The organism is Mesorhizobium sp. M0410, assembly GCF_040321435.1.
Lineage (GTDB): Bacteria > Pseudomonadota > Alphaproteobacteria > Rhizobiales > Rhizobiaceae > Mesorhizobium.
This window is the reverse complement of record NZ_JAMYRN010000013.1, coordinates 107,790-165,460: the sequence shown is the minus strand read 5'-3', so window position 1 is coordinate 165,460 and position 57,671 is coordinate 107,790. Positions and strand designations below refer to the sequence as shown.

General features: G+C 63.3%; 49 protein-coding genes and 1 riboswitch (2 of these 50 cut by a window edge). Of the genes, 27 read left to right on the top strand and 22 right to left on the bottom strand.

Annotated elements, in window-relative coordinates; translation table 11 throughout:
* The 3 genes from NKI63_RS20475 to NKI63_RS20465 all read right to left on the bottom strand — a co-directional run.
* A protein-coding gene (locus NKI63_RS20475) for an efflux RND transporter periplasmic adaptor subunit (protein WP_352688685.1) crosses the window boundary here: on the bottom strand, positions 1–488 show its 5' portion. 661 nt of this gene lie to the left of the window's left edge; 488 of the gene's 1,149 nt are visible here — the first part of the coding sequence; it begins with the start codon at positions 486–488; its stop codon lies beyond the left edge, outside the window.
* Between the two features lie 62 nt (positions 489–550).
* Positions 551–1,159 carry a TetR/AcrR family transcriptional regulator gene (locus tag NKI63_RS20470; RefSeq protein ID WP_352823113.1) on the bottom strand — a complete coding sequence of 203 codons (609 nt, stop codon included), beginning with the start codon at positions 1,157–1,159 and terminating at the stop codon, positions 551–553.
* A gap of 239 nt (positions 1,160–1,398) precedes the next feature.
* Positions 1,399–3,039 (bottom strand): acyl-CoA synthetase, encoded by a 1,641-nt coding sequence (locus NKI63_RS20465; RefSeq protein ID WP_352823110.1) that lies wholly within the window; start codon positions 3,037–3,039, stop codon positions 1,399–1,401.
* A 186-nt stretch (positions 3,040–3,225) separates the two neighbouring features.
* Between NKI63_RS20465 and NKI63_RS20460 the strand changes: the two genes are divergently transcribed.
* Complete coding sequence (locus tag NKI63_RS20460) at positions 3,226–4,191, top strand: sugar-binding transcriptional regulator (protein WP_254818705.1); 966 nt, start codon at positions 3,226–3,228, stop codon at positions 4,189–4,191.
* A gap of 84 nt (positions 4,192–4,275) precedes the next feature.
* Positions 4,276–6,330, top strand: coding sequence for a bifunctional aldolase/short-chain dehydrogenase (locus NKI63_RS20455; RefSeq protein ID WP_352823107.1), 2,055 nt, complete (start codon positions 4,276–4,278; stop codon positions 6,328–6,330).
* A gap of 69 nt (positions 6,331–6,399) precedes the next feature.
* Here NKI63_RS20455 and NKI63_RS20450 read toward each other — a convergent pair whose 3' ends face one another.
* The 3 genes from NKI63_RS20450 to NKI63_RS20440 all read right to left on the bottom strand — a co-directional run bounded on the left by NKI63_RS20450 (position 6,400) and on the right by NKI63_RS20440 (position 10,091).
* Positions 6,400–7,455 carry a substrate-binding domain-containing protein gene (locus tag NKI63_RS20450; protein WP_352701764.1) on the bottom strand — a complete coding sequence of 352 codons (1,056 nt, stop codon included), beginning with the start codon at positions 7,453–7,455 and terminating at the stop codon, positions 6,400–6,402.
* Positions 7,456–7,500: 45 nt separating this feature from the next.
* Positions 7,501–8,496 (bottom strand): ABC transporter permease, encoded by a 996-nt coding sequence (locus tag NKI63_RS20445; RefSeq protein ID WP_352701766.1) that lies wholly within the window; start codon positions 8,494–8,496, stop codon positions 7,501–7,503.
* Between the two features lie 83 nt (positions 8,497–8,579).
* Positions 8,580–10,091: a sugar ABC transporter ATP-binding protein gene (locus NKI63_RS20440; protein ID WP_352701768.1), complete on the bottom strand. Its 1,512-nt coding sequence runs from the start codon at positions 10,089–10,091 to the stop codon at positions 8,580–8,582.
* Between the two features lie 135 nt (positions 10,092–10,226).
* Here NKI63_RS20440 and mtnK point away from each other — a divergent pair, with 135 nt between their 5' ends.
* From mtnK to dhaL, 5 genes are all read left to right on the top strand, one after another.
* Complete coding sequence (gene mtnK / locus NKI63_RS20435; RefSeq protein ID WP_352823102.1) at positions 10,227–11,498, top strand: S-methyl-5-thioribose kinase; 1,272 nt, start codon at positions 10,227–10,229, stop codon at positions 11,496–11,498.
* Complete coding sequence (gene mtnA / locus NKI63_RS20430; RefSeq protein WP_352823099.1) at positions 11,495–12,589, top strand: S-methyl-5-thioribose-1-phosphate isomerase; 1,095 nt, start codon at positions 11,495–11,497, stop codon at positions 12,587–12,589. Before mtnK ends, mtnA begins: the two co-directional genes overlap by 4 nt.
* A 56-nt stretch (positions 12,590–12,645) precedes the next feature.
* A riboswitch (FMN riboswitch) is annotated at positions 12,646–12,793 on the top strand.
* A gap of 76 nt (positions 12,794–12,869) precedes the next feature.
* Positions 12,870–13,343 carry a 6,7-dimethyl-8-ribityllumazine synthase gene (locus NKI63_RS20425; RefSeq protein WP_352505327.1) on the top strand — a complete coding sequence of 158 codons (474 nt, stop codon included), beginning with the start codon at positions 12,870–12,872 and terminating at the stop codon, positions 13,341–13,343.
* Positions 13,344–13,411: 68 nt separating this feature from the next.
* A complete protein-coding gene (locus NKI63_RS20420; protein WP_352505328.1) occupies positions 13,412–14,419 on the top strand; it encodes a dihydroxyacetone kinase subunit DhaK in 1,008 nt (335 codons plus the stop codon).
* A gap of 9 nt (positions 14,420–14,428) precedes the next feature.
* Entirely contained in the window at positions 14,429–15,064 is a 636-nt protein-coding gene (gene dhaL / locus NKI63_RS20415) for a dihydroxyacetone kinase subunit DhaL (protein ID WP_352505329.1), read from the top strand.
* On the opposite strand, the gene derI is transcribed toward dhaL, so the two are convergent.
* The 3 genes from derI to NKI63_RS20400 are packed head-to-tail and all read right to left on the bottom strand — an operon-like array spanning position 15,061 to position 17,064.
* Complete coding sequence (gene derI, locus NKI63_RS20410; protein WP_352505330.1) at positions 15,061–15,504, bottom strand: D-erythrulose-4-phosphate isomerase; 444 nt, start codon at positions 15,502–15,504, stop codon at positions 15,061–15,063. The genes dhaL and derI overlap by 4 nt on opposite strands.
* 26 nt (positions 15,505–15,530) lie before the next feature.
* The gene (locus NKI63_RS20405) at positions 15,531–16,289 is read right to left on the bottom strand and encodes a triose-phosphate isomerase (protein ID WP_352505331.1); all 759 of its coding nucleotides are present in this window, start codon (positions 16,287–16,289) and stop codon (positions 15,531–15,533) included.
* 10 nt (positions 16,290–16,299) lie between these two features.
* Positions 16,300–17,064, bottom strand: a complete 765-nt coding sequence (locus NKI63_RS20400; protein ID WP_352505332.1) for a DeoR/GlpR family DNA-binding transcription regulator — start codon at positions 17,062–17,064, stop codon at positions 16,300–16,302.
* A gap of 256 nt (positions 17,065–17,320) precedes the next feature.
* Between NKI63_RS20400 and fba the strand changes: the two genes are divergently transcribed.
* Positions 17,321–18,385 carry a class II fructose-bisphosphate aldolase gene (gene fba, locus NKI63_RS20395; protein ID WP_254818718.1) on the top strand — a complete coding sequence of 355 codons (1,065 nt, stop codon included), beginning with the start codon at positions 17,321–17,323 and terminating at the stop codon, positions 18,383–18,385.
* A gap of 44 nt (positions 18,386–18,429) precedes the next feature.
* Here fba and NKI63_RS20390 read toward each other — a convergent pair whose 3' ends face one another.
* The 10 genes from NKI63_RS20390 to NKI63_RS20345 all read right to left on the bottom strand — a co-directional run bounded on the left by NKI63_RS20390 (position 18,430) and on the right by NKI63_RS20345 (position 30,165).
* A complete protein-coding gene (locus NKI63_RS20390; protein ID WP_352505459.1) occupies positions 18,430–19,368 on the bottom strand; it encodes a sugar phosphate isomerase/epimerase family protein in 939 nt (312 codons plus the stop codon).
* Positions 19,368–20,885, bottom strand: coding sequence for a glycerol-3-phosphate dehydrogenase (locus NKI63_RS20385; RefSeq protein WP_352505333.1), 1,518 nt, complete (start codon positions 20,883–20,885; stop codon positions 19,368–19,370). Before NKI63_RS20385 ends, NKI63_RS20390 begins: the two co-directional genes overlap by 1 nt.
* Before the next feature lie 19 nt (positions 20,886–20,904).
* Positions 20,905–21,945, bottom strand: a complete 1,041-nt coding sequence (locus NKI63_RS20380; protein ID WP_352505334.1) for a 2-hydroxyacid dehydrogenase — start codon at positions 21,943–21,945, stop codon at positions 20,905–20,907.
* Positions 21,946–21,952: 7 nt separating this feature from the next.
* Positions 21,953–23,515 (bottom strand): FGGY-family carbohydrate kinase, encoded by a 1,563-nt coding sequence (locus NKI63_RS20375; RefSeq protein ID WP_352505335.1) that lies wholly within the window; start codon positions 23,513–23,515, stop codon positions 21,953–21,955.
* On the bottom strand, positions 23,515–24,639 hold the full coding sequence (locus tag NKI63_RS20370) for an ABC transporter ATP-binding protein (RefSeq protein WP_352505336.1): 1,125 nt from the start codon (positions 24,637–24,639) through the stop codon (positions 23,515–23,517). Before NKI63_RS20370 ends, NKI63_RS20375 begins: the two co-directional genes overlap by 1 nt.
* Positions 24,636–25,754 (bottom strand): ABC transporter ATP-binding protein, encoded by a 1,119-nt coding sequence (locus NKI63_RS20365; protein ID WP_352476539.1) that lies wholly within the window; start codon positions 25,752–25,754, stop codon positions 24,636–24,638. The genes NKI63_RS20370 and NKI63_RS20365 overlap by 4 nt, the downstream gene beginning before the upstream one ends.
* 4 nt (positions 25,755–25,758) lie before the next feature.
* Entirely contained in the window at positions 25,759–26,616 is an 858-nt protein-coding gene (locus NKI63_RS20360; protein WP_023676025.1) for a carbohydrate ABC transporter permease, read from the bottom strand.
* A 9-nt stretch (positions 26,617–26,625) separates the two neighbouring features.
* Positions 26,626–27,549: a carbohydrate ABC transporter permease gene (locus NKI63_RS20355; protein WP_352505337.1), complete on the bottom strand. Its 924-nt coding sequence runs from the start codon at positions 27,547–27,549 to the stop codon at positions 26,626–26,628.
* Between the two features lie 151 nt (positions 27,550–27,700).
* On the bottom strand, positions 27,701–29,146 hold the full coding sequence (locus tag NKI63_RS20350; RefSeq protein ID WP_352505338.1) for an ABC transporter substrate-binding protein: 1,446 nt from the start codon (positions 29,144–29,146) through the stop codon (positions 27,701–27,703).
* A gap of 44 nt (positions 29,147–29,190) precedes the next feature.
* Positions 29,191–30,165, bottom strand: a complete 975-nt coding sequence (locus tag NKI63_RS20345) for a sugar-binding transcriptional regulator (protein ID WP_352505339.1) — start codon at positions 30,163–30,165, stop codon at positions 29,191–29,193.
* Between the two features lie 226 nt (positions 30,166–30,391).
* On the opposite strand from NKI63_RS20345, the gene NKI63_RS20340 reads away from it, so the two are divergent.
* The 12 genes from NKI63_RS20340 (at position 30,392) to NKI63_RS20285 (ending at position 46,153) form a co-directional block, all read left to right on the top strand.
* Positions 30,392–31,435: a substrate-binding domain-containing protein gene (locus NKI63_RS20340; protein WP_352505340.1), complete on the top strand. Its 1,044-nt coding sequence runs from the start codon at positions 30,392–30,394 to the stop codon at positions 31,433–31,435.
* 36 nt (positions 31,436–31,471) lie between these two features.
* Complete coding sequence (locus NKI63_RS20335; RefSeq protein ID WP_352701804.1) at positions 31,472–32,740, top strand: ABC transporter substrate-binding protein; 1,269 nt, start codon at positions 31,472–31,474, stop codon at positions 32,738–32,740.
* Positions 32,741–32,816: 76 nt separating this feature from the next.
* Entirely contained in the window at positions 32,817–33,662 is an 846-nt protein-coding gene (locus NKI63_RS20330; protein WP_352505343.1) for a carbohydrate ABC transporter permease, read from the top strand.
* Positions 33,659–34,501 carry a carbohydrate ABC transporter permease gene (locus tag NKI63_RS20325; protein WP_352476534.1) on the top strand — a complete coding sequence of 281 codons (843 nt, stop codon included), beginning with the start codon at positions 33,659–33,661 and terminating at the stop codon, positions 34,499–34,501. Before NKI63_RS20330 ends, NKI63_RS20325 begins: the two co-directional genes overlap by 4 nt.
* A gap of 21 nt (positions 34,502–34,522) precedes the next feature.
* Positions 34,523–35,563, top strand: coding sequence for an ABC transporter ATP-binding protein (locus NKI63_RS20320; protein ID WP_352505344.1), 1,041 nt, complete (start codon positions 34,523–34,525; stop codon positions 35,561–35,563).
* A gap of 34 nt (positions 35,564–35,597) precedes the next feature.
* The gene (locus NKI63_RS20315; protein ID WP_352505345.1) at positions 35,598–36,878 is read left to right on the top strand and encodes an amylo-alpha-1,6-glucosidase; all 1,281 of its coding nucleotides are present in this window, start codon (positions 35,598–35,600) and stop codon (positions 36,876–36,878) included.
* A 192-nt stretch (positions 36,879–37,070) separates the two neighbouring features.
* Positions 37,071–38,474, top strand: coding sequence for an SWIM zinc finger family protein (locus NKI63_RS20310; protein WP_352505347.1), 1,404 nt, complete (start codon positions 37,071–37,073; stop codon positions 38,472–38,474).
* The gene (locus NKI63_RS20305; RefSeq protein WP_352823086.1) at positions 38,471–39,913 is read left to right on the top strand and encodes a DUF5691 domain-containing protein; all 1,443 of its coding nucleotides are present in this window, start codon (positions 38,471–38,473) and stop codon (positions 39,911–39,913) included. The genes NKI63_RS20310 and NKI63_RS20305 overlap by 4 nt, the downstream gene beginning before the upstream one ends.
* 18 nt (positions 39,914–39,931) lie before the next feature.
* Positions 39,932–41,011, top strand: coding sequence for an ATP-binding protein (locus NKI63_RS20300; RefSeq protein ID WP_352823084.1), 1,080 nt, complete (start codon positions 39,932–39,934; stop codon positions 41,009–41,011).
* Between the two features lie 4 nt (positions 41,012–41,015).
* The gene (locus tag NKI63_RS20295) at positions 41,016–43,265 is read left to right on the top strand and encodes a DUF5682 family protein (RefSeq protein ID WP_352738487.1); all 2,250 of its coding nucleotides are present in this window, start codon (positions 41,016–41,018) and stop codon (positions 43,263–43,265) included.
* Between the two features lie 2 nt (positions 43,266–43,267).
* Complete coding sequence (locus NKI63_RS20290; protein ID WP_352738484.1) at positions 43,268–44,506, top strand: VWA domain-containing protein; 1,239 nt, start codon at positions 43,268–43,270, stop codon at positions 44,504–44,506.
* A 255-nt stretch (positions 44,507–44,761) separates the two neighbouring features.
* Positions 44,762–46,153, top strand: a complete 1,392-nt coding sequence (locus NKI63_RS20285) for an FAD-binding oxidoreductase (RefSeq protein WP_352777147.1) — start codon at positions 44,762–44,764, stop codon at positions 46,151–46,153.
* 35 nt (positions 46,154–46,188) lie between these two features.
* Here NKI63_RS20285 and NKI63_RS20280 read toward each other — a convergent pair whose 3' ends face one another.
* From NKI63_RS20280 to NKI63_RS20270, 3 genes are all read right to left on the bottom strand, one after another.
* Positions 46,189–47,118, bottom strand: coding sequence for a pseudouridine-5'-phosphate glycosidase (locus NKI63_RS20280; RefSeq protein WP_352737222.1), 930 nt, complete (start codon positions 47,116–47,118; stop codon positions 46,189–46,191).
* Between the two features lie 12 nt (positions 47,119–47,130).
* The gene (locus tag NKI63_RS20275; protein WP_352737223.1) at positions 47,131–48,240 is read right to left on the bottom strand and encodes a carbohydrate kinase; all 1,110 of its coding nucleotides are present in this window, start codon (positions 48,238–48,240) and stop codon (positions 47,131–47,133) included.
* A gap of 230 nt (positions 48,241–48,470) precedes the next feature.
* A complete protein-coding gene (locus NKI63_RS20270; RefSeq protein WP_352505355.1) occupies positions 48,471–49,319 on the bottom strand; it encodes a MurR/RpiR family transcriptional regulator in 849 nt (282 codons plus the stop codon).
* Positions 49,320–49,505: 186 nt separating this feature from the next.
* Here NKI63_RS20270 and murA point away from each other — a divergent pair, with 186 nt between their 5' ends.
* The 7 genes from murA to NKI63_RS20235 form a co-directional block, all read left to right on the top strand.
* Positions 49,506–50,762, top strand: coding sequence for a UDP-N-acetylglucosamine 1-carboxyvinyltransferase (gene murA / locus NKI63_RS20265; protein ID WP_352737225.1), 1,257 nt, complete (start codon positions 49,506–49,508; stop codon positions 50,760–50,762).
* Entirely contained in the window at positions 50,759–51,649 is an 891-nt protein-coding gene (locus tag NKI63_RS20260) for a glucosamine kinase nucleotide-binding domain-containing protein (RefSeq protein WP_352737226.1), read from the top strand. Before murA ends, NKI63_RS20260 begins: the two co-directional genes overlap by 4 nt.
* Positions 51,650–51,837: 188 nt before the next feature.
* Positions 51,838–52,743 carry an N-acetylmuramic acid 6-phosphate etherase gene (gene murQ / locus NKI63_RS20255; protein ID WP_502900490.1) on the top strand — a complete coding sequence of 302 codons (906 nt, stop codon included), beginning with the start codon at positions 51,838–51,840 and terminating at the stop codon, positions 52,741–52,743.
* 99 nt (positions 52,744–52,842) lie between these two features.
* Positions 52,843–54,363, top strand: a complete 1,521-nt coding sequence (locus tag NKI63_RS20250) for an ABC transporter substrate-binding protein (RefSeq protein ID WP_352701825.1) — start codon at positions 52,843–52,845, stop codon at positions 54,361–54,363.
* A gap of 34 nt (positions 54,364–54,397) precedes the next feature.
* Positions 54,398–55,357, top strand: a complete 960-nt coding sequence (locus tag NKI63_RS20245) for an ABC transporter permease (protein WP_352701828.1) — start codon at positions 54,398–54,400, stop codon at positions 55,355–55,357.
* On the top strand, positions 55,357–56,196 hold the full coding sequence (locus NKI63_RS20240; protein WP_352701830.1) for an ABC transporter permease: 840 nt from the start codon (positions 55,357–55,359) through the stop codon (positions 56,194–56,196). Before NKI63_RS20245 ends, NKI63_RS20240 begins: the two co-directional genes overlap by 1 nt.
* Positions 56,193–57,671 carry the 5' portion of an ABC transporter ATP-binding protein gene (locus tag NKI63_RS20235; protein ID WP_352823073.1) on the top strand. 270 nt of this gene lie beyond the right edge of the window, so only the first 1,479 of its 1,749 coding nucleotides appear in the window; it begins with the start codon at positions 56,193–56,195; the stop codon falls past the right edge of the window. The genes NKI63_RS20240 and NKI63_RS20235 overlap by 4 nt, the downstream gene beginning before the upstream one ends.

The window sequence follows — 57,671 nt, the reverse complement described above, 5'->3', positions numbered from 1 at the left end:
GCGGAGTCTCGCGTGGCGACCGCCTGATTATAGGTGAGCGTCGCCTGCTCGAGCTGCGACTTCGGCGCGAAATTCTTGGCGTAGAGCTGTTCGGCGCGCTTGCGCGTAAGCTCGACTGTCTCGACCTGACGGTCGGCGGCATCGAGGCTGGCCTGAGCGCTTCTCACCGAAAGCTCGTAGTCGGTGGGATCGATGCGGGCGAGAACGTCGCCCGGCTTGACGCGGTCACCGATGTCGACAAGGCGCTCGGTGATCTTGCCGTTGATGCGAAAACCGAGACTCATCTCGGTGCGGGCACGCACCGATCCGGAATAGGAAAGCTGACGGGTATCACTCGCCTTGGCGATCTCGACCACCTTGACCGGGCGGATGATCTCGGTGACCTCGGCTTTCTCCTGCGAGCAGCCAGCGAGGCCGAGGGTGGCAACGACAAGCAATGCCAGGCCTGCGGCCGGTCGCCCGTTGGTGATGGACTTGGACAAAGACACTTTTCGTACTCCCGAACTGTGGAGATGAATTCTCGGCATCGCCGCCCGACGGGCGGCAACGGTCATTTCTTCAAGGCTCTGATGGCAAAGTCGGCAAGCTCGTCCGGCGTTGCCCGGTTCTTCTTGGCGAGGCACTGGGCCACCATCTGCGGATGACAGAGGCTGATAATGGCAGCGCCGAAACACCGGGAAGCGATCACCGGATCCTGATCGACGAACTCGCCGGTAGCGATGCCCTCGCGGATCACTTCCGCGACCAGTTCATGGATGCTGTCGATGTGCTTTTCGATGACGTGCCAGTCGCGCTCGATGGCGACGATGACCATCTCGTGCACCTTCTCCTGGTCGATCATGGTCTCGAGCGTCCACTGATAGTGCGTATGCACGTAGCGGCGGAGCTTTTCGCTGGCGGTGCCGGGGCTATGGCAGGCTTCGTAGGTCAACCGGTAGCAGGTGGCGAGCATACGGCCGCAAACCGCCTGGTGGATTTCCACCTTGGAGGCGAAGAAGCGATAGATGTTGGCGGTCGACATGCCAAGTTCGCGCGCTATGTCGGCGACGTTGGTCTTTCCGTAGCCGTAGTGGCGGAACAATCGCTCCGCGCAATCCAGGATGCGCGTGACATTTTCCTGGCGGGCGGAATCGGCGGTGGTGTCTAGGGTTTCAAGCATCTCGTTGGCCAAAATTTACGACTGACGAATTTAGAATTTCGTCACTCGTAAATTGAAAACCATCACCTGTCAAGGCACGATTTTGGCCGCTGACGACAGAGGGTGACATCTCTGGACGGAGTTGGCCCATGAAGCGCATGGGATTGGCGCCGGGCGCGCCTGCGACAGCGCGCGTTTTTTTGTGCGAAGGATTTTTGAAAAGATGCTTTCCGAAATCGGTTCCGTTTTCGGATCAGGCGCTAAGGCTGCTTCGCCATCTCCCGCAGCCGGAACTTCTGGATCTTGCCCGTCGAAGTCTTCGGGATTTCGGCGAAGATCACCGCTTTCGGCACCTTGAAGCGGGCGAGCAGCGCGCGGCAGTGCTCGATGATTTCGGCCTCGGTTGCCGCTTTGCCCTGCTTGAGCTCGACATAGGCGACCGGCACCTCGCCCCATTTGTCGTCGGATCGGGCGACAACGCCGCAGGAAGCCACGGCGGGATGCTTGTAGAGCGCCTCCTCGACCTCGATCGAGGAGATGTTTTCGCCGCCGGAGATGATGATGTCCTTGGAACGGTCCTTGAGCTGGATGTAGCCATCCGGATGCATCACGCCGAGGTCGCCCGAATGGAACCAGCCGCCGGCAAAAGCCTCGTCGCTCGCTCTGCGGTTCTTCAGATAGCCCTTCATGACGATATTGCCGCGGAACATCACCTCGCCGATCGTCTCGCCGTCGGCCGGCGTTTCTTGCATCGTCTGCGGGTCCATCACGGTCAGGCCTTCGAGCGCGGCATAGCGTACGCCCTGCCTGGCCTTCTTCGCTGCCCTCGCCCCCTTCTCCAGCCGGTCCCACTCGCCATGCCATTCGTTGACGACGGCCGGGCCGTAGGTCTCGGTCAGGCCGTAGAGATGGGTGACGGCAAAGCCCGCATCGGCCATGCCCGACAGCACCGCCTCAGGCGGTGGCGCCGCGGCGGTGTTGAAGGTGACGGTCTGCGGAACCTGCCGCTTGTCCTCGTCGCTGGCGTTGATCAGCACCGACATCACCACCGGCGCGCCACACAGATGGGTAACGCCGTGATCGGCGATGGCGTCGTAGATCGGCTTCGGCCGCACCCAGCGCAGGCAGACATGGGTGCCAGCCTGGACGGCAAGCGTCCAGGGAAAGCACCAGCCGTTGCAGTGGAACATCGGCAGCGTCCACAGATAGACCGGGTGCTTGCCCATGCCGGCATGGATGGTGTTGGCATAGGCCATCAGTGCCGCGCCGCGATGGTGACAGACGACGCCCTTCGGATTGCCTGTCGTGCCGGAGGTGTAGTTGAGCGAGATGGCGTCCCATTCATCGTCCGGCATCGACCAGGCGAAATCCTCGTCGCCGCCGGCGACGAACGCCTCATAGTCCAGCGTGCCGATCCGTTCCCCCTTGGGATAGGGCGCATCGGCGGCATAGTCGGGATCGTCGTAATCGATCAGCAGCGGCCTGACCTTGGCCAGCGTCAGCGCTTGCCGAACCACGCCGGCGAATTCGCGGTCGACGATCAGCACCTTGCTTTCGGCGTGATCGAGCTGGAAGGCAATGACGGCGGCGTCGAGGCGCGTGTTGAGCGAGTGCAGCACCGCCTTGGTCATCGGCACGCCGAAATGCGCTTCCAGCATCGGCGGTGTGTTGGACAGCATGACGGTAACGGTGTCGCCCTTGCCGATGCCGCGCTTAGAAAGGGCCGAGGCAAGCCTCAGCGAGCGTTTCCAGAAATCGCGATAAGTCGTGCGCCGGCGGCCATGAATGATGGCGACCTGGTCGGGAAAGGTTTTTGCCGCCCGCTCGAAATAGGTGAGCGGCGTCAGCGGCTGATGGTTGGCCGGGTTCCTGTCGAGATCCTGTTCGTAGGGATTGCCCATCCCGTCCTCCCCGATGTTCGTCCAGAACTTTAGCTACAGGTTTGCGGTCCGTCACCACCAACGATGCCGCGACAGACCGCATTTGGCACAATGACGGTCTAGATTCGACCGGCGCGAGAGCATTACCTGCCCGCGCGTAGTTTGACTTTTGTCGAGAGCCGTGAATAATGTCAGCGAGGAGATGGCATGGCGATCCGACCGGCAGAACAGCTTATCCACAAGGCCGCGTGGCTTTACTACGCACACGGCTTGCGCCAGGACCAGGTGGCCAGCCAGCTCAAGATTTCGCGCGCCTCGGTAGCCATGTATCTGCGCAAGGCGCGCGAGACCGGCATCGTCAACATCTCGACCTCGACCCAGCTTTTCACCGACGACGTGCTGGCGCGGGAGCTGGAAGACGCGCTGAAGCTCGACGCCGTCTGGATCGCGCCGGAAAACGGCTATGTCGCCGACCCGTCCACCGACATCGCGGTACTTGCGGCAAGCGTCTTCCTCGAGCTGGTCAGGAAGGGCGACCGCATCGGCGTCGCCTGGGGGCGGACCATCTACACCATCGCCGACATCATGTCCTATGCCGATCTGCAGGACGTCACCGTGGTGCAGCTCTGCGGCAATCTCGGCGCCCCCTATTCGTACCGGCCAGACCAATGCACCATGGAGATCGCCCGCCGGCTCAACGCCAAGGGACTGAATTTTTACGCGCCGCTGGTGCTGACGACGGAAGAACTGGCACGCGGCCTGCGCGCCGAGCCGGTGATCCGCGAGCAATTGTCGGGCATCGGTGACTGCAACCTGGCGCTATACTCGGTCGGCTCAGTGGATACCGACAGCCATCTGGTCAAATGCGGCGCGCTGACGCCAAGCGAAATGGCTGCATTGCGCAAGGCGGGTGCGGCCGGCGTCATTGCCGGGCAAATCATCGACGCCCAGGGCCAGGCGCTCGACTGCAGCTACAACCGCCGGCTGATTTCGGCGGAGCTGTCATCGCTGCGCCAGATCGAAAAGCGCCTTGTGGTGGTGCAGGAGGAGAGCAAGTTCGAACCGCTCGTCGCGGCGATCGCCGGCGGGCTCTGCACTCATCTCGTCGTCGGCGCGCGCATGGCACGACGGCTGCTCGACCATGCCGGAGCGGCAGCAGAAAAGGTCGCCTGATAGTTAATTCCAGCCGCCGGTGCATTGTCATCAAAGCGTCGCGGCATTCCTGTTCACAACAAAAAGAAATCGGACGAAGCTGACATGAAGAACCTCTGGAATGACGGCGAGGCGGAGAAGTTGGTCGCCGACTATGCAAAGAAGGGTGTGGCCCGCGACCTGGCGTTGCGCGTCTACACGACCAGGCTGCTGGGCGGCGAGCCGCGGCTCGTCCTGCATGGCGGCGGCAACACCTCGTGCAAGACCAAGGCTACCGATCTTATCGGTGACGAGTGGGACGTGCTCTGCGTCAAGGGCAGCGGCTGGGACATGGGCGTCATCGAGCCGCAGGGGCTGCCGGCGGTCAAGCTCGGCCCGCTGTTGAAGGCGCGGTCGCTGAAGAAGCTCTCCGACGAGGACATGGTCGCGCTGCAGCGGGCGAACCTCATCGATCCGTCCTCGCCAAATCCATCGGTCGAGACGCTGCTGCACGCCTTTCTGCCGCACAAATTCGTCGACCACACGCATTCGACCGCAATCCTCGCCATCGTCGACCAGGAGGACAGCGAGGCGCTGAGCCGGAAGGTGTTCGGCGAAAAGATGGGCTTCGTGCCTTACATCATGCCGGGCTTCGATCTGGCGAAGGCGGCCGCCGATGTTTTCGACGCCGATCCGACGGTCGAAGGCCTGATCCTCGACAAGCATGGCATTTTCACCTTCGGCGACGATGCCAGGCAGGCCTATGACCGGATGATCCATTATGTGAACGTCGCCGAGGATTTCATCGCCAGCCACGGCAAGCCGCGCACCGAAAAGGTGGCACTGCCGGCCAGGCTGGCGAAGCCTGCGGAGATTGCACCGATGCTGCGCGGCGCGGTGGCGGTGGCGCGCGGCGAAGGCCGTTTCGAACGCATGATCAGCGATTTCCGCACCTCGGATGCGATCGTCGACTTCATCAATTCGGCAAAAATTGCCGACTATGCCGGGCGCGGCGTGTCGACACCCGACCTGTCGATCCGCATCAAGACCGGACCGATGGCGCTGCCGGCGCCCGACGCTGACAAGGTCGGCGACTACAAATCCGTCATCCGCCAGCATGTCGAGAAATTCGCCAAGGACTATCGCGCCTATTTCGAAACCAATGATGCGCTCGACGACGTGAAGCGCACCATGCTCGACCCGATGCCGCGGCTGACGCTGGTGCCCGGCCTCGGCATGTTCGGCCACGGCCGCACACTCAAGGACGCGAAGATCGCCTCCGACGTCGGCGAAATGTGGATCGAGGCGGTGCGCGGCGCCGAAGCCGTCGGTGACTTCCGCCCGCTCTCCAAAGCCGACCTGTTCCCGCTCGAATACTGGTCGCTGGAACAGGCCAAACTCGCCTCCAACAAGCCGAAGCCGCTGACCGGCCAGGTGATGCTGGTCACCGGCGGCGCCGGCGCGATCGGTGCCGCCACGGCAAAGCTGTTCGCCGACAACGGTGCCCATGTCGTCGTCGTCGATCTCGATGCGTCAAGGGCTGCCGAGGCGGCAAAAAAAGCCGGCAACGGTTCGATCGGCATTGGCACCGACATCACCGATCCGGCGCAGATGCGCGCTGCGTTCGACAACGCGGTCGACGTCTACGGCGGCCTCGACATTCTCGTCTCGAATGCCGGTGCCGCCTGGGAGGGCCGGATCGGCGAGATCGACGACGCCACCTTGCGCAGGAGTTTCGAACTCAATTTCTTCGCACACCAGTCGGCGGCGCAAAATGCCGTGCGCATCATGCTCGAACAGGGCACCGGCGGCGTGCTGTTGTTCAATACCTCCAAGCAGGCGGTCAATCCGGGGCCGAAGTTCGGCGCTTACGGCATTCCCAAGGCGGCAACGCTGTTTTTGTCCAGGCAATATGCGCTCGACTACGGCGCGCATGGCATCCGCTCCAATGCCGTCAACGCCGACCGCATCCGTTCGGGGCTGTTGACCGATGCCATGATCGCCAGCCGCTCGGGCGCACGCGGCGTGTCGGAGAAGGAGTACATGTCCGGCAACCTGCTCGGGCAGGAAGTGACGGCCGAAGACGTCGCCCAGGCCTTTCTGCATCAAGCGCTGGCCGAGCGGACAACCGCCGATGTGACGACGGTGGACGGCGGCAACATCGCAGCGGCGTTGAGGTAGATCTAAACTCCGGGCCAACAAAAAAGAGCGGCCCGCGAGCCGCTCTTTTCCTTTGCCGATAGCGAAAGACTACTTCGCGTTCGGGTTCGGCATCCAGGCCGGCATCGCGACATCGGCATGGGCGAACTGCGGCAGCTTGGCCGAGAGGTCCTCCATGTTCTTGATGTCCTTGTCGATCAGATCCTTCTGGGTGATCAGCGTCGGCGGCACGATGACGTTGTGGCCGGGACCTTCACCGGCCAACAGCTGCGCCAGCGCACGCACCGAGACCTGGCCGACGACGGCCGGGTTGGTGGCGGCGGTTGCCGCCCAGGCGCTGTCCGGCTCGCGCATCGCGGCGATGTCCGAGGTAGAGATGTCGGCCGAATAGATCTTGATGTCCTTGTTCAACCCGGCCTCGTCGACGGCGATCTTCACGCCTTTGGCGAATTCGTCATAGGGCGCGAACATCACCTTGATGTCGGGATGAGCCGACAACACCGAGCGAGCCTGGTTGGCGACCGAATTGGCGATCGGATTGTCGAGCGTGCCGAACATGGCGACTTCGTTGATGCCCGAATATTTCTTCTTGAATTCGACCCAGGTCTCGTTGCGGCGGTCGAGTGGGGCGATGCCGGCGACATAGACATAGCCGGCCTTCCAGCTCTCGCCATTGTCTTTGACCGCCTGTTCGAGCGCCAGGCGCGCGAGGTCGCGGTCGGATTGCTCGATCTGCGGGATCTTGGGGTTTTCGACATTGACGTCGAAGGCGACGACCTTGATGCCGGCATCGACCGCGCGCTGGGCGGCGTCCTTCATCGATTCCGTCAGTCCGTGCTGGATGATGATGCCCTGGACGCCGAGCGCGATGGCTTGGTCGACCATGTCGGCCTGAAGCGCCGCGTCCTGGCGACTGTCGAGCACGCGCAGGTCGACGCCGAGCGCCTTGGCCTGCGCCTCGACACCGGACAAATACGCCTGGAAGAAGTCGCCGGTCGAGAGATAGCGGACCAGCGCTATCTTGACGCCGCCCGGCTTGTCGAACGGCGCTGGCCGATCCTGCGCCATTGCCGGCAACTGCATCAGCAATGTTGCGCCGGCAAGCCCGAGCGCTGCCTTCCCCAAAAGTCTTCTTGTGATGTTCACGTCGCTTCCTCCACTTGTTGAACCCAAAATGTAACCGGTCGAAACCTATCTCCTGCCCCTGCCGGACAGGGCGAAGGTGAAGACAAGGGCGACCACGAGAACCACGCCCTTGACGAAATCCTGCGTGTAGTAAGGCGCGTTCATCATCGTCAGGCCCTGCAGCAGCACGCCGACAAACACCGCGCCGACAGCCGTGCCGAAGGCGTTCGGCTTGGCGGCGCCGAGAACCGCGTAGCCGATGAGTGCCGCAGCCACCGCGTCGAGCAACAGATTATTACCCGAGGCGATGTCGCCACGTCCAAGCCGGGCGGCGAGCAAAATGCCGCCGATCGAGGCAAAAACCCCAGAAATAACGTAGGCCCAGATTTTGTATGCCTTGACAGGCGCGCCGGCGAGTTCGGCAGCGCGTTCGTTGCTGCCGACGGCGTACATCATGCGGCCGAAACGCGTGTATTCGAGAAAGAACCAGATCAGCACCGCCAGCACGAGCAGGACGACGACCGACACCGGGATGAGGTTCGGGATGAAGAAGTCGAAGCGATGGCGGCCAAGCGCCAGAAACGCGGCGCCGAAGCTGCCGTTGGCGACCGAGCCGTCGGGCATGGTCATGCCGGTGGCGATCGAACGGCCCTCGGTCGGTATGCGCTGCAGGCCGACAAGCAGGAACATCATGCCGAGCGTCGCCAAAAGGTCCGGCACCCGCGTATAGACGATCAGCCAGCCATTGATGAGGCCGACGACGGCGCCGATCACAAGGCAGACGACGACCGCCACGACGGCGTTCTGTTCCAGCACCACCATGACGTAGGCAGCCGCCATCATGGCGCTGGTGGCGACCGAGCCGATCGACAGGTCGAAGCCGCCGACGACCAGCGTGGCGGTGACGCCGAGCGCCAGAACGCCGGTGATGGCGACCGACTGGAAGATGAAGACGGCGCTTTGCGGCGAGACGAAACCATCGGCGGCGACGGCGAAATAGGCGATCAGCCCGAACAACAGAACGATGAAGCCGTAGCGAATAGCATGGTCGCGCAGGATCATTCAGCGCTCCCGTACGCTGGCACCGTCTTTATCCGACCCGAATTCATACCCTCTCCATTCCAATTCTCATCGTCTTCCCGCTCTCAGGCTGCGCTGTGCAACGGCCCGCCCGCCACTTCGGCCAGCAGACGCTCGAGATCGACATCGGTGTTGCGGTGCTCGCCGACGATCGTCTGCTCCGACATCACCAGGATGCGATCAGCCGTCTCCAGGGCTTCGTCCAGTTCGGTGACGAACAGCAGCGTCGCGCGGCCATGGGCGCTCGCCCGCAGCTTGGCGGCGATGTCACGCCTGGCCGAAATGTCGACGCCCTGAAAAGGCTCGTCGAGGATGAACAACCTTGCCGCCTGGGACATCCAGCGGGCGACCATCACCTTCTGCTGATTGCCGCCGGAAAGCGACGCCATCTCGTCCCTCTCGGAGCGGCAGACGATGCCCAACTCCTGGATCTGCTCGCGGGCAACAGCGCGTTCGATACCGCGTTTGAGAACACCGAGACGCGACATGCGACTGTGGAACGGCAGGCTGATGTTTTCCTGGATGTTGAAGTCGCCGACGATGCCGTTTTCGCCCCGGTCCTTGGCGACGAGAAACACGCCGGCGGCAATCGCTTCGCCGGTCGACGCCGGCGCATAGGGTTTCCCGTTCAGCACCATGGCCCCGGACAGCGGCTTGCGCAAACCGAACAGCGTCTCGGCAAGTGCGGTCTTGCCGACACCGACGAGGCCGGTGATGGCGACGACCTCGCCGTCGCCGAGGGTCAGCGAAATCGGCCTGGCGCCTTCAGCAATCCGCAATGCATCGGCAGCGAAAATTGCTTTGGCCGAATTCCTGGCGACAATCCGCTCGAGCTGGATCTTACGGCCGAGCATGGCGTTGACCGCACCTTCGTAATCCAGCGGCTTCTTGTCGAAGATACCTGAGATAACCCCATCGCGCATTGAAATGATGCGATCGGCAAGCCGTCTGATATCCGACATACGGTGCGAGATGTAGAGGATCGCCACGCCTTGCTGGCGGAGCCGGTCGAGCAATGCGAACAGCCGGTCGGCTTCGGCGCTGGACAGCGAGGAGGTCGGCTCGTCGAGGATCAGCACTTTCGGCCGGTGCGCCATGGCGCGGGCGATCGCCACCATCTGGCGGTCGGCCAGAGAGAGATCGCTGATCCGGGCCTTGAGGTCGATGGCCAGTCCCATACGGTCGGCCACCGCCTTTGCCTCGCGACGCACCCGGCCCGGATTGAACAGCGTCGGCACGCCGCTGCCGCTCAGCCTGTCGAGGGTAAGGTTGGTTGCGACGTCGAGGTCGGCGACGACACCGTCATTGATGTTCTGGTGGACGGTAACGACGCCGGCGCGGATCGCCTCGGCCGGCGTTTTCGGGTCGAAGTCCTGACCGGCAAGCGACATCGAGCCGCCGCCATGGTCGTAAACACCGCTGATGATCTTGACGAGGGTGGATTTGCCGGCGCCGTTGGCGCCCATCAACACGGTTACTTCGCCGGCATGCAATTCGAGCGAGACGCCGCCAAGCACCTCGATATGGCCAAAGGATTTCCTCAGGCCGTCGACGCGGAACACGGCATCATTGCCCATTCGTTCCTCCCTGACCGTGACGCTATGGGCTATATCGGCAATTGTCAACACGATTGACAATTGCCAGAAGGCTTCCTAGCTTGGCCCGGCCGCCATGGCTCCGCTATTATCGGAGCACATGAGCGGGAGGTGAGGATGACTGGGAAATCGCCGTTCGAAGCACTGTCGGTCGAGACACTGGCGGGCCGTCTCGGTGCCAACGAGGCCCTGTGTTCGCAGATCGGCAAGGATACGAGCCAGTGGAAGGTTCGTGAAGTCGGCGACGGCAATCTGAACCTTGTGTTCATCGTCGAAGGTGCTGAGGGTGCGGCCGTCGTCAAGCAGGCCCTGCCCTACGTCCGGCTGGTCGGCGACAGCTGGCCGCTGCCGTTAAAACGCTCCTTCTTCGAATACCATGCGCTGACGCGGCAACAGGCACGGGCGCCGGGTTCGGTGCCTGAGATCTACCACTTCGATGAAGGCCAGGCGCTGATCATCATGGAGTACCTGTCGCCGCACATTATCTTGCGGCGGGCACTGATCGAAGGCCGGCAATTGCCGAACATGGCGAAAGACATCGGCTTGTTCATGGCCCGCACGTTGTTTCGCGGCTCCGACCTGCATATGGCGACCAAGGACCGCAAGGCCGATCTGGCACTGTTCGCCGACAATGTCGAACTATGCGACATCACCGAGAACCTGGTTTTCTCGGATCCGTATTTCGATGCCAAGATGAACCGGCACACCAGCCCACAGCTCGACGGCATTGTCGCCGAGCTGCGCGCCGACCGCGATCTCAAGGTCGAGGCGCAGCGCATGAAGCACATCTTCGCTGCCAATGCCGAGACGCTGCTGCATGGCGACCTGCATTCCGGCTCGATCATGGTCACCGATGCCGAAACGCGGATGATCGACCCCGAATTCGCCTTCTACGGGCCGATCGCCTTCGACGTCGGCATGCTGCTCGCCAATTTCTGGATGGCGTTCTTCTCGCAGCGCGGCCATGAACAGGGCGGAAGCCGCGATGCCATGCGCGGCTATCTGCTCGGCGTTACGGTCGAGACATGGTCGGTATTCCGCGCCGAGTTCTCGCATCTGTGGCGGACGGAGCGTACCGGCATGCTCTACCAGAAGAGCCTGTTCGAAGATCAAGGCGACAGGCTTGGCGCCGAGCAGGCGCTCGACCACATGCTGCAGTCGATCTGGACCGATCTGCTCGGCTTTGCCGGCGTCGAGGTTCACCGGCGCATTCTCGGCCTTGCCCACAATGCCGATTTCGAGACTATTGCCGATCCGGATCTGCGCGCCAGATGTGAGGCAAAGGCGCTGAAATTCGGCCGTCACCTCGCCGTCAACCGGCGCCAGATCCACAGCATCGACGAGGTCAACCGGTTGGCCGCGCTGATCGAACGGGAGAGCAGGATTTGAACGTCGGCGACCGCCACTACCGCACCATCTGGCCGAGTGACGACGGGCGTTCGGTGGAGATCATCGACCAGCGCTGGCTACCGCATGATTTCCGCATCGAAAAGATCGATACCGTCGCCGGCATCGCCACGGCAATCCGCGACATGTGGGTGCGCGGGGCGCCGCTGATCGGCGTCACCGCGGCCTATGGCGTCGCCATGCAGATGGCCGACGACCCGTCGGATGCAGCACTCGACGTCGTCTGGGCAACCTTGCACGAAACGCGCCCGACGGCGATCAATTTGCGCTGGGCACTGAACGAAATGCAGCGCTTCCTGCTGACGCTCCCCCTGGCAGAACGTGCCGCGGCTGCGTATCGGCGTGCCGGCGAGATCGCCGACGAGGATGTCGGCCTCAACCGCGCCATCGGCGCCCATGGGCTCGAAATTATCAAGGCGATCGCGGCGCGCAAGCAGCCGGGCGAACCAGTCAACATCCTGACCCACTGCAATGCCGGCTGGCTGGCCACCGTCGACTACGGCACCGCCACCGCGCCGATCTATCTGGCGACGGAAGCCGGCATTCCAGTCCATGTCTATGTCGATGAAACGCGACCCCGCAACCAGGGTGCCCAATTGACCGCCTGGGAGATGGCCGGCCACGGCGTGCCACATACGCTCATCGTCGACAACGCCGGCGGCCATCTGATGCAGCGCGGCCAGATCGACATGGTCGTCGTCGGCACCGACCGGACCACCGCCAACGGCGATGTGTGCAACAAGATCGGTACCTATCTCAAGGCACTGGCGGCCGCCGACAACGACGTGCCGTTCTATGTCGCGCTGCCGTCGCCGACGATCGACTGGACCGTGGGCGACGGGCTGGCCGAAATCCCGATCGAACAGCGCTCGCCCGACGAGGTCTCGCTGGTCTGGGGCAAGACCGCTTCCGGCGAGATCGCCCAGGTCCGCGTGTCGCCGGAAGCCACGCCGGCGGCCAATCCGGCCTTCGACGTGACGCCGGCGCGGCTGGTCACCGGTTTGATCACCGAACGCGGTGTCGCTACGGCCTCGCGCGAAGGCCTGAAGACGATGTTTCCCGAGCGCGGATGATCCGCCGTCGGCGCCGCGATTGACAGCGTCATCCTGCCCTCCCATACATCTGCCGTCAATGTTCTCAGGGCGGGGTGAAAGTTCCCACCGGCGGTGAAGGGTTTCGGCCCAAGCCCGCGAGCGCCTTCCAGATGATCGGAAGGGTCAGCAGATCCGGTGTGATTCCGGAGCCGACGGTCAAAGTCCGGATGGAAGAGAACGAATGGAAGACGGTCCGCTTTCGCGGTTCGGATTCCGTATCGTGCGTCCTGATTCTGGTTCGAAACGGAAGGATGGACCCATGAATCAGCATTCCCGGAAAAACTATGAAACGATCCGCGTTGCCGTCATTCGGGCGCGCTGGCACGCCGACATCGTCGACCAATGCGTTGAAGCGTTCGAGGCGGAACTGGCGGTTCTCGGGGAGAAACGCTTTGCCGTCGATGTCTTCGACGTGCCGGGTGCCTATGAGATTCCCCTGCATGCAAAGACCTTGGCCCAGACCGGTCGCTATGCGGCGATCCTCGGCGCGGCGTTTGTCATCAATGGCGGCATCTACCGCCATGAATTCGTGGCGGGCGCTGTCATCGACGGCATGATGAACGTGCAATTGTCGACTGGCGTGCCCGTGCTTTCGGCGGTGCTGACGCCGCACAACTACCATGACAGCGCGGACCATCACCGCTTCTTCTTCGAGCATTTCAAGGTCAAGGGCAAAGAGGCGGCCAGTGCCTGCGTGCAACTGCTGGCGGCACGCGAACGCATCGCGGCATGAAATCTCCGTCGCGGGTGGAAATCCCGGTAAGGCGCTGTAGTATCTCACGAAAACCAGGGAGGATGCTGGTGCAGACCAAGAAGATCATCAATGACGGTAACCGCTCCGTCGACGAGATGCTGGAGGGCATCCTGGCTGCGCATCCGCGCCATCTCAGAAGTGCGGAGGGAAGTCCGCGCTCCATCATCGCCCGCGACGGCCCACGCCCCGACAAGGTCGGTCTCGTCATCGGTGGCGGCTCGGGCCACGAGCCGACCTTCCTCGGCTTCGTCGGCAAGGGGCTGGCCGACGCCGCCGCAATCGGCAATGTCTTCGCCTCGCCGCCGCCGGACCCGATCCTCGAATGCGCCAAGGCGGCCAGCGGCGGCGCCGGCGTGCTGTTCATGTACGGCAACTATGCTGGCGACGTGATGAACTTCGACATGGCCGCAGAGATGGCGGCGATGGACGACATCGAAGTGCGCACCGTGCTGACCACCGACGACGTCGCCTCGGCGCCACGCGACCAGAGGCAGAAGCGGCGCGGCGTCGCCGGCAATTTCTTCATTTTCAAGGCCGCCGGTGCCGCATGCGACCAGATGCTGTCATTCGATGAATGCGAGCGTATCGCCAGGAAGGCCAACGATCACACCTTCACCATGGGCGTGGCGCTGTCGCCCTGCTCGCTGCCGCAGACCCGCCGGCCCAATTTCGAGATCGGCCCGGACGAGATGGAGATCGGCATGGGCATTCATGGCGAACCAGGCATCGCGCGTGGAAAGTTGAAAACCGCCGACGAGATCACCGACGAGATGCTGGACAAGATGCTCGACGAGATGGCACCGGCGCGCGGCGATAAGGTCGCCGTGCTCGTCAATTCACTCGGCTCAACGCCGTTGATGGAGCTTTACATCATGAATCGGCGCGTCAAGCAGAGGCTCGACGACATCGGCGTTTCCGTCCACGCGACCTGGGTCGGCAATTATTGCACGTCGCTCGAAATGGCCGGCGCCTCGGTGACGCTGATGCATCTCGATGGCGAATTGCAGGAGATGCTCGACCATCCCTGCGACTGCGCCATGTTCCGCGCCGGCTGAGAGAGCATCATGACATCCACCGATACGGCCAAATTGAAAAAAATGTTCGATGCGATCGCCGCAGCGATCGACGCCGACAAGGACAGGCTCTGCCGGCTCGACGGCGTCATAGGCGACGCCGACCATGGCATCGCCATGGCACTAGGCTTCGGCGCTGTGCGCGACGCGCTGGACCAGATCGATGCGTCGACCGAGCCGACGGCATTGCTCAACACCGCGGCAAAGTCGTTTCTCAACGCAGTCGGCGCCTCGTCGGGCCCGCTCTATGCGACCGCCTTCATGCGCGGTGCCGCCGCCGTCAAAGGCAAGGCAATTCTGGAGGACGCTGACGTCATCGCCATGTTCCGGGCGATGGCACAAGGCATCCAGGATCGCGGCAAGGCCGAGCTCGGCGAAAAGACCATGGTCGACGCATGGCTGCCGGCAGCGCGGGCAGCGGGTGTCGCACAGGAAGCCGGCAAGAGCCTGTCCGAGAGCCTGGATGCGGCACTTGCCGCGGCCGAAAGCGGCGCCGAGGCGACCAAGGACATGATCGCCACCAAGGGCCGCTCTTCGCGTCTCGGCGAGCGCTCGCTCGGCCACGTCGATCCTGGCGCCGCGTCGGCCGTGACGATCGTCAGGGCGATGCGGAACAGTCTGGCTTAGCCCCGCTTCGCCGCGTCGAGCCTGTCGATGGCCTGGACATTGCCGGCCGATGGTCCCTTCTCATCGAATTCCGATGCGAGCCAGGCGTCGACGATCGACTTGGCCAGTTCCGGGCCGATGACGCGCGCGCCCATGGTGATGATCTGGGCGTTGTTGGATTTCGCCGCGCGCTCGGCCGAATAGGTGTCGTGGGTGAGTGCGGCGCGAATGCCGGGGACCTTGTTGGCGGAAATGGATACGCCGATGCCGGTGCCGCAAAACAGGATGCCGCGATCGTTCTCGCCGTCCAGGATGGTCTGGGCGAGCTTCTGCGACAGGTCGGCATAGTAGCCCGCCTGGCTGAGATCGTTGACCGTGAGGCCGGGCTTGGTGGCAAGGTGAGCGGCAATGACGTCGAGCAGCGGCTTGCCGGCGCTGTCGGCTCCAATGGCTATTTTCATGTTCGGTTTCCTTCCTGGTCGATGCTTCAGATCGCCGCCGAGGCGCGTTTGAGGATGTCGATATAGCCTTCCGCCTGCCAGGCGGAACGGCCGATGAACAAGCCGTCTATATTGGGCTGGCCGACCAATTCGGCGGCATTTTGCGGATTGACGCTGCCGCCATAAAGCACCGGCGGCACCACGGGCAGCAGGTCGCGGGCGATTTTCTTGATCAGCGCCTGCTGCTTGTCGGCATAAGCAGAACTTGCCGGCACGCCCTTGTCGCCGATCGCCCAGACCGGCTCATAGGCGAACAGGATCGTCGCCGCCTTCGCCGCCCCTTCGAGAAACTGCAGTGCGCCGTGCACCTGCAGGGCCAGTACCGCAGCGGCCTGCCCGCTGTTGCGTTGAGCCAAGGTCTCGCCGACGCAGATGAGTGGCACGAGACCGTGCTTCACCGCCGCTGCAGTCTTCAGCCCGACAGCCTTGTCGGTCTCGCCGAAATGCTCGCGCCGTTCGCTGTGGCCCAACTCTACCATATCAAGTTCGCAGTCTTTCAGCATTACCGGCGAGATCTCGCCGGTCCAGGCACCGGCGTCGGCCCAATGCATGTTCTGCGCGCCAACCTTGATGCGTGTCGGCGACAGCGCTTTCTTGACCTCGCGGACCGCCGTGAAGGGCGGGATGACGAAAGGCTGAATGCGCTCGTCGAAACCGGGGACGAACTTCGCCAGCGCCTCGGCGAAGGCCATCGCCTCGGCGAGCGTCTTGTTCATTTTCCAGCTGGTGCCAACCCAATAAACCATACGCGCCCTCCTACTCTGCGATCACGGTCAGCGAAACGCCAGCGCCATCCAGCGCGGCGCGCATCTGCGGCTGCGGCTCGCGGCCGGTGAAGACCATGTCGAAGGCCTTAAGATCGGTCAGGAAGTGCAAGGCGGTGCGGCCAAACTTGCCGTGATCGGCCAGCAGATATTTGCGCGCTGCTGCAGCCATCATCAGCCGTTTGGTCTGGACCACTTCCTGATCTTGGTGAAAGGCTGAGGCACCATGGATGGCCGATGAAGACAGGAAGGCGACATCTGCGCGCAAAGATTTCAGCGTGTCTTCGGCGAGCAGGCCGAAGAAGCCGTGGAACTTCTTGCTGTATTGGCCGCCAAGCGCAATCAGGTTGATGCCGGCAACGCCCGCCAAATCCTGGATGACAGCCAGGTTGTTCGAGATCACCGTCAGCGGACGCAGATCGGCAAGGTGCCGAGCAACGCCGCCCGCAGTCGAGCCGTCGTCGATAATCACCGTCTGGCCCGGCTCGATCATCCTCACGGCGGCGACGGCGATGCGCTTTTTCTCGTCGCCAGCCAATCTCTGGCGGTAACGGAAATCGCTCTCGAAAAGGCTGCTCGGCTGGATCGAGGCGCCGCCGCGCACCTTGCGCAGAAAACCGCTTTCCTCGAGCTCGTCGAGGTCGCGGTGGACGGTCATCTTCGACACGCCGAAACGTGAGGCAAGATCGTCGACACTGGCGGTGCCGATGTCCATCAGAAAATCCATGATGCCTTGCCGACGGCCGTCGCTCTTCATTTCCGCGGTTTCCTCGTACACCCCGCGTCCGAGATATAACAGCAAACGTCGCACAAGCCACCAAATTTTTTGTGATAATGTTATATCTCTATGGGATATCATGACGCTTCTGGTCGCGTGCTGTAACAAGAATTGCTGCCGGCCGAGCGCCCAGCGGTTGCGGTGCCGCGGAAATCCGGCCAGAAGCATCAGGGGCTCGACGACAACCGAACAGCCCGCAAACACTGGCCCGAAACCGGATACGGGAGACTACTGAGTGGCTCGCATCACACTGAGACAATTGCTCGACCATGCCGCCGAATACGGCTATGGCGTGCCTGCCTTCAACATGAACAATATGGAACAGGGTCTCGCCATCATGGAGGCAGCCGAGGAGACCAAATCGCCGGTTATCCTGCAGGCGAGCCGCGGCGCGCGAGCCTACGCCAACGATGTGGTGTTGGCCAAGCTGATCGACGCGCTGGTCGAAATCCATCCCGATATCCCGGTCTGCATGCATCTCGACCATGGCAACAACGAAGCCACTTGCGTCACTGCGATCCAGCACGGCTTCACTTCGGTGATGATGGACGGATCGCTGAAGGAAGACGGCAAGACGCCGGCCGACTACGCCTATAATTCCGGCATCACCCGCCGCGTCGTCGACATGGCGCATTGGGGCGGCGTCTCGGTGGAAGGCGAGATCGGCGTTCTCGGATCGCTGGAGATGGGTGGCGGCGAGCAGGAGGACGGCCATGGCGTCGAGGGCGTCATCAGCCACGACCAACTGCTGACCGATCCCGTGCAGGCCGAACAATTCGTGCGCGACACCCGTGTCGATGCGCTGGCCGTCGCCATGGGCACCAGCCACGGCGCCTACAAGTTCAGCCGCAAGCCGGACGGCGCTGTGCTCGCCATGAACGTCATCGAGGAAATTCACCGCCGCCTGCCGAACATGCATCTCGTCATGCACGGCTCGTCCTCGGTGCCGGAAGAGCTGCAGGAGATCATCAACAAATATGGCGGCCAGATGAAGCCGACATGGGGGGTGCCGGTCGAGGAGATCCAGCGCGGCATCAAGCACGGCGTGCGCAAGATCAACATCGATACCGACAACCGCATGGCGCTGACCGGCGCCATTCGCAAGGTGCTGACCGAGAACCCGAGCGAATTCGACCCGCGCAAATATCTGACGCCGGCGATGGCCGCCATGCGAAAGCTCTGCAAGGAGCGTTTCGAGCAATTCGGCACCGCCGGCAACGCACCGAAGATCAAGCCGCTGCCGCTATCGGAAATGGCCAGGCGCTATAAATCCGGCAGCCTCGACCCTAAATTCGGCTGATGTGTTCTGGATGAGCAGGGGCCGCATCGGCTCCTGCTCATCCATCATGCTCGCGGCAAAAGATCGGCCCTGCCGGCCTCGATGAAGGGCGCCCAATAGCCGACCGACTCGCGGATCATGGCGATGACCTGGTGGTCGACGGGCTCGCGCTCGCGGAACGACAATTCGAGGCAGATCTCGTTGTCGACGCCGCCGCCACGGCGAATCGTCTCCAGCAGCTTTTCCGGTGTGATGCGGCCGTCCTTGTTGTGGGCGGCAATGAACGGCCAATGGCCACCCTTGTTCATCGACGACTGCTTGACGTGGATGATCGGCGATTGCTTTGGAAAGGCTTCGGCCCAGGCATAAGGGTCGATGTCGTCCGGATTGCTCGACGTCACGTCGCCATGGTCGATGTCGACCATCATCTTGAGCGGGATCGCCATGCCGGCGGCATCGATCTCGCGCTGCAGCGTCCGGCAGCTCTCGATCGTATGGCCGAACTCGCGGCCGACCGACATCGGCTCCCAGAACAGGTAGATCAAGCCGGCGGCCTGGGCATGCTCGGCAACCTCACGCCAGCACGCCAGCGCGATGTCGAAAAGCCGCGCGCGACGTTCAGGATCGTCGTAATCCCGATGGGTGAAGATCGCGAACTGCGTACCCATGCCGCCGGCGCCGAGCTCGGCCGAAATTTCGGCAAAGGTCTTGAACCAGTCGACGTAGTAGCGTCGCACGTCGGCATCGGGATGGCCGAAATGATTGAGCCGGCCGTAAGGGCCGGTCATCGCCGAGGTCACGCGCACCCCGGTGCGGTTGAGAGCGGAGCGGAACAGGCGGGTGAATTTAGCGATCGTTGCCGCCGGCCAGCCGGGATTGATGAACTCATGCGTGAGCTGCACGTCGCGGATGCCGATGTCGTAGGCGATCGTATCGATCAGGTCGTCCGGTTCGGCAAAACGGTTGACCAGCGGATTGGTGTTGAGGGACAGCGTAAAGGCCATCAGCCGGCCTTCGCCAGCCGATTCGAACACCAGTCCTCGAACGCTTCTCTTTCCGCGCTGGACAGATGCAGGCCGTGCTTGGTGCGTCGTTCGAGAATATCGGCCGCGGTCTCGGCCCATTCGTGCTCGAGCAGGTAGTTAGCTTCGCGCTCGAAAAAATCCTTGCCGAAGCGCCGGCCCAGTTCGGCGAGCGAACCGGCCGCGCCGACCAGATCACGCGTCCTTGTGCCATAGAGCCGGCCATAATGCTTGACCAGGGAGGCGGGCATCCAAGGATATTCGTGGCCGAGGTCACCGAGGAACTGCTCGAAATCGGCATTGGCGATATCGCCGCCCGGCAGATGCCCTTTCGAGGTCCACGGCTTGCCCATCTTCGGAAAGAACGGGGCGATGCGGTCCAGCGCGTGCTCGGCCAATTTGCGGAAGGTGGTGATCTTGCCGCCGAAGACGGAAAGCAGCGGCGCCTGCCCTGCCGAAGCGTCGAGTTCGAAAATATAATCGCGGGTCACCGCACTCGGATTGTCGGCATTGTCGTCATAGAGCGGCCTGACGCCGGAAAACGAATGAACGACGTCGCCGCGCGCAAGCTGGCGCTTGAAGTAGCGGTTGACCACCTTGATCAGATAATCGATCTCGCCGGCATCCGCGGTCACGTCTTCCGGCCGCCCGTCATAGGGGATGTCGGTGGTGCCGATCAGCGCCAGATCGTTCTGGTAGGGATTGATGAAGATCACGCGCTTGTCGCTGTTTTGGACGAGATAGGCCTGTCGCCCTTCCCAGAATTTTGGCACGACAATGTGGCTGCCCTTGACCAGGCGCACGTTCCGCTTGGAGTTCTGGCCGGCCACGCGGTTGACGATGTCGTTGACCCAGGGACCGCCGGCGTTGATCAGCGCCCGTGCCCGGACTGTGGTCCTGACGCCGGTTCGACCGTCGCGCATCTCCACCGACCACAGGCCGCTTTCGCGACGGGCGGCAATGCAGGCGGTTCGGGTGAATATCCTGGCCCCACGCTCCGCGGCGTCGAGCGCGTTGATGACGACCAGGCGGGCGTCGTCGACCCAGCAGTCGGAATATTCGAAGCCGCGCTTGAAGGCGTCCTTGATCGGCGCGCCTTCGGGTGCGGTGCGCAGGTCGAGCGTGCGGGTGGCCGGCAGCCGCTTGCGGCCGCCAAGATGATCGTAGAGGAACAGGCCGAGCCGGACCAGCCAAGCCGGCCTGTCATCGGGGCTGTGCGGCAGCACGAAGCGCATAGGCCAGATGATGTGCGGCGCGGATTCGAGCAGCACCTCGCGCTCGATCAGCGCCTCCCGCACCAGGCGGAACTCGTAATATTCGAGATAGCGCAAACCGCCATGAACGAGCTTTCCCGATCGCGAACTGGTGCCCTCGGCGAGATCGTCTTTTTCGCAAAGAATGACCGACAGGCCCCGGCCCGCCGCATCGCGCGCGATTCCGGCGCCATTGACGCCACCGCCGATGACGAAGAGGTCGACGATTTCGGTTTCACCGTTCATCTCGCTCTATGCCCTGTCGTCAGCATGGATTGACCGGAGGCAGACCGGCGATGAAGCGGCGCACTTCCTCGGCCGCCTGCTCGGCCGCATAAGTCACCGTGCGCACCGACGCGCCGGCGATATGCGGCGTCAGTGTCACGTTCGGCAGCTGCAGCAAGGGCCAGTCGGCAGGCACCGGCTCGACGGCGAACGTCTCCAACATGGCACTGCCGATCTGTCCCGAGACGAGCGCCTCGTAGAGTGCATCGTAGTCGACCAGCGGTCCCCGCGCTGTATTGACGAAGATTACGCCTGGCTTCATCCGGGCAATGGCGTCCTTGCCGATGAGACCGCGCGTCTCTTCGGTGACCCGGGAATGCAGCGTGACCACATCGGAGCGCGACAGCAGATCGTCCAGCGCTACCAGCTCGACGCCGGCATTGCGGTCCTCGACGCTCAACTGCACATAGGGATCGCAGACCAGGATGCGACAGCCGAAAGCACGCAGCAGCCGAACCAGCCTGGTGCCGATATTGCCATAGCCGATGACGCCCACGGTCATTTCGTTGAGCTCGCGGCCGGTGCGGTCGGCGCGGTAGAGATCGCCGCGCCACTCGGCCTTGCGCAAGGCTTCGTGGCCGACGCGGATCAGCCGCGTTTCAGCGAGAATGGCGCCGATGGTGAACTCGGCCACGGCGCTGGCGTTGCGGCCGGGCACATTGACAACGGTAATGCCATGGGCCTTGGCGGCCGCCATGTCGATGTTGATCGGCCCGCCGCGCGATACCGCAACCAGCTCGAGCGTGGGCAGGCGCTGCATCATGCTTTCAGAGAGCGGCGCAAGCTGGGTGACGAAGATTTCGGCGTCGCCGATGAAGTCCACCACCTCGTCGGGATCGCCGAAATACTCCTTGACCTTGCCCAGACCAAGCGCGGCATTGCCGAATTGCATCGGCTCGTCGGGCCAAGCGGTCTCAATGCTGCGGATGTCGAGGTTGTCGCCGCAGGCCGCCTCGATTTTCTCGCGAAACACTTCCGGAAGCATGAAGCGGTCGCCGATGATCGCAATTTTCTTGGGCATGCTCTTCTCAATTCAAGTCGGTTTGCCTGGACGCGGCCATCGAACGCCAGACCGGCCGCAGCGCCTCATGCGCCAATGTGTAGGACGGAGCCATCGCCTCATAGGCACCGGCAAGTTTCCGGTCGCTGGGCTCGGCCGCACGGAGCAAAGGAGTGACCCATTCACTGACGCAATCGTCCATCGATGCGTACTGGCCGACGCAGACCGCAGCAATCATTGCGGCGCCCGCAGCACCGGCCTCCTCGCGCTCGCTGGTGCGAATGTCGGCGCCGACCGCAGCACCCAGGATCTTGCGCAGAGCCGGGCTCCTGGCCGCTCCGCCGGTCAGGCGGATTTCCTTGGGCAGTGGCCCCATGGCGGCGTAGCAATCGCGTGCCGCGAAAGCCAGCCCCTCGAACACCGCGCGGACCATGTCGGCATAGCCGTGCCTGGACGAAATGCCGATGAAGCCGGCCCTGGCATTGGCATCGACGAACGGGCCGCGCTCGCCGGCCTCCGAGACATAGGGCTGGTAGAGCAGCGAGCCTGGCTCGGACGACGATATCCACTGGTCGACCAGCGCGATCATCTCGCCATTGGTCCGCGTAATACCTTGCGAGGCGAGAATGCCGGAGGCGAGGCCAAGGACCCAGTCGATATTGAGCGTTGCCGCCATGTTCGACTGCATCTGCGCAAAGACGCCGGGTGCCGGCATCGTCATCGTGTAGCCGGTTGCAGCCTCGTTGAGCAGAACCTCGTCCGGCGTTTCGGCAAGCCGCATATGCATTCCGGTGGAGCCGATGATCGAGCATCCCGGCTTGCGTTCGCGATCGAACAGGCCGGCGCCGAGCGCCGTGCAGGCGACATCGACATAGGCCAGAACGACCGGTGTGCCGGCGAGCAGGCCAGTCGCATCGGCTGCTGCCACCGACAGCGAGGTGCTTTGCCTGGTGCCATCGACGATGGGCGGCAACAGATGCCGGAGATCGGTGACGCCGAGTACCTCGAGCACATCATCGCAATAGCCGCGCGTGCGGAAGTCGCCGAAGGTGAAGGTACCCTCGGACGGGTCGGTGGCGCGATGGCCGGTCAACTTGAAATAGAGCCAGTCCTTGCAGTGGAACGCCGTCGCTGCATTGGCAAGCATCGCGGGCATGTGGCGCTTCATGAACACGAACTGCGATCCCTGCTGGCAGGCAGCGAGTCCGCTGCCGGTCTTTTCGAAGCGCAGCCGGTCCTCCGGCCGCGCGCGGATCTCCTCGACGACCGCGGCAGCGCGCGCGTCGAGCCACAGCCAGCCCTTGGCAACCGGCTCGCCATCCTTGTCGATCAGCCAGGTACCGTCGCCCTGCCCGGTCACGGCGATGGCAATGGTCCGGCTGGCGAGATCCGGCACCTTGTCGGCAAGCTCGCGCAAGGTCGTCGCGGTATCGGCCCAGGTGCGTGTCAGGTCCTGCTCGGCGCCGCCGCCCGGCAGTGTCTCGTATTTATTGGGCAGCGCGGCGGACGCGATCTGCCTGCCCGCCGTGTCAAAGGCGACGGATTTTATGACAGACGTGCCGGCGTCGATGCCGATCAGCACATCCTGCATCAAGCAAGCTCCGTGCCGTGCGAAATGGCATTGCCGCTCGCCTGATCGAAGACGTGAAGGTTTTTCGGATCGATGCTGATCTTGATCGGCGCGCCAAGCTCCAAGCGGGTTCGGTCATGTTCGACCAGGACCAGCGAACCGCCGGCGAAATCGGCGGCGATATGGGTCTGGTCGCCGAGCCATTGATTGGCCGAAACCGTCGCCGGCACACCATCCTTCGAGCGGCGGACCGCATAGGGCCTGACGCCGATGACGACGCGCTGCCGGTTGAGCAATTCGTCGCGAACCGGGCCGCTGAACGCATCCTTGTCGTAGTCGAGCGAAAGCCCGTCGGGCAGCTTGAGACTGATCTTGCCGGCAGCCGTGCCGACATAGGCCTCGAAGACATTCATCGGCGGCTCGCCAACGAAGGTGCCGGTGAACAGGTTTGCCGGCCGCTCCTTGAGCCTGTCAGGCGTATCGAACTGCTGCAGCACGCCGCCCTCCATGACAGCGATGCGATCGGCCAGCGCATTGGCCTCGGTCTGGTCGTGGGTGACCAGAATCGCGGTCAGGCCACGCTCCTTGATGAAATGCTTGATGCGGCCGCGCAGCACGGCGCGAAGCTGCGGCTCGAGCTGGCCCATCGGCTCGTCCAGCAGATGCAGGTCGGCCTCGCGGATCAGCGCCCGGCCGAGGCTGGCGCGCTGCTGCTGGCCGCCGGAGATCGAGCTCGGATAGCGCTCGAGAATGTCCTCGATCTCGAGCAGCTTGGCGATGTTGGCAACCTTTGCATCGACCGCACTCTTCGCCAGCCTGGCGGCCTTGAGGGCGAAGGCCATGTTCTCGCGCACGGTCAGCGGCGGGTAGAGCGAATAGCCCTCGAAGGCCATTGCGACGTTGCGCCTGACCGGCGGCAACGTGTGCACCTTGCGGCCGGCAACCGAGATTGTGCCGCGCGAGACCTCTTCGAAGCCTGCGATCATGCGCAATGTCGAGGTCTTGCCGCAGCCGGATGAGCCGAGCAGTGCCACGATCTCGCCCTTGGCGATTTCCATCGTCAGGTTCTTGACGGCGTGCACGCCGCGGTCGATCGGACCGTAGAACTTGTCGACGCCCGAAATGGTGATTGCGCTCGGGCTCATGCCGCTTCTCCACTGCGCAAATTGACGACATTTTTCGAGCCGATGCGCTCGCCGCTTGCACGATCGAACAGCAGGGCGCTTTTGCTGTCGACAGCGATATGCGCCCTACCCTCGGATTGACCCGGTATCCCGGACGGACGCGAAACCAGGATTTCACGGCCGCGCACGGTGCGCACCAGGGTGACGATCTTCTCGTTGAGCGGCGTCTCGGCCTCGACCGTCACCGGGATGGCGCCGGACGTGCCTTCGTCAACAAAGGCCAGCGCCTCCGGCCGCAAGCCTATCACGCAGTCACGGCCGACCGCCGCCTCATGCGCGCCGGCCAGATGGACCTGGACATTGGACAGGCCGACATAGACGCCCTTGGCATCCCGGGACGGCTTGACGTCGAGCAGGTTGATGGTCGGGTCGCCGAACAGTCGGGCGATCTCGACGTTGGCCGGCTCGCGATAGATCTGTTCGGGCGTGCCGAGCTGTTTCACGACGCCTTGCGACATCACTGCGATGCGATCGCCAAGCGCCATCGCTTCCTTGTAGTCCTGGGTGACGTAGACAACGGTTGCGCCACGATCGGCGAGCAGCCTTGGCAGTTCGAGCCGCATTTCGAAGCGCAATTTGGCATCGACGTTGCGCAAGGGATCGTCGAGCAGCAGAAGCGGCGGCGAGCCGACCAGGGCGCGGGCAAGCGCGGTGCGCTGCTTCTGGCCGTTGGACAGCGCCCGCGGCTTGTGGCTGAGCACATGGCCGATCTTCAACAGCTTGCCGACGCTCTCGACGCCGGCCTTGATCGCGCCCTGCGACGAATGCTTCGCCTGCAGCGGCGTGGCGATGTTGTCGAACGCCGTCATATGCGGGAACAGCGCGAAGTTCTGGAACGCCATGCCGACGCCGCGGAACTCGGCGTCGACGTCGGTCATGTCCTCGCCGCCGATGAGGATCTTTCCCTCGTCGGGGTCGATGACGCCGGCGACCAGCCGCAATAGCACCGTCTTGCCGGCGCCGGACGGCCCGAACAGGACCAGCGTTTCGCCGTCGGCGACGGTCAGCGACAGATTGTCGAGAACGGTCTGGCTTTTGTAGCGCTTGACGATGTTTCGCAGTTCGAGGCTTGCCATCGGACTATCCTTTCACCGCGCCAAGCGACAGGCCTTCGACGAGATAGCGCTGCGCATAAAGCGCGAGCGCCAGCGTCGGCGTGATCGACAGCACGATCGCGGCTGAGATCTGGCCGTACTGGATGCCGGAGGAGGTGATGAACGCCAGCGCGCCGACCGTCACCGGCTGCTTGTCGGCCGAAGCGAGCACCAGCGCAAAGACGAAATTGTTCCAGGCGAAGATGAAGGCGAGCAGGCCGGCAGCGGCAATGCCCGGCCCGGCGAGCGGCAGCGCGATCTTGCGGAAGGTGGCAAACCAGGAATGGCCGGCGATGCGGTAGGCGTATTCGATGTCGGCCGGAATATCCTCGAAATAGCCGCGCACGATCCACAGGATCAGCGGCAGGCAGATCAGCTGGTAGACCCAGATCAGCCCGATATAGGTGTTGGCCAGCCCGAGCTTCTGGAAATAAAGGGTGAGCGGCAAAAGCACCAGCAGCGCCGGCGCGAACCGGAACGACAGCAGCGTGAAGGCGATGTCCTCCGAGCCGCGGAATTTGTGCCGGGCAAAGGCATAGGCTGCGGGAACGCCGAGCAGCAGCGCGACGGCAACCGAGGTGACCGACAGGAAGACGGAATTCCAGAGATTGCGCATGAAGGCGATGTCGAGCGTGCCGGCTGCCGTCATCAGCTTGCCTGTGATCAAGGCGGTGTAGTTGGCGAGCGTCGGCTCGAAGACAAGCTGCGGCGGGATCCGCAGGATTGTCTCGTTGGTCTGGAACGACATCATCAGGATCCAGACGATCGGGAACATGAAGAAGATCACGACCAGTGCCAGGGCTATGCCACGCAGGATGCGTTCGAGAAGGGAGGTGTGTTCCATGCCAGCCTCCTATGCATGGCCGCGGGCGCGTTCGCGCAGCCGCAGCCAGTTCTTGATGAAAATGTTCGAGAGGAAATAGGTAATCGCCCACAGGATGATCATCAGTGCTGCCGAGCGGCCGACATTGGTCGACTGGAAGAAGTTGAGATAGGCCTCCACCTGGAAGACGGTCAGCGTATCGCCCGGCCCGCCTTGGGTCATGGCGTAGATGATGTCGAACTGCTGGATTGAATCGAGCAGGCGGAACAGCGTCGCTGTCAGGATGTAGGGGGTCAGCATCGGCAGGGTGATGCGGAAGAAGACGAAGCTGCGCGGCACGCCGTCGAGTGCTGCCGCCTCGAAGGGCTGCGTCGGCAGGCTGCGCAGTCCGGCAAGCAGCAGGATCATGATGAAAGGCGTGTAGACCCAGATGTCGACAAGGACGACGGTGAGCAATGCCGTCGACGGAGACGAGGCCCAGCGGAAATCCTGCAGCCCGATCAGGCTAGCGAGATAGCTGAGCACACCGAAGCCGGGATTGGTCATCAGCTTCCACATCAGCGCGGCGAGCGCCGGCGCCGTCATCAGCGGCATCAACAGCATTATCGAGATGAAGTTGTTTAGCGTCGAGCGCTTCTGCAGCAGCATGGCGATGCCGAGACCGAGAAGCAGCTCGAGCACGACGGTGATGCCGGCGTAGAGCAGCGAAATCTCCAGCGTGTTCCAGAACTTCGGGTCGGTGAAGAAGGAGATATAGTTGTCGCCCCAGTTGAACTGCCGCGCCCAGGGTTGGCTCAACCGGTAGCGCTGGAACGAATAGACCACCGAGGTCAGGAACGGGATCAGGATTCCGATGCAGACCAGCAGGGCCGGCAGGCTGAGGAGGTAAGGCAGCACACGCTTGCTGATCCTGAAGCCCGACGGCGTGTTTCTTTGTATTGTCGCCGCAGTCATCTGCTGCTCCGTCATCCTGTTGCTTCGCCGTCCCGGCCGCCCAAGGGAGCAAGGCGGCCGGGCGGGCGAGCAGGCGGCACCTTTCGGGACCGCGTCGCAAACGTATCACATCTCAAAGGCTGGCCCGCGACGGGCCAGCCTTTGCCGCCCCTTAGCCGAGCCCGGCTTCCTTGAGCTGGCCGTTGATGCTCTCGGCCAGCTTGTCGAGGCCCTCGTCGACCGGCACTTCCTTGGCCACCATCTTCTGCAGCGTCGCCGCCCATTCGGTGGTGAGATCGAAGAACAGCGGCTGCGGAGTGAACTTGATGCTGGCGCCCGGCGCCGAGACGTCGAACATCTCGACATAACCGGGATAGCTCTTGTTCAACTTGTCCCGGAACATCTGGTCGTTCCAGACCGACTGGCGGACCGGATTGACGAAGTCCATCTTGGTCGCACCGAACAGTGCATGCTCGGGTCCGGATGCCCATTGCATGAAGTACCAGGTGGCGTCCTTGTCTTTGGAGAAGTTGGACATCGACAGCGACCAGATCCAGATATTGGGCGTCGGTGCCTTGGCGGCGGGATTGGCCTTGAACGCCGCGAAGGCGAGCTTGCCGGCCATCTTGTTATCGCCGCCATTCATGAAGTAGCCGAGAATGTCGGCATCGTAGATCATCGCCGAGGCGCCTGCACCGAGATCGGTGCCGACCTGGTACCAGGTGTAGGTCGACCAGTCCTTCGGGCCGCTCTCCTGAATCATCTGGACCCACTGTTTGTGGAAAGCCTTGGATTCGGCGGTGCTCATCGCGGCCGACAGCTTGCCGTCAGCCGAGACGTTCAGGTCCTTCTGGTCGAAATTGGCGTAGGCCGACAGGAAGCCCGGGTGGATCGTCGCCCAGGAGCGCGAGCCGCGCACGCCGATGCCGTAGACGCCACCGCCGACGTCCTTGGTGAGCTTCGCCGCCGTAGCGACCATCTCATCCATATTGCCGGGAACGCTGACGCCGACCTTGTCGAACATGCCCTTGTTGTAGGTGATGTTGTTCTGTTCGAAACCCCACGGAATGCACCACTGCTTGGCGTCGTCGGAACCGAGCACTCCGCCAGGCTGGCCGTTCCAGGCGCAGGACTTCCTGACGCCGGGCAGGAAGTCGTCCCAGGCATATTTCGGGTTGGTCTTGGCCGGATCCTTGATCCATTCGTTGAGGTCGGTGATCCAGCCGGCCGGGCCGTAGGTCCAGGTCATGTAGGCGCCCGTCATGAAAGCATCGTATTCGGGCGAGCTGGCCGACAGCGCGGCGGTAACCTTGTCGAAATAGACGTCTTCGGGGAACACGTCATAGACGACATTCATGCCGGTCAACTGCTTGAAATTGTCGAGGTTGGCGATCATCGCATCGGCGTAAGGATGCTTGTTGAGCAACAGCTTGATGGTCTTGCCCTTATGCGCCTGCCAGTCGAAATCAGCCGCCAGGGCGCGGGTCTGCCCGAAATTGAGCAGTGTGCCGGCGGTGCTGGCGGCAAGGCCCATTGTACCGAGGCCCTTGATCAGCCCACGGCGGTCGACTTGTCCACGCAGGAACGCGTCGATGAGGTCTTTCTCTTTCTCACGCATTTCTCTTCTCCTCCACAGGGTAGTTTCAACGAAATGGTTGCCGGCTACCCGACCGGCGTCTGTTCCACGAGCGATCGCGCCGTCCGCTCGTCGGTTATCAAGCCTTTGAGATAGCGGCCCTCCAGCACTGACTTGATGGCGCGAACCTTCACCTTGCCGCCGGCAACGGCGACAATCCTGCGGTTGCTGATGTCTTCGCGCGCCAGCGCCAGCGCCCGGTCGGAAAGCGTCGTCGCAACGGCCTTTCCGGCGTTGTCGAAGAAATGCCCGAGCAGTTCGCCGACGCCGCCATTGCGGCGGATCTCCTCCATCTCGCCCTTCTCGATCATACCGGTGGCGACAAGCGAGGCCTCACGTTCGGCGGTGCCGATGCCGGCGATAAGCAAGTCGGCGGACTTGGCGAGGTCGAAGACATCGCTGACGCCCTTCTGCCCGAGCAACACGGTTCGATCCTCGACCGTGTTGGCGAACATCGGTACGGGCATCACATAGGCCTCCGCACCGGTCCGTTCCGCGACGCGGTGGATGACGTCATGCGGATTGGCCGAGAACTTGCGCGTCAGGCCGCCAAGCAGCGAGACGAAACGGATCCGGCCGGCCGATATGCGCGGCAGATACTCCACGCAGGCGGCAAGCGTGCGGCCGTGGCCGACGCCGATCAGCGCCTCTTCGCCGCGTTCGATCTCGCGCTTGAGAAACTGCGCGCCTGCGATGCCGAGCGCCTTGAGCGGCAGGTCTTCGGCATCGAAGTCCGGAACTACCTCGCAATAGTCGAGGCCGTAGCAGCCGGACAACTCGTCCTCAAGCTCCACGCATTCGGAGACTTCGCCGTCGATATAGACTTTGACCAGGCCTTCCTGATTGGCCTTGGTGATCAGGCGATGCGCCTTGAGGCTGGTCAGGCCGAGCCGCTTGGCGACCTCCGACTGGGTCAGGCCGCCGGCATAGTGAAGCCAGGCGGCACGGGCTGCCATACCTGTCTCATCGTCGCGCAGCAGGCCGTTGCCAAAACCAACCATTTCCGCCCTTTGATATTTTTATCAGTTGCTGCAAAATTTTTCACAAGGCGTCGCCCGAGTCAAGCAACCGCTGCGTTTAAATCGCCGACTAGGAGCTTGCGGGCCGGGGTCGATAGGGCCGCGCTACCCAACGGGCAAGAAATCACATCGACCGCGCACCATTTAAAACGTTTGCAATTTCGCTTGAAGTGATTACAAACGTTTCAAACTTCGTTCGGGAGGAACGATGCCGGCCCGCGTTACGACCCTCAAGGAACTTGCTGCGCAGCTCGGCCTGTCAATCACCACCGTTTCGCGGGCCCTTGCCGGCCACGAGCAGATCGCCTTGAAAACGCGCCAACGTGTCACCGAGGCCGCGCGCCTGGCCGGCTATGTGCCGAATACCGCAGCCCGCACGCTGGTCTCCGGCCGCAGCGGCTTTGTCGGCATGGTGCTGCCGATCCGCGGCCCCAATCTGGTCGATTCCTTCCTCGGCGAATTCGTCACAGGGCTCGGCGAAGGGCTGGTTTCGCACGGCTCCGACCTGATCCTGGCCGCAGCGGCGCAGGGCCAGTCGGAACTTTCCGTGCTTCGCCATGTCGTCGAATCGGGCCGCGCCGACGGGGTCATCGTCACCCGTATCGCCGAGGTCGACGAGCGGCTTGCCTATTTGCGCCAACGCAATTTCCCGTTCGTCGCGCATGGCAGGCTGCTCGACGGCGACTTTGCCTACCATTGGCTCGATACCGATGGCGCGCATGCTTTCGGCGAAGCCTTCGACATGCTCTACAACCTCGGACACCGGCATTTCGGCCTGGTGACGATTTCCGAGCCGATGACGTTTCGCCATCTTAGGCAGGATGGGCTCGCCGCCGCGATCGCCCGCCGGGGCGATCCGTCGGTCAGGCTCGATGTGGCGACGGCGCCGCGTTTCGATCGCGGTGCCCGCATCCAGGCGATCAACCGGCTGCTGCACGCTGCCGAGCGGCCGACGGCCATTGTCGCGCTGTTCGACGAGCTGGCGCTGACGGTCATGGAAGAGGCAGGGCGCGCCGGACTTGCCATTCCTCACGACCTGTCGGTGATCGGCTTCGACAACATAGCCGCCTCCGCCTATGCGCCGCCGGGGCTGACCACTTTCGACGCCTCGATCCGCCAGTGCGCGCGCGAGATCGGCGAGATGCTGCTGACCGTCATCGGCGACAGGCCGACCAAGCCGCTGACGCGGCTGGTGCGGCCGATACTTGTCTCGCGGGCAAGCCATGGCCCGACACCTACAGGACGGAACTGACGCCTTAGCGGCGCACAACCAGGGAGGAAGATGACGATGAATGCGTTGAGGACATTGGCAGGTGCGGTGCTGGCGTTGTCGCTTGCTGCTGGCGCAGCACAAGCCCAGCAAGTGTTGTTCTGGTCGACACAGGCGCGACCAGTGGAAGAGACACAGAAGATGCGCAGCGAAGTGCTGAAGGGGTTTGACGGCCAGGTCGACTATCAGGTCGCCGAGGACGGGCCCTGGCTCACCCGCCTTCAGGCCGAACTGCAGGCCGGCTCCGGCACCATAGGCGTGCTCGGCGGCCTGCACGGAGACTTCTCCACCGTCGGCGCGAACCTTGTCGATCTGTCCGGCGTCGATCTCGGTGGCGTCAAGGTCAACGAGACCTACAAGAAGCTCGGCATGCTCGGCACCGGCGAGCAGAAGTACCTGCCATGGATGCAGGCCACCTTTCTGATGGCGGCCAACAAACAGGCGCTGCAATATCTGCCGGCCGGCACCGATCTCAACACCATCACTTATGACCAACTGATCGAGTGGGCGAAAAACATCGCGGAAAAGACTGGTTCACCCAAGTTCGGTTTTCCGGCCGGCCCGAAAGGGCTGAAGCATCGTTTCTTCGAGGGTTTTCTCCTTCCGTCTTATACCGGTTCGATGGTGACCAAGTTCCGCTCGGCGGAGGCCGAGACGGCGTGGAACAAATTCAAGGAGTTGTGGCAGTACACCAACCCGAATTCGACCAACTATGCCTTCATGCAGGAGCCGCTGCTGACCGGCGAAGTCTGGGTGGCATTCGACCACGTGGCGCGGCTTGCCGACGCCTTTAACCAGAAACCCAATGACTTCGTCGCCTTTCCGGCGCCGGCTGGCCCGGCAGGCCGCGGCTACATGCCGGTGGTGGCCGGTGTCGCTATCCCGAAGACCTCGCCTGACATGGACAAGGCCAAGGCGCTGGTCGCCTATATGCTGAAACCGGAAACCCAGATCGCGACGCTGAAGGCGACAAACTTCTTCCCCATCGTCAACGTCAAGCTGCCCGACGACATGCCGGCCTCGGTGAAGGCTTTCAGCCCAGTGATCGCCACCATGACAGCAGCTCCCGATGCGTTGCCGGCGCTGCTGCCGATGGGACTTGGCGGCCTCAGCGGCAAGTTCAATCAGATCTACACCGACAGCTTCGAGCGCATCGTGCTCGGCGGCGAGGATGTGCACGGCGTGCTCGACGAACAGGCGACGGCGCTGAAAGCGATCATCGAACAGGCGAAGGCGCCGTGCTGGGCGCCCGACAAACCATCGCAAGGCGCCTGCCCGGTCGATTAGGAATCCTCCCTGGGCGTCCGGATTTCCAGCGCGCCGGGCGCCCACCCGTTTACAAGCGTCGAATAGAGAGCGCTCCATGCACGGCAAGGCCCTTCCCTATCTCCTGCTGATGCCGGCGACGCTGTTCCTCTGCGTCTTCTTCCTCTACCCGTTCGCGCTGGTCGCCTTCGAGGCGTTCACCCGCGACGGCGGTTTTACGCTCGACAATTTCCGCACCATGGCGGGCAGCTGGAAGTTTCCGGTCACTGTCCGCAATACGCTGCTGCTGAGCGCCATCGTCGTGCCGATCCAACTGGTGATGGCGCTGCTGATGGCAACGGTGGTGTCGCGGCTTGAAACCGGGCGCAGCGCTGCGCTTTACATCTTCGCTATTCCGCTCGGCATCTCCGATCTCGCCGCCGGGCTGATCTGGCTCGCCATCTTCGACCAGTCCGGCTTCCTGAACACCTTGCTCTCCAATCTCGGCGTCATCCACAGGCCGGTTATGTTCCTCGGCTATCAGAGCAAGCTGACGATCTTCATCGCCGTGGCGCTGGCCGAGATCTGGCGCGCGACCGCCATCATGATGGTCATTCTGGTCGCCGGCATGGGGCTGATCCCCCGGGAATACTACGAGGCGGCGGAGGTTTTTGGCGCTAGCCCGTGGAAGCGCTTCATCAAGATCACGCTGCCTCTGCTGCGCCCAAGCCTGCAGACGGCGATCATCCTGCGCGTCATCCTTGCCTTTGAAGTCTTTGCCGTGGTTGCAGCACTCGGCGGCACCAATCTGCCGGTGCTGATGGGCGAGACCTACAATTGGCAGTTCACGCTGCAGGACCGCAATGTCGCCGCCGCCATGGCGCTGTTCATCCTCGCCATCTCGATCGGTTTCACGCTGTTCTTCCTGCGGGTGCTGCGTGTGCCGAAGGAGGCGCGGATATGAGCACGGTCGCGGAACTCTCGATCGCCGCGCCTGAGGCCCGCAAAGCCGGTAACTGGTTGCTGGTCGCCACCGTCATCCTGCTTTGCGTCTGGGTGCTGCTGCCGATCTATCTGTTGATCGTCAACGCGCTGTCGTCGCCGGAAGAGGTGACCGCCTTTCCCAAGCGCTTCTTCCCGTCATTCGATTTCGGCAGCCTTTCTTTCTTCATCAATTTCGCCGGCGTCGCCAAGGCGCTGTGGAACTCCGTTCTCGTCGCCACGCTGACGATGCTCCTCTCGATCGGCTTCGGCGCACCCGCGGGCTACGCGCTGTCGCGCTTCGAATTTCGGGGCAAGGAAACGTTCCGTTTCCTCGTGCTGATGACCCGCGCCTTCCCGCTGCCGCTGCTGGCGCTACCGCTGGCGGTGATGTTCATCCGCACCGGCCTCGACGATACCGCGATCGGGCTGGCGCTGGTCCACACCACGCTGGCGCTGCCGTTTGCCGTGCTGATTACCTTCTCGCTGTTCTCCGGCATCCCAGTCGAGCTGGAGGAAGCTGCCTGGACACTCGGCTGCACGAGATTGCAGGCATTCCGAAAAGTCATTCTGCCGCTGGCGCTGCCGGGCATCGCGGCGTCGGCGGTGTTTGCCTTCACCATCTCCTGGAACGAGGTGTTTGCCGCCGCCGTGCTCACCATCGAGAACCGGACGCTGACCGCCTTCCTGCTGCAGAGCCTTGGCGAATCGCCGCTCTACCTCAAATTCGCCGGCGGTGCTGCCTTGGTTATCCCGGCGCTGATCTTCATCTTCGCCGTCCGCAAATATCTGTTCGCCATGTGGGGGATCGCCAACCGATGACGCGCACAAAAGAGAACGCCGATGGCTGAGATCGTCATCAAGCAGGTGGCAAAACGTTTCGGCGGCTTCACCGCGCTGCATTCGATCGACCTGACCATCGCCGACCAGGAATTCATGGTGCTGCTTGGCGCCTCAGGTTGCGGCAAGACCACGCTGCTGAGGATCGTCGCCGGGCTGGAAACGCCAAGCCAGGGCGAGGTCTGGATCGGCGGCCGTCGCGTCGACCATCTGCCGCCGCGCGCCCGCGGCATCGCCATGGTGTTCCAGAATTACGCGGTCTTTCCGCACCTGACGGTATTCGAGAACATCGCCTTCGGCCTGCGCATGAAGAAGCTGCCGCAGCAGGAGGTCGACGGGCGCGTCAACCGCACCGCGGAGCTCATGCATATCGAGCAACTTTTGAAGCGCTATTCGGGCCAGCTTTCCGGCGGCCAGCGCCAGCGTGTGGCCGTCGCCCGCGCGCTCGCCATGGAGCCCGATGTGATCCTGATGGACGAGCCGCTGTCGAACCTCGACGCGCTGCTCAGGCTCGAAATGCGCGCCGAGCTCAAGGGCGTGCTGGCGGCGTCCAAGACCACCACCATCTACGTTACCCACGACCAGGTCGAGGCGATGAGCCTTGCCGACCGCATCGCCGTCATGCATCAGGGCCGTATCGTCCAGGCCGCCTCACCGGTAGAGGTCTACCGCAATCCGGCGGCCCGCTTCGTCGGCTCCTTCATCGGCAACCCGCCGATGAATTTCATCCCGGCGACGAAGACTGCGAACGGCAGCTGGATCGTCGCCGGCCTGACGCTACCTGGCCCCAAATCGGACAAGCAGACGATAGAATTCGCCATTCGCCCCGAGGATGTGGACGCCGGTAACGAAGGCATTAACGCCACCGTGCGCGTCGTCGAGCCGCTCGGACCGCACACGCTGGTCACCTGCGATGTCGAGGGCGGCCTGTTTCGCGCCATTCTCGAATCGAACGCCACGGTCGCCGTCGGCGATCACTTGCGGCTTTCGCCCAAACCCGATCGCATCCGCTGGTTCGATCCCGAAACCACGAACGCCCTTTGATCCTCCCTTCGATCCTGAAAGTACGAACGCCCCGATGATATCTCTTGCCATTGACGAAACTATCGCCCGCGCCGTCGAGGTGCTCAGGGAAAATGACCAAGGCACCTATACCATACCGACCAAGGGCCTCTACCCGTTCCAGTGGAATTGGGATTCCTGCCTGACCGCCCTCGGTCTTGCCCACTATGACGAGGCCCGAGCCTGGACCGAGATCGACACGCTGTTCGCTCACCAGTGGCCGGACGGCATGGTGCCGCACATCGTCTTCCACGTCTGGAACGACGGCTATTTCCCCGGGCCGGGGGTCTGGCGAACGGACCGCCCGACCGCCACCTCGGGCATCACCCAGCCGGCAGTCGCCGGCTTTGCCGTGCGCCGCCTGTTCGACCAGGCCAAGGACAAGAAACTGGCGGCCGAGCGCGCCCGCGCGCTGCTGCCGAAGATCGACGCCTGGCACCGCTGGTTCTACGAAAATCGCGACCCGAACGGCGAAGGGCTGGTCGCCATAATTCACCCATGGGAGTCCGGCCGCGACAACTCGATCGACTGGGACGAGGCGTTCGAGCGCGTGCCGACCGAAGGCGTCGAGCCCTACACCCGCCGCGACATCCTGCACGCCGACCCTGCGCATCGACCGACCAGGGCCCAGTACGATCGCTATATCTGGCTGCTGCAGCATTTCCGCGAACTTGGTTGGGACAACACCCGGCTGCACGATGCCTCGCCCTTCCAGGTCGTCGATCCCGGCTTCAACGCCATCCTGATCCGTTCCGCCGCCGACCTTGCCGATCTCGCCGATACACTTGGCGAAACTGAAATCGCAGAAGCCAATCGCGCCCGTGCCGAAAAGGGGCTTTCGACGATGGAACGGCTGTGGAGCGACACACATGGCCAGTACATTTGTTTCGACCGAGTGGCCGGAAAGCTCGTTAACAGCGCGTCGGTCGGCGGCATCCTGCCGGTGTTTTCGGCCATTCCGGAAAGCCGGGCAGCCGCCATCGCTGCAACGATCGAGCGCATCGCTGGCAAAGCGCGTTACATCGTCCCCTCGCACGATCCTGGCGATGGACGCTTCGACCCAAAGCGCTACTGGCGCGGCCCGGTCTGGCTGGTGGTCAATTACATGATCGCCGACGGCCTTGCCGCCGCCGGCCACAGCCAAATCGCACAACGGATCACGCAATCCAGTCTCGACCTGATCGCCGAGAGCGGTTTTGCCGAATATTACGATCCCCTCAGCGGCGAGCCGCTCGGCGGCAATCGCTTTACCTGGACCGCGGCGATGGTGATCGAGTTCCTGAAGGGCAGAGCCTGAACGCTTCCGCCTAGGCCGCCGGCTACCAAAGCCCGTTCTGTCTGCCGAATAACAGTCGACCCCATTTGCGTCTGAGGCATGTCCTGGCCCATCAAACAGGGCCAAGGCATGCCCAATCTTCACCATGCCAGAGCTATAATAATTCGTCACAAACCGCTATCTATACTGCGTCGGGGCGGGGAGAAGCGCGGCTTGGAATTCGATCTGAAGACCATTGAGGCGCTTGCTCCCGATCAGGCGTCGCTGAGCGCCGCCTCCAAGCTCACCAAACGAACGAACTGGCCGCGGCTCGAAAAGCATGAGCAGCAGGCGCTCATCTGGGGCGAATGCCAGGGTTCCGGCTCCAATCCTTATCGAGTGGTGGTCGACACGGGTGATCACGGCTACAAATGCACCTGCCCTTCGCGCAAATTCCCATGCAAGCACACGCTGGCCCTGATGTGGATCGCCGCCACCGCGCCAGCCAGTTTTGCCGCTGCCGATACCACGCCGGAATGGGTGAATGACTGGCTTGGCCGGCGCCGGAAGACGGCGTCACAGCCGGTGCAGCAACCGGCACCGGGCGCGGAAGCCAAGAGCATTGGCGAAGCCGCACGGGCGGACGAGAGCGCCGCCGTTGAAGATAACGCAACGGTCGAGCGTCGCGAGGCGGCGCAGCGCAAGCGGGCGGAAAGCACACGAGAAACAGTGTCGGCGGCGCTCGATGAACTCGACCAGTGGATTGCCGACCAGTTGCGGCTCGGTCTTTCCGGGTTTGTCGACGCCAGCAGCGACCGTTGCCGGCGGATTGCTGCGCGGCTGGTCGATATGAAGGCAGCGGCGCTCGCCGGCCGTATCGACGAGATTCCGTCGCGGCTGATGGCGCTGCGCAGCGAAGAACGACCGGATGCGGCGATCCGCGAACTCGGCAAGCTCGTGCTGCTGGCCAAGGCCTGGCGGTCGGCGCCCGACGATCCCGAGCTGAAGCGGCTTGTATCGACATCCGAAACCCGCGAACAGGTGCTGGCCAATCCCGATGCAATGCAAGTCGAAAGTCTCTGGGAGGTTGTCGGCGAGAAGATCGAGACCCGGCGCGATGGTTTGGTCAGCCATTCGACATGGCTGCTCGATCTGAAAAGCTCCACACCACAATTTGCCCTGCTGCTCGATTATTTTCCCGCCTCGGCCGGACGCCGATCCAACGCCTTCTCGCCAGGCGATCGCTTCAATGCCCGGTTGGTCTTTTATCCATCACGCCGGCCACTCCGGGCGCTGGTGGCAGAACGCATGGGCGACGTCGCATCGGGCCCGTGGCCCGATTTTACCCTGGGCGTCGCCAAGGATCCGCTGGCTGCGCATGTGTGCCATCAGGATGCCGCTCCCTGGCTCACAGATAGCCCTCTCATGCTGCCGCCTGGTGCGATCCTGGTCGACGATCGGGGCGCAGCCTGGTGGCAGGCCGCCGATGATCCGCAAGGGCTCGCCTTGCCGATCAGTGGCGCCGTCAATCAGACATTGCTCGGCCTCGACCTTGCCGCCACGGCAGCGCTCTGGGACGGCGCTCGGCTTGACCTTCTGGCGGCTCAAAGCGGGTTCGGGAGGCTTGACCTGTCGTGAATGAGGGCGAGCAAACAGGCCTGGCGACCATGCGCGATTGCTGGATCACCGGCGGAGCCACCTTCGATCTGGCTCCGGCCGCCTGGAAGGCAATCGCAGGCGGCGCAAGTCCCGACGAGCAGGAGCGCCGGCTCCTGGCAATTGCAGCGCAAGCGCTCGGCGTCGCCTTGCGGCCGGCGGCGCCGAAGACGCTCAAGCGGCGGCCGCCGCTGCCCGGGCTTGCCTTGCCACTGCTGCCGGAGCGGTTGCGGCCGCTTTTGCGCGCCGCCCTGAAACAAGCCGCCGACGCAAGGCGCAAGACGCGCGTGGTGACGCTTGTCGCCAGCCGCGGCTTCGTGCTCCACCCAATGGACTGGATGCCCTCGTCGGATCAGAACAGCCCGGATGTCTACGCTCCATGGATCGACTGGCAAGCCAGCGTGGATGGAGAAAGACATACCCCGCAAGAGAAACTCACGGCGGAAAATTGGGATGAGTTCTATCCCGCCGCGCGCCGCATCGCGCTGGCCGATATGCGCCGGCGCGAACCGGCCGCGGCGCGAATGCTGATCGAGGCCAAGGCCTCGGGCGAACCTGCGGAGGTCAGGCTTGCGCTCATCGAACTTATGCGCTTCGGCCTCAATGCCGAGGACGCGCCGTTCCTGAAAAACCTTGCCACCGACCGTTCCGGCAAGGTGCAGGACCTGGCTGGCCGGTTGCTGGCAAGGTTGGGCGAGCACGGCCATTCGAGCGAAGGCGGGGCGGAGGATCCAGCAGTCGAACTCGCCGTCTTCATCGGCGAAGGCAAATCCGGCTTCATCCGCCGCCGGACCACCTACACGCCGGCGAAACTCAAATCCCCGGCGCAGGAAAAGCGCCGCGCCGAATTGTTCGAGACCTGCAATCTGGTCGACCTCGCCAGACGGTTCGGCATCACGGAACCCGAATTCATCGGAGCCTGGCAGTTCGGCGCCGACAACAACGCTGATATCCTGATCGCCCGAATGGTCGCCGCTTCTGGGAGCGACGCGGCGGTGACGCATATGGCGGACATGCTTGTCACCGAAGGCGGCAAACCGGCGCTGTTCGTGTTGCACCTTGTGCCGCGTCTGGACAGCCGCAGGAAACGGGCTCTCGTCCGGCTGATCCTCAAGCAAGCAAATTACCTCAGCGCGATCAATCTGGCGGAAGGCATTGATGCTGGCTGGCTGGAATGGGACGATCTTTCGAACGGGTCAGTTCTTCCCGCTTTGCGTTCCGCCGTTGCGGGAAACGACGAAGCCGTGCGGCGGGGCGCTGACGATATACTGGCAACGATCGGCTACCTTGCCACAGCGACCACAGCAGCCAAATTGATCGACGAGGTCGTCGCTGCCGGTATGCCGCCCGCCGCCCCATCACTCAGTGTCCTGCGTCTCAACGCGGCGCTGGCCGAACATCAGTCTCGAACCGACACATGATCAATCCGGAGAATTCATATGAACGCTGCCATCCGTCTCCCGGTCGAGCAGGCCTATGCCTCTGAATTGCAGGCGCTGGCGCGCGGTGACGACAGGCAAAAACCTGCCGGCTGGAGCCTGTCGCCACAGGCTGTGCTGACCTATCTGCTCGGCGGCAAGGCTAGCGACGGCACACTGATAACCCCGAAATATGTCGGTCGCCGCCGGTTGATGGAAACCGCGGTAGCGACGCTCGCCACCGACCGTGCACTCTTGCTGCTCGGCGTTCCCGGAACCGCCAAGTCCTGGGTATCTGAACATCTTGCCGCCGCCATCATGGGCGACTCGACGCTGATCGTGCAGTGCACGGCCGGCACCGACGAGAACCAGATCCGCTATGGCTGGAACTATGCGCAGCTGCTGGCAAAAGGCCCGAGCCAAGAAGCGTTGGTGCCGACGCCGCTCTACCGAGCCATGCAGAACGGCAAGCTCTGCCGGCTGGAGGAACTGACCCGCATGGGCTCGGACGTGCAGGACACGCTGATCACCGTGCTTTCCGAAAAGATGATGCCGATCCCGGAATTGAACACCTCGATCTACGCCCAGCGCGGCTTCAACATTATCGCCACGGCAAACAACCGCGACAAAGGTGTCAACGAGCTCTCCTCGGCGCTCAAGCGTCGTTTCAATGTCGTGGTGCTGCCATTGCCGGAAGACATGGCCGAAGAGGTGGCGATCGTCTCCAAACGGGTCGATGAGATGGCTGGCGGACTCGACCTGCCGGTGCCAAAAAATGTCGGCGAGGAGATCGCCCGTGTGCTGACCATCTTTCGCGAATTGCGCTCCGGCGCGACTGCCGACGGCAAGGTGACGCTGAAGATTCCTTCCGGCTCGCTGTCGACCGCAGAAGCGATCGCCACGATGGTTGGCGGGCTCAGCCAGGCGGCGTGGTTCGACAGTGGCAAGCTCGGCGCCGAAGGTCTCGCCGCCAGCCTTGTCGGCGCGATCGTGAAGGATCCGGTGCAGGATAAGGTGGTGCTCGAGGAATATCTGGAAACGGTGCTCAAGAAGCGCCCCGACTATGCCGGCTATTACGCGGCGCTGAACGCAGCGATCTGACGCCATGAGCCACGGCGACATTGCCTATTTCGGGATACGCCATCACGGGCCGGGTTCCGCCGACAGCCTGCTGCAGGCACTGCAGGATTTGAACCCGGTCGCCGTGCTGATCGAGGGGCCGATCGACGCCTCTGAGCTTCTGCCCATGCTGGCCCGCCCCGAAATGCAGCCGCCGGTGGCGCTCCTTTGCTATCCGGAAGACGATCCGGCTTCGACAAGCTTCTGGCCTTTTGCCGAGTTCTCGCCCGAATACCAGGCGGCGCTTTGGGCTGTGGGCAATAAGGCGACGTTGCAGTTTATCGACCTGCCATCGTCGGCACGGTTCACCACTGCTGCGATCGGTGGCGCGGAGGACACCGATGCGACCGAAGCTACCCAAGCCCCCGAGGATGGTGACGCGGCTCCGATTCCGCGTGATCCGATTGCCATGCTGGCGCACGCCGCCGGTTATGAGGACGGCGAAAGCTGGTGGTCGGACATCATTGAACAGAACCCGGAACCCGGCCCGATATTTGCGGCCATCGCCGATGCGATGACGACACTGCGGAATGGTGAGGGTCCGATCGCGCAGTTCGAAGCCAAGCGCGAGGCGCATATGCGGCTCGAAATCGCCAAGGCGCGTAAGCAGTTCGAGGGGCCGATCGCCGTCGTCTGCGGAGCATGGCATGTGCCGGCGCTGCAAGCCACCCACACTCAGAAAAACGATCAGGTCCTGATCAAGGGAATTGCCCGGCGCAAGAGCACAATGACATGGGCACCGTGGACCGGACCGCGCCTGGCGCTGGGATACGGCTATGGCGCGGGCGTCGTCGCGCCCGGCTGGTGCAAGCATCTTTGGCGCACGCGCGGTCGGCGCGATGCGGCAACCCTGTGGCTTGCCATGATCGCGGCGCTGCTGCGGGCGAAGGGCCATCTGGTCTCGACCGCTTCGCTGATCGAAGCGGAGCGGCTCGCCCGCGCGCTCGCCGCCATTCGCGAACGGCCGAAGCCCGGGTTCGAGGAATTGCGCGACGCCGCGATCGCGACCCTGTTCAATGGCGAAGCGTTGCTGTGGGGGCTGGTCGAGGCCGAGTTGCTTCTGGGTGCGGACGTCGGTGAAATTCCGCCCGACACGCCGCTGGCGCCATTGATCGAGGATCTGCAGCGCAACCAGAAGGCGGCGCGGCTGAAGCCCGAGGCGCTGGAGCGCGAACTGTCCGTCGACCTGCGCAGCGAAAGCGGGCTGTTTCGCTCGACATTGCTGCATCGGCTGAGCGTGCTTGGTGTGCATTGGGGCAGACTGACCGATGCCGGTCGCAGCCGTGGCACCTTCCGCGAGCGGTGGACCCTGGCGTGGGAACCGGAATATGCCGTTCGTCTGGTCGAGAACCTGATCTACGGGCCGACCATCGAAAAGGCTGCCAATGCCCGCCTGATCCAGATGATCGAAACGGCGGCGACGCTCGATACGCTTGCGGCATTGGTGCAGAACGCGATCACGGCAAGCCTGTCGGAAGCATCGACTGCCGGCCTTGCGGCGTTGGAGGCGCGAGCGGCGCGCAGCAGCGAATGCCTGGAGATCCTGGCGTCTGTGCCGCCCCTCGCCGACATCATCCGTTACGGCGAGGCCCGCAAAACGGAGACGAACCGGCTGTCCGGTCTCATGGAGCGGCTGATCGTCGAAGGTGCGATCGCGCTTCCGTATGCTGTACGCGATCTGGATGAGCAAGCCGCCGCGACGCTGGTCGGTGCGATGCGCAAGGCCGATGAGGCGATCAGACTGGTCGAGCCCGGGCAAGACGTGCTGGACGGATGGCGTAACGGACTGGCTGCCGTGCTGGAGGGATCGCGGTCGACGGCGCTGCCGGCAGGATGCGCCGCGCACCTGCTCTACGAAGCTGGCCGGCTTTCCGCCGAGGACGCTGCCGGACTGCTCGAGCGACGCTTGTCACCGGGGACTCCTGTCATTGAAGCGGCCGGGTTCTTCGAAGGCTTCTTCAGCACTGCCGGTCAGCGGCTGATCTATGACGAAGGTCTGCGCGGCGCGGTTGATGCGTGGCTGAAGTCCCTCGACGAGGACGCTTTCATCGCGCATCTACCGCTGCTGCGCCGCGTCTTCTCCAATCTGGACAGCATGGAGCGCCGGCGGTTGATTGAAGCGGTGCTCGGCCGCGCCGCTCGGCTGCCGGCCGGCCTGATACCGGCGCCCGATGGCGGCGAGGCCTGGCGTCGGCACCTGGAGCGGCTTGGACCCTTGCTCAAGAGCGGGACATAACGATGGACGACGAGGCAGAGGCGACCCAAACCGGCGCACCATCGCCCGATGGCGGAAGAGAGCGCCGCTGGCGTCTGGCGATCGGCGCCGACGATGAGACATCTGCGGCACTTTCCAGCGACGACAAACGGCTTTCGGCGGCTCTTGACGCGTTATACGGCGACGGCGCCAATGCCGCTGCCGACCCGCGCAAACGGCGCGGCGGGCTAGGCCGTTCGGCGCCGCGCGTTGCGCAATGGATGGGCGACATCCGCTCTTTCTTTCCCGCGCAGGTCGTCCAGATCGTCCAGAAAGATGCCTTCGAACGGCTGAACCTGAAGCAGATGCTGATGGAGCCGGAGTTCCTGAAGGCGATCGAGGCGGACGTCAATCTGGTCGCCGACCTGGTTTCGCTCCGCTCGGTGATGCCTGCCAAGACCAAGGACATCGCCCGCGCGATCATCGCCGATATCGTGGCCAAGCTGATGCAGAGGCTGGAGCAGAAGACAGTCGAGGCAATCCGAGGCGCGCTCGACCGGTCGAGGCGCACCAACCGCCCGCGTTCGCGCGATATCGACTGGCAGCGCACCATCTCGGCGAACCTTCGCCACTACCAACCCGAACACAAGACCATCGTGCCGGAGAAGCTGGTTGGTTTCATACGCAAGCAGCGACGGCTGGTCGATCTCGACGAGGTGGTTCTGTGCGTCGACCAGTCCGGCTCGATGGCAAGTTCGGTGATCTATGCCTCGATCTTCGCAGCGGTCATGGCCTCGCTGCCGGTTGTGCGCACCAAGCTCGTCTGTTTCGATACCGCAATCGTCGACCTGACCGAAGAACTCAGCGATCCTGTTGAAGTGCTGTTCGGCGTGCAACTCGGCGGCGGCACCGACATCAACCAGGCAGTCGCCTATTGCGCCGACCGTATCGAGCGGCCCACCAAGTCGCATCTGGTGCTGATCACCGACCTCTTTGAAGGCGGCAATGGCCAGGAACTGCTGCGGCGGCTGGCGGCGCTGGTTCGATCCGGCGTCAATGTCGTCGTGCTTCTGGCGCTGACCGATCAGGGACGGCCCGGCTATGATCCAGCGATGGCAGGTTCGGTCGCGGCACTTGGCATTCCGGTCTTCGCCTGCACGCCGGATCTGTTTCCGGACATGATGGCGGCGGCACTGCGGCGGGAGGATATCGGCGCCTGGGCGGCGGGAGCCGACATCAAGCTCATTCGCGCCGAGGCTGAGGCGCCTGGGATGCATGAGTGAGCGTTTGCCTCGGTCCAGAATACCGGGCCGCCCGCAGGCAAGCGCTTGCGGTCAAAGGTTTGACAAATAGCCGGCCGCGCCTATGGTCGACCGGTTACAGGAGCGACGCATGGCGAAGGCAACCGGCTGTATTCTTGGCGGGTTTTCCCCATATTTGCTGAACAGTAGAAATCAGCCACGGCCGCTTTCACAGCCCTCGCCCTTCCCTCTCCCGGCCGCGTCGATGCGCCCGGGCCGTTCATGTCCTTGAGCCACATGTCGCAGAAAATTGCCGAGCTTCTGTCGCGGCTGGAAAAGCGGCTGGACAGGTCAGCGATTGTCTCGGCTGAGGAGGCCGGACCACGCTACCGGGAAGATCCCGACGGCAAGGACGGCGCGCCGCCAGCGATCGTCTTGCGTCCACGCACGACCGGCGAGCTGTCGGACATTCTGCGCCTGTGCAACGAGGCCGGGCAGAGGCTCGTCATCCAGGGTGGCCGCACCGGTCTTGCGGGCGCGGCGCGCATCCAGCCCGGCGAGGCGGTGCTGTCGCTGGAGCGCATGACGGCGGTCGCGGCGCCCGACCGCGAGGCGGCGACGATCGTCGCCGAGGCCGGCGCGCCGCTGCAAATGGTGCAGGACGCGGCCGATGCGGCCGGCTTGCTTTTCGGCGTCGACATCGGCGCGCGCGGCACGGCCACCGTCGGCGGCAATGTCGCCACCAATGCCGGCGGTATCCGCGTGCTGCGCTACGGCATGTACCGGGCGCAGGTGCTTGGGCTGGAGGCGGTGCTTGCCGACGGCAGTGTGCTCACGTCGCTCAAGGGCTTGCCAAAGGACAATTCCGGCTATGACCTCAACCAGCTCTTCATCGGCAGCGAAGGCACGCTCGGCGTGGTCACGCGCGCCTGCCTGCGGCTGCATCCCAAACCTGCTACCGAGGTCAATGCCTTCTGCGCAGTTCCATCGCTCGATGCGGCGATTGCGCTGCTTGCGCAGCTTCGGCAGAAGCTTGGGCCGTTGCTCTCGGCCTATGATGTGAATTTCGCACCGCTCTATGGCGCCATGATCGCCGGCATGGAGGCGCCGGCGCCGCTGCCCGTCGGCTCGCCCGTCTATGTGCTGGCCGAGATACAGGGCAGCGAGTCGGACCGCGACGGCGACCGCTTTGCCGCGGCGCTGATGCAGGCGGTCGAGGACGACGTGATCGACGACGTCGTCGTCTCGCAATCGCCGCGCGAATTCCGGGCGCTCTGGGCGGTGCGCGAGGAGGCCAACCGTTTTCTGTTTTCGATAGCAGGCCTGATTAGCGTCGATGTCAGCATCCCGCTGGCGAAAATGGCGACTTTCCTGCGCGAGACGGAAGCCGCTATCAAAGCCGTCGACCCGAGCGCCGACATCTACGTCTTCGGCCATCTCGGCGACGGCAACCTGCATTACCAGGTCCGCACCGTGGATCCGGCGGCCGCATACGGGATCATCTACCGGGGTGTGGCCGCGGCTGGCGGCGGCGTCTCGGCCGAGCATGGCATCGGCCTCGACAAGAAGGAATGGCTGCATCTCGTGCGCAGCGACGCCGAGATCGCGGCCATGCGCCGCCTGAAAGCAGCCTTCGACCCGAACAATATCCTCAATGCCGGGCGCATCTTCGACCTCGCACCGGGCTGAAATCGAAGGCACGTAGCGCTGGCCGGGCGCTGTCTCTATCTGGTCGCGCCCTTCAATTCCGCATGCGCAACTGCGATGCGGGCAGCAAGCGCGGCGTTGTTGCGGACAAGCGCTATGTTGGCCTTCAGGCTGCGGCCTTGTGAAAGCTCGTTGATGCGGGCGAGCAGAAACGGCGTCAGTTCCTTGCGCCCGATGCCGCGCTTCTCGGCCTCAGCCACGGCCGCTGCGATCGTGCCGTCGATGAACGCCGGATCGAGCGCGTCCGCTTCGGGAATAGGGTTGGCGACGAGAATGCCGGTGCCGGATTCCATCTCGTCATGCAGCAGCATGGCTCGCGCGACCTCGTCGGGGGTATCGAGGCGATGGTCTGCCTTGAGCCCGCTGGAGCGGGTGTAGAAAGCCGGAAAATCATCGCTCCCATAGGCGATCACCGGCACGCGCTGAGTTTCCAGATATTCCAGCGTCTTCGCAATATCGAGTATCGACTTAACCCCGGCGCAGACGACGGTCGTGCCGGTCTGGCCAAGTTCGGTCAGGTCAGCGGAGATATCGAAAGTGGCTTCGGCGCCGCGATGCACGCCACCGACGCCGCCGGTCGCAAAAATACCGATCCCGGCTAAAGCGGCAATCCGCATCGTCGCCGAGACGGTGGTTCCGGCCGAGCCGCCGCGCACCATGATTGCGGCGAGATCGCGCCCGGAAGCCTTGACCACGCCCTTTGCCGCTGCCAGCTCTTCCAGTTCCCGATCGTCGAGGCCAACCTTGATCTTGCCGGCGACCACTGCGATCGTGGCGGGCACGGCGCCGTCTTCACGCACGACGGTCTCGACACCACGAGCGGTTTCCAGATTGGCCGGATATGGCATGCCGTGGGTGATAATCGTCGATTCCAGTGCCACCACCGCGCGGCCTTTATCAAGCGCAGCAGCGACTTCATCGTTCAAATGGACAAGGGAAGGTTTCATATCATCTCGCTTTCAGGCAGGAAGGCGGTACATGCCGGCGGCAAGGAAGCGCGGCGACAGATCGGGGTGGACGCTGGATTCGCTCTCGGTGGTCAGTGTGGCAAGCAGCGCGCCGGTGCGCACGGCATGAGCGACCGGCTCACCCGAAAGCACCTTGTACAGGGTGCCGGCGATCATCGCGTCACCGGCGCCGGTGATGTCGACGGCCTGCGCCGGGACGGAGCGCATGGCCGTCACACCGCTCTCGGTCGCAACGGCAAATCCATGCGCGCCTGCGGTCACGATCACTTCGGCGGCGCCGGCCGCGCGCAGCCCTGCTGCTGCTCCCTCCGGCGTCAGCCGCTTGTCGGCATCCGTCACGCCGAGCATCGTATTGGCCTCGTCATGGTTGGTGAACAGAAGATCGATGCCGGTCAGGTCCTTTGACAGGCGCGCCGACTTCGGCGACGATACCGTGTCGACTGCGAGCTTGAAGCGCGCACCGTGCTTGCGCGAGATCAGCGCTGCGATGGTCGCGGCCGGCAGATTGCAGTCGATGAAGACCCATGTCGCCGAAGCCAGGTGCGGCCAGAAACGGTCGAGATAGGACGGCAAAAACAGATCGAATATCTCCATGTCGGCGATGCCGAGCACGAGATCGTTGTTGCGGTCGAGGATGGCCGCGTATTCGGCCGTCGGCCGCTCCGTGGTGGTGATGACCTGGCTGACATCGGCGCCGAAATCACGCAAATGCCGCACCAGCGCGCGGCCGGTTTCATCCTCGCCGACGATCGAGACGAAGCTTATGTCGACACCGAGGCGGGCAAGGTTTTCGGCGACGTTGCGGGCAACCCCGCCGAAGCTGCGATGGCCTTCGACCGGGTTCGATGTCTCGAAGATCAGATCCTTCCTGGCGTGGTATTTGCGGTCGAGCACCGCGCCGCCGATGCAGACCATACGTTTGGACGCCGGCAAGACATAGCCGCGGCCGAGAATGTAGCCCTTGTTGATGAGTTGCACGATGTGGGCGGCGACCGTCGAGCGGGCAATGCCGAGCGCGGTTGCAATATCCTGCTGGCCGGAGAACGGATTCGCCGCAATGAGGTCGAGAACCGCTTGTTCTTGTGCTCCAAGGTCGTCCATCGTCTCACCTGGCCCGCCAAATTCGAGGCTGAACTCGATGTATGAAACAACAGATGATCTTGTCAACATTGGTTTGCCATGGCGGCGTTTGACCAATCGGCGCTCCCGCGGCTCTGCCAGCCGGAGAGCGTGTGAGCGCATTGAAGAAAGCTATTCGGAGGACGAAACCTGCTCTTGTCGACGTGCAGCATCAGGGAGGAACAGAGGCCTTAACGCCATGCCGAAGACAGCTAAGCCTTCAGCACCGAGACGGCCAATTCGCTGTTGTGGACATATTCATTGGCGTCAGGCTGCTTCTGCACAAGCAGGATGAACAGCAGGTCGGTTAGCGTCAGTTGTGCATCACGCGCGGTTATCGATGAAGAGCGCGCGCGCTCTTCATCGGCGATCGTGTGGAGGCGAATGTCGGCAACCCGGCTCAGCGGATTGTCGCGAAGCCCGGTGACGGCGATAACGGTGGTGCCGCGTTTATGTGCGAGTTCAGCTATCCGCAGGGTTTCGATGCTCGCCCCGGAATAGGAGAGCGCGAATAACGCGTCGCCTCGTCCAAGCGTCGAGACATTGGCCATTTGCACATGGCTGTCGCTGTCGTGCAGCACGTTGCGGCCGAGCTTCATCAGCTTGTATGAGAAATCGCGCGCCACCAGAGAGGATGCGCCGACGCCTGCCAAATGAATGCGGCGCGCACCGTTCAATGCTTCGAGGGCCTTGCCGATTTCATGCTCGGTGTTGGCCGCGACCGTCTGTTGCATCGACAAAAGCTTGCTGCCGATCAGCTTGCGCAGGATGACCAGATAGCTGTCGCCGACCTCGATCGAACCGTGGATCATGCCGGCCGGCACGTGCCATTCCTGCGACTTGGCCTCGCTGACGGCGAGCTTGAGCTCCTGATAGCTGGAATAGCCGAGCTTCTGGCTGAACTTGACGACGCTCGACTGGCTGCGGCCGATCTCAGCGGCAAGCGCCGCCGTCGACAGGCGCAGCATCTGGTCGGGATTATCGACGATATACCGACCGATCTCGCGGTCGCCGGGCGCCATGATTTCGAGCTTGGCCTCGATTTTCTTCAGGATGGACATGCGTTCACCTGTTGCCAGTCACGGACAATGCCAAACCAAGGAATAAATTATTCCGTCTCTGATTGACAGCCAAGAATGATCCATCAAATCTCTACCGGTGCGGTTGCGGCCCAGCCTTCGGGCAAGCCGACGATTCGGCCACGAAAGATCGTAGACACGCCGACAGCTCGGGATTAGGTCAGAGCCATGGACAAATTGCGGATCGTCGGCGGGCATAGGCTTGAGGGCGCGGTGACGATCTCCGGCGCCAAGAACGCGGCCTTGCCGCAAATAGCGGCGGCGTTGCTCAGCCCTTATCCGCTGCAACTGACCAACCTGCCTGCGGTGACCGACGTCGACAACATGCTTGGCGTCGTCGGCCTTCATGGGGCCGAAGTCACCAGATCGGCGCATGCCGCCACAATCGATACCAGTGCTGCCGTCTCCAAGGAGACAACCTACGATACCGTCAGGCGTATGCGCGCGACAGTGCTGGTGCTCGGCCCGCTGCTTGCCCGCTTCGGCCACGCCAGGGTTTCGCTGCCCGGCGGCTGCGCGATCGGCGCACGGCCGGTCGACATGCATGTCGCCGCACTTGCCGCACTTGGCGCCGACATTGCGATCGAAAACGGGCTGATCGTCGCGTCCGCGCCGGGCGGACTGAAAGGCGCGCGTATCGTTTTGAGCTCACCATCGGTCGGCGCGACCGAAACGGCGATGATGGCAGCGACGACTGCAAAGGGCGAAACCGAGATCCTCAATGCGGCGCGCGAACCGGAGGTGGCCGACCTTGCCGCCTGCTTGAACGCCATGGGCGCGCGGATCGAGGGCGCCGGCACGCACCGTATCCTGATCGCGGGCAGCACAGGCTGGCGCGCCGCCACGCACGACATCATCCCGGACCGGATAGAGGCCGGCACCTATGCCGTCGCGGCGGCTATCACCGGCGGTCAGCTCGAGCTGACCCACGCGCGGCTCGAGCACATGGCATCCGTCGTCCAGCTGCTCGAAACAGCCGGTGTGAAAATCTGGCCGGGCGACCGCGGGCTGATCGTATCGAGAGACGGGCCGCTCAAAGCCGTCGATGTGACGACGGAGCCCTATCCGGGCTTTCCGACCGATCTCCAAGCGCAGTTCATGGCGTTGATGTGCTGTGCCGAGGGCGCTTCGCTATTGCGTGAGACGATCTTCGAGAACCGCTTCATGCATGTGCCTGAACTGATGCGGCTCGGCGCCAACATCAAGCTGCAAGGCACCATGACGCTGGTGCGCGGAGGCGAGAAGCTGAAGGGCGCGCAAGTGATGGCCACCGACCTGCGCGCCTCCGTCTCGCTGGTGCTGGCAGCGCTGGTGTCCCAGGGTGAGACGACGATCAACCGCGTCTATCATCTCGATCGCGGCTATGAGCAGCTGGACCGCAAGCTCCGGCTTTGCGGCGCCCAGATCGAGCGGATAAGTGGATGAGTGCCGGCGCGGCGTCTTCGCATTATTTCCTGGGCGTCGATGGCGGCGGAACCGGCTGTCGGGCGCGTATCGAAGACGAGGCGGGAACCGTGCTCGGGCAAGGTCTCTCAGGTCCGGCGACAACGCGGCTCGGTATAGAGGCGGCCTGGGCCTCCGTTGCCAAAGCCTTTGGTGCTGCGATCAGAGAGGCAGGGTTCACGGCGACGAAAATCGCCAGGATCCGTGCCGGCGTCGGTCTTGCCGGCATCGGCCGCAAGGGGTCGCTTGAGGCGTTTCGTGCGATCTCCCATCCCTTTGCAAGTCTCGACTTCGTCAGCGACGGCGTCGCGGCTTGCCTGGGCGCGCATTCGGGCCAGGACGGCGCCATCGTCATAGCCGGGACCGGTTCGATCGGGCTCGGCTTTGTCGAAGGGCGCGACCTGCGTGTCGGCGGCTACGGTTTTCCGATTTCCGACGAGGGCAGCGGCGCCGATCTAGGTTTGGAAGCGGTACAGTTCGCCTTGCGCGCCCATGACGGCCGGCACGAGCGGACCGCGCTGCTGGCCGAGGTGATGCAGCGCTTCAAGGACGACCCGTTCGAGGCGGTGGCCTGGATGGACCGCGCCAGTGCGACGGACTATGCCGCCATGGCGCCGATGGTGATCCGCCATGCCGACCAGGGCGATCCGGCCGGTCGGCGGATCGTGCAAGGCGCTGCCGAGCAGATCGACACATTCGTGCGGGTGCTGTTCGAAAAAGGCGCGCCGCGGGTTACGTTGCTCGGAGGGTTGTCCAGCCCGCTTGAGCCATGGCTCGCTCCCGACGTCCGCCGACGGCTGAAGCCGGCCGACGGCGATGCGGTTTCGGGAGCCATAATCCTGGCCAGAAAGTCGCTTTGCGGCGAGTAACGCGCTACTCAAAGAGGAATATTTTATTCCTACAATCCGTTGACACCGGGAATACCGAATTCTAAAAAGTTAACTAAGCAGAAACAAGACAGCCGGTCGCCTGCCGCGGGTACTGGACGTCGCCCGGCACGGCATCGCGTTCCCGCTCACGGCAGACTGAGAGTAAGCAAGTGGTCGAACTCGGGTTGATGTCGGAGTTGGAGCGGCTGGTTTCCGAGGACCGCAACCCGAGAACCATCGACATCGACCTGTTGCCGACCATCGAGGTGCTGCGCAAGATCAATGACGAAGATAAAGGCGTTGCGGCCGCCGTCGAGAAGGTCATTCCTGAGATTGCTGCTGCCGTGGACCGGATCGTGAGCGCGTTCCAGAAGGGTGCGCGCCTTGTCTATGTGGGCGCTGGCACCAGCGGCCGGCTCGGCGTCCTCGACGCCTCGGAATGTCCGCCGACCTTCGGCGTACCCGAGGACATGGTGGTGGGCCTGATCGCCGGCGGCGACGACGCGCTGGTGCGCTCCGCGGAAGGCGCCGAGGATGACCCGAAACAGGGTGTAAAGGCATTGCAGGACATCAAGCTGACCGCCGACGATGTGGTGGTCGGCATCGCTGTCAGCGGGCGCACACCTTATGTCATCGGTGGCCTGACCTATGCCAAGCAGGTGGGAGCGACCACCGTGGCGCTGTCCTGCAATCCGCGATCGACCATTGCCGGCATAGCCGACATTGCCATCTCTCCGGTGGTCGGCCCGGAGGTTCTCACCGGCTCGACCCGACTGAAATCGGGAACCGCGCAAAAGCTGGTGCTCAACATGCTGTCTACCGCCAGCATGATCCGCATCGGCAAGAGCTATCAGAACCTGATGGTTGACCTCAATCCAAGCAACAAGAAGCTTGTCGCCAGGGCGGTCAGGATCGTGATGCAGACGACCGGCTGCGCGGCACAGCAGGCACGACAGGCACTCGACCAGACCGGCAATGATGTAAAACTGGCAATCCTGGTGACGATCACCGGCATGGGTGTCGAAGAAGCACGTAAGGCGCTTGCCAACGCGGGAGGTTTCCTGCGCAAGGCGATAGGCGAAAAGACGGTGTAAGACCGCATGGATACTGGGCCGATGTTCCGGGGCGTGTGTCCCTTTGAAGCGGTCCGAGGAACTGCAAGGCATCTGGTTTAACAATAATGGGAGACGACAATGGTACGGCACATTGGCAAGAAACTGCTTTCCGGCATGACGCTCGCGGCAATGGTTGGCATCGCCGCGCTACCGGTGCAGGCGAGTGCGGCGACGCTGCATATGGCGTGGTCGCAGGACGCCACCGGTCTTGATCCGCACAAGCAGACGGCATTCTCCTCACTGCGGCTGCTGGAGCTGATCTACGAACCGCTGGTGCGGCTCGACGCAAACCTGCAAATCACACCCGCGATTGCCGATTCATGGCAGTTCTCGCCGGACGGCAAGGAGCTGAGCTTCAAGCTTAATCCGAAAGCAAAATTCCAGAACGGCGCCGCCGTGACCTCGGCCGACGTCAAGGCATCGTTCGAGCGCATACTTGACGAGAAGACGGGTGCTGCGGCGCGCGCCAACTTTCTCTCGATCGCCAGCATCGACACGCCCGATCCCGCCACCGTCGTGTTCCACCTCTCGCAGCCGGACGTGCCGATCCTGACGGCGATGAGCGACGTCAATGCGGCGATCGTCCCGGCAAGCGAAATCGCGGCCGGCTCGATCGGCACGACAACGATCGGCTCGGGTCCGTTCAAGCTCGAAAAATGGGATCCGAATTCCAAGGAAGTGCTTGTCGCCAACAAGGACTGGGCAGGCGGCGCGACCGGCGTCGACGGCATCGATATCAGCGTGCTGCCGGACGAGACGGCGATACTGGCGGCGATGCGTACCAAGCAGATCGATTTTGCCCTGCTCAACGATCCGCTTGTCGCCACGCTGGTGCCCAAGGAAGCCAGCCTGCAGTTGAACCGCGTGCCGGTGCTTGCCTATCACGTGCTGCAGCTCAATCCCTCCCGCAAGCCGATGACCGAACTCAAGGTGCGTCAGGCGATTTCCTGCGCCATCGACCGGCAGGAAGTGCTGGACACCGCCTCGCTCGGCGAAGGCAAGGTCACCGGCCCGCTGACCATCCCGGCACTGGCGACCGATCCGAAGCAGTTGTTCTGCTATAAGCGCGACATTGAGAAGGCCAAGCAGTTGATGGCCGAAGCCGGCTATGCCGACGGCTTTTCGGCGACCGTGATTGGCGCCACCGGCGAGCCGCCGACGGCAGCGGCGGAAGCCCAGGTCATCCAGTCGCAACTCGCAGAAATCGGAGTCAAGCTCGACATCAAGATGATGGAGCTCAACGTCTATGTCGACGCCTGGCTGAAGGGCGATTTCGACATGGCCGTCGCGCTGAACGGCGGCAGGGCCGATCCCTACACTATGTACAACCGCTACTGGACCAAGACGGGCAATCTGCAGAAGGTGGCGAACTATATCGACGACACGCTGGACAGTCTTATGCAGAAGGGCCGCACCGAGACCGACCCGGCAGCGCGCAAAGCGATCTTCGCCGACTTCGAGAAGCACATCACTGAGATGTCGCCCTGGATCTGGCTCTACACGTCCTACAGCTACACGGCACAGCAGAAGAATATCGCAGGATTCGAACCGGTGCCGACAGGCTCGCTGTTCAGCCTCGCCAAGGTGACGATCCAGTAGCTGCTTTGATGCCGGACGAGAGGATATTCTTCGCGTGAACTATCTGATGCGGCGACTGGCGACCTTCCCTCTCGTCCTGCTTGGCGTGTCCATCGTGGTGTTCCTGGCGATCCGGATGGTTCCGGGCGATTCGATCACGGCAATGCTGGGGACCGAAGCCGGCCTGCTGACGCCGCAGCAGCGCGATGCGCTTGCAGCTTATTTCGGCATCGACCAGCCCTGGTTCATCCAGTACTGGCGCTGGCTGCTTGGTCTTTTCCAAGGCAATCTCGGCATTTCGTCCACCTATGGCAGGCCGGTGCTCGACGTCATCCTCGAGCGTTTCCCGCTAACGTTGGAACTCGCCCTGCTGTCGATGGTCATCGCCCTGGTTGTCGGCATGCCGGCGGGGATCTTTGCCGCCACCCATAACGAAAAGCTGTCCGACCTCGGCGTGCGCGTTGTCGCAATGATCGGGCAGTCGACGCCGAACTTCGTCCTTGCCCTGCTGATCATCTACACGCTGTCGGCGGGGTTTGGCGTTTTGCCGGCGATGGGCGAGTTTTCGCCGCTGTGGCAGGATCCGCTGCGCAATCTCGGCCAGCTGTTGCTGCCTGCGGTCACGCTTGGATTTGCCTTCGCGGCTTCGGTGACCCGCATATCGCGTTCGGCGATGCTCGATGTGCTCAGCGACGACTATGTCAGGACGGCGCGCAGCAAGGGCGTTTCGGCGCGCGGCGTCATCTGGCGGCATGCCTTGCCCAACGCGCTCATCCCGGTCGTGACGCTGAGCGGCATAGAGTTCGGCTACCTCCTGGGCGGAGCTGTCATCGTCGAGCAGATCTATGCGCTGCCCGGCCTCGGCCGCATGGTGCTGGATGCCATCCTGCAGCGCGACTACGCGCTGGTGCAGGGAAGCGTGCTGTTCATCGCCTTCAACTTCATGATCGTCAATCTCCTCGTCGACCTCGCCTATGTCGCGCTCGACCCGCGTATCCGGCTAAGCGAGCACTGATGGCGACATTGCGGGCTATATTTGCGCATCCCAGCGGCCGCATCGGCGGTGCGATCGTTGCGCTTTATCTGCTGCTTGCCGTGCTTGGCATGCTGGGGCTGACGCCGCACAATCCGCTGACGCAGCACCGGGTCGAGCGACTGCATGCGCCTGATAGCACCTACTGGATGGGCACGGACCTATTCGGCCGCGATGTCGCAAGCCGGCTGATGACCGGGATCGGCCAGTCCTTCATCGTGGCCTTCTTTTCGGTCGCCTTCGCGACACTGGCCGGCACCGTGCTCGGGCTGGCGGCAGCCTGGTTCGGGCGCCGCTGGGACGGCCTGGTGATGCGCATCATGGACGTTGTGCTGGCGTTCCCGGCGATCCTGCTGGCGCTGCTGATCGTCGCGGTTGCTGGACCGGGAACCTCGACCAGCGTCATTGCCATTGCCATCGTCTACACGCCGATCTTCACGCGCGTCGTGCGAGGTCCGGCTCTGTCGCTCAAGGCGCGCGAGTTCGTCGACGCGGCCCGCACGTTCGGCAGCAGTGCGGGCTATATCGTAACACGCCATCTGCTGCTCAATCTGGTGGCGCCACTGACGGTTCAGGTGACGCTGGCGCTGGCCTGGGCACTGCTGACCGAGGCCGGCTTAAGCTTCCTCGGGCTCGGCACGCAGCCGCCCGCCGCCTCGCTCGGCCTGATGCTGAGCGACAGCCGCAATCTGATGGAGACAGCTCCCTGGCTGATGATCTTCCCGGGCGTGGCGATCATGATCAGCATCCTCGGCTTCAACCTGCTCGGCGATGCGTTGCGTGATGTCCTCGATCCGAAGATGCGGAGATCGCTCGCATGATCCCGCTGCTGTCCGTCAGCGGATTGCGCGTCGGCTTCGGCCGCAACCCGAAAGCCAATGAGGTCGTGCGCGGCGTCAGCTTCGATCTCGCCGACGGCGAGACATTGGCAATCGTCGGCGAAAGCGGCTCGGGCAAATCGGTCACGGCGCTGTCGATCAATCGCCTTGTCGATTATGGCGGCGGCCGCATCACCGCAGGCTCGATCACGCTGAAGCGGGTCGACAACAGCATTTTCGACCTGACCGCCGCGGACGAGCCGCAACTGACGAAGATCCGCGGCGGTGAAATCGGCATGATCTTCCAGGAGCCGATGAGCTCGCTCAATCCGGTGCTGACCATCGGCAGGCAGATCGAGGAATCGTTTCGCCTGCATCGCGGCCTGACCGGCCGGCAAGCGACGGCGGCGGCCAAGGACGCGCTCGACCGCGTGCGTATTCCCGACGCTGCACGGCGACTGAAATATACGCCCAACCAGCTTTCGGGCGGCATGTTGCAGCGGGTGATGATCGCCATGGCGCTCGCTTGCAACCCGCGCCTGCTCATTGCCGACGAACCAACGACGGCGCTGGATGTTACGGTGCAGGCGCAGATCATGGCGCTGCTCGCCGAGTTGAAGCAGGAAACCGGGATGTCGATGATCTTCATCACCCACGACATCGGTCTGGTTGCAGGCATCGCTGACAAGGTCATGGTGATGCAAAGCGGGGAAGCTGTCGAGCAGGGCGCGCTGAACCAGATATTGGACGATCCGCAGCATCCCTATACGCGGCATCTGCTTCATGCGGTGCCGCATTTCGCCGGCGGCAGTGCCGTACGCAAGGACGTGCAATGCGAAACGCAAAAAGCTGCCGAGCCGGCGCTGATGGTCGATGGCCTCGTGGTGCGGTTTCCAGTCAAGGCTGGGTTTTTCAGCCGCGCCAGCGGTACCGTGCACGCGGTGGACGGTGTGGATTTCGAGCTAATGCCGGGCGAGACATTGGCGGTCGTCGGCGAGAGCGGTTCCGGAAAGTCCACCACCGCCCGCGCGATTCTGGGGCTGGTGCGCCCGACACGCGGCACAATCTCGGCCAGCACGCGCAAGGCCGTCGCCGGGCAGAGCGCCCTTCCCGTGCAGATGGTGTTCCAGAATCCCTATGGCTCGCTCAATCCCAGACTCACCATCGAAAGCATCCTCGCAGAGCCGGTGATCGCTAGCGGCGGACGGATAACTGCTGAAACGCGGGCGAAAATGGCCGCGCTGCTGAAACGCGTCGGCCTTCCGGAAAACAGCCTGCAGCGCTATCCGCACGAATTCTCCGGCGGCCAGCGGCAACGCCTGTGCATCGCTCGCGCGCTGATGCTCAATCCTTCGGTTGTCGTCCTCGACGAAGCGGTTTCGGCGCTCGATGTGTCGGTGCAGGCCAGGGTGCTGGAGCTTTTGGTCGAGCTGCAGCGTGAATTCGGGCTGGCCTACCTGTTCGTCTCGCATGACATG

What these genes read in the sequence shown, in the direction of transcription:
- NKI63_RS20470 (WP_352823113.1), bottom strand. Translation starts at nt 1,159, where the DNA reads ATGCTTGAAACCCTAGACACCACCGCCGATTCCGCCCGCCAGGAAAAT.
- NKI63_RS20465 (WP_352823110.1), bottom strand. Translation starts at nt 3,039, where the DNA reads ATGGGCAATCCCTACGAACAGGATCTCGACAGGAACCCGGCCAACCAT.
- NKI63_RS20460 (WP_254818705.1), top strand. Translation starts at nt 3,226, where the DNA reads ATGGCGATCCGACCGGCAGAACAGCTTATCCACAAGGCCGCGTGGCTT.
- NKI63_RS20455 (WP_352823107.1), top strand. Translation starts at nt 4,276, where the DNA reads ATGAAGAACCTCTGGAATGACGGCGAGGCGGAGAAGTTGGTCGCCGAC.
- NKI63_RS20445 (WP_352701766.1), bottom strand. Translation starts at nt 8,496, where the DNA reads ATGATCCTGCGCGACCATGCTATTCGCTACGGCTTCATCGTTCTGTTG.
- NKI63_RS20440 (WP_352701768.1), bottom strand. Translation starts at nt 10,091, where the DNA reads ATGGGCAATGATGCCGTGTTCCGCGTCGACGGCCTGAGGAAATCCTTT.
- mtnK (WP_352823102.1), top strand. Translation starts at nt 10,227, where the DNA reads ATGACTGGGAAATCGCCGTTCGAAGCACTGTCGGTCGAGACACTGGCG.
- NKI63_RS20425 (WP_352505327.1), top strand. Translation starts at nt 12,870, where the DNA reads ATGAATCAGCATTCCCGGAAAAACTATGAAACGATCCGCGTTGCCGTC.
- dhaL (WP_352505329.1), top strand. Translation starts at nt 14,429, where the DNA reads ATGACATCCACCGATACGGCCAAATTGAAAAAAATGTTCGATGCGATC.
- derI (WP_352505330.1), bottom strand. Translation starts at nt 15,504, where the DNA reads ATGAAAATAGCCATTGGAGCCGACAGCGCCGGCAAGCCGCTGCTCGAC.
- NKI63_RS20405 (WP_352505331.1), bottom strand. Translation starts at nt 16,289, where the DNA reads ATGGTTTATTGGGTTGGCACCAGCTGGAAAATGAACAAGACGCTCGCC.
- NKI63_RS20400 (WP_352505332.1), bottom strand. Translation starts at nt 17,064, where the DNA reads ATGAAGAGCGACGGCCGTCGGCAAGGCATCATGGATTTTCTGATGGAC.
- NKI63_RS20390 (WP_352505459.1), bottom strand. Translation starts at nt 19,368, where the DNA reads ATGGCCTTTACGCTGTCCCTCAACACCAATCCGCTGGTCAACCGTTTT.
- NKI63_RS20385 (WP_352505333.1), bottom strand. Translation starts at nt 20,885, where the DNA reads ATGAACGGTGAAACCGAAATCGTCGACCTCTTCGTCATCGGCGGTGGC.
- NKI63_RS20380 (WP_352505334.1), bottom strand. Translation starts at nt 21,945, where the DNA reads ATGCCCAAGAAAATTGCGATCATCGGCGACCGCTTCATGCTTCCGGAA.
- NKI63_RS20375 (WP_352505335.1), bottom strand. Translation starts at nt 23,515, where the DNA reads ATGCAGGATGTGCTGATCGGCATCGACGCCGGCACGTCTGTCATAAAA.
- NKI63_RS20370 (WP_352505336.1), bottom strand. Translation starts at nt 24,639, where the DNA reads ATGAGCCCGAGCGCAATCACCATTTCGGGCGTCGACAAGTTCTACGGT.
- NKI63_RS20365 (WP_352476539.1), bottom strand. Translation starts at nt 25,754, where the DNA reads ATGGCAAGCCTCGAACTGCGAAACATCGTCAAGCGCTACAAAAGCCAG.
- NKI63_RS20360 (WP_023676025.1), bottom strand. Translation starts at nt 26,616, where the DNA reads ATGGAACACACCTCCCTTCTCGAACGCATCCTGCGTGGCATAGCCCTG.
- NKI63_RS20355 (WP_352505337.1), bottom strand. Translation starts at nt 27,549, where the DNA reads ATGACTGCGGCGACAATACAAAGAAACACGCCGTCGGGCTTCAGGATC.
- NKI63_RS20350 (WP_352505338.1), bottom strand. Translation starts at nt 29,146, where the DNA reads ATGCGTGAGAAAGAGAAAGACCTCATCGACGCGTTCCTGCGTGGACAA.
- NKI63_RS20345 (WP_352505339.1), bottom strand. Translation starts at nt 30,165, where the DNA reads ATGGTTGGTTTTGGCAACGGCCTGCTGCGCGACGATGAGACAGGTATG.
- NKI63_RS20340 (WP_352505340.1), top strand. Translation starts at nt 30,392, where the DNA reads ATGCCGGCCCGCGTTACGACCCTCAAGGAACTTGCTGCGCAGCTCGGC.
- NKI63_RS20335 (WP_352701804.1), top strand. Translation starts at nt 31,472, where the DNA reads ATGAATGCGTTGAGGACATTGGCAGGTGCGGTGCTGGCGTTGTCGCTT.
- NKI63_RS20330 (WP_352505343.1), top strand. Translation starts at nt 32,817, where the DNA reads ATGCACGGCAAGGCCCTTCCCTATCTCCTGCTGATGCCGGCGACGCTG.
- NKI63_RS20325 (WP_352476534.1), top strand. Translation starts at nt 33,659, where the DNA reads ATGAGCACGGTCGCGGAACTCTCGATCGCCGCGCCTGAGGCCCGCAAA.
- NKI63_RS20320 (WP_352505344.1), top strand. Translation starts at nt 34,523, where the DNA reads ATGGCTGAGATCGTCATCAAGCAGGTGGCAAAACGTTTCGGCGGCTTC.
- NKI63_RS20315 (WP_352505345.1), top strand. Translation starts at nt 35,598, where the DNA reads ATGATATCTCTTGCCATTGACGAAACTATCGCCCGCGCCGTCGAGGTG.
- NKI63_RS20300 (WP_352823084.1), top strand. Translation starts at nt 39,932, where the DNA reads ATGAACGCTGCCATCCGTCTCCCGGTCGAGCAGGCCTATGCCTCTGAA.
- NKI63_RS20295 (WP_352738487.1), top strand. Translation starts at nt 41,016, where the DNA reads ATGAGCCACGGCGACATTGCCTATTTCGGGATACGCCATCACGGGCCG.
- NKI63_RS20290 (WP_352738484.1), top strand. Translation starts at nt 43,268, where the DNA reads ATGGACGACGAGGCAGAGGCGACCCAAACCGGCGCACCATCGCCCGAT.
- NKI63_RS20285 (WP_352777147.1), top strand. Translation starts at nt 44,762, where the DNA reads ATGTCGCAGAAAATTGCCGAGCTTCTGTCGCGGCTGGAAAAGCGGCTG.
- NKI63_RS20280 (WP_352737222.1), bottom strand. Translation starts at nt 47,118, where the DNA reads ATGAAACCTTCCCTTGTCCATTTGAACGATGAAGTCGCTGCTGCGCTT.
- NKI63_RS20275 (WP_352737223.1), bottom strand. Translation starts at nt 48,240, where the DNA reads ATGGACGACCTTGGAGCACAAGAACAAGCGGTTCTCGACCTCATTGCG.
- NKI63_RS20270 (WP_352505355.1), bottom strand. Translation starts at nt 49,319, where the DNA reads ATGTCCATCCTGAAGAAAATCGAGGCCAAGCTCGAAATCATGGCGCCC.
- murA (WP_352737225.1), top strand. Translation starts at nt 49,506, where the DNA reads ATGGACAAATTGCGGATCGTCGGCGGGCATAGGCTTGAGGGCGCGGTG.
- NKI63_RS20260 (WP_352737226.1), top strand. Translation starts at nt 50,759, where the DNA reads ATGAGTGCCGGCGCGGCGTCTTCGCATTATTTCCTGGGCGTCGATGGC.
- murQ (WP_502900490.1), top strand. Translation starts at nt 51,838, where the DNA reads ATGTCGGAGTTGGAGCGGCTGGTTTCCGAGGACCGCAACCCGAGAACC.
- NKI63_RS20250 (WP_352701825.1), top strand. Translation starts at nt 52,843, where the DNA reads ATGGTACGGCACATTGGCAAGAAACTGCTTTCCGGCATGACGCTCGCG.
- NKI63_RS20240 (WP_352701830.1), top strand. Translation starts at nt 55,357, where the DNA reads ATGGCGACATTGCGGGCTATATTTGCGCATCCCAGCGGCCGCATCGGC.